Below are 57,671 nucleotides of genomic sequence, written 5' to 3'. Positions count from 1 at the left end.
GCAAGGTGGTGCTGCCGGAGTCGAATAGCACGATCTGCCCCGATTCGACCCGACGGGCGGCCATTTTCGCCAACTGGGTTTTCACTTCATTGGGTTCGGCGACCCGAGTGAAGTAGTCCTTGCCGGTGTCCTTGGGACGCGGCAACGCACCGCCATGGACCCGCTGCAACAGCCCGGCCTGGGAGAGCTCGGCAAGGTCGCGGCGAATGGTGTCTTCCGACACCGCGAAATGCTGGCCCAACTCCGAGGCCATGACCTTGCCATCCCTTTCGAGCAACAACAGGATCTTTTGCCGCCGCAAATACGGCAATTCCGAAGCTTGGTGAACGCTATGCATGTTTTCGCCTGAGTCTGCATGTTTGTGCCGACTTATACGAGACTTCCGGGCGAATAGCAACTCAGGGCGAAGGGGCTCTCAGGCAAAGCGCACCTCAAATACGGAAGCCGCTGACCAGTTGCTCCAACCGAGCCGTCTGCTCCTCCAGGTCGGAACAGGCCAGCAGCGTGGCATTGAGGTTCTCCACCGCATCCTTGTTCAAGGTGTCGATCTGGGTGATGTCCATATTGATCGCCTCGACCACGGCGGTCTGCTCTTCGGTGGCGGCGGCCACCGACTGGTTCATCCCGTCGATCTCGCCGATACGCCGGGTGACCTGCCCCAGATGCTCGCCGGCCTGATTGGCAATGGCCACGCTCTCCGCGCTGTATTGCTGACTCTCGGCCATGGTCCGCACCGCCTGCCGGGAACCGACTTGCAGTTCCTCGATCATCCCGTGGATCTGCTGGGCCGAGGCCTGGGTTCGTCCGGCGAGGTTACGCACCTCATCGGCGACCACCGAGAAACCGCGCCCCGACTCGCCGGCACGGGCTGCTTCAATGGCGGCATTGAGTGCCAACAGATTGGTCTGCTCGGAAATCGCCTGGATCACCTTGAGTATCTGGCCGATGCTCGAAGTGTGGCTATTGAGCTGCTCGATCCGCGCGCTGGAGGAAAGGATCTTGGCCGACAGTTCATTCATCGCCTGGATCGAGCGCTCGACCACCCGCCGTGCCTCATCCGCCGTGTCCCGCGCATCGGAGGCGCCTTGTGAGGCATCCGCGGCATTCACGGCGATCTCCTGGGCCGCGGCACCCAGTTGATTGATGGCCGCCGCGACACTGCTGGTGCGATGGGACTGGTTGTCCGAGTTGCTCATCGAGGCGTTGGAGGCGTTGACCACCCGGCTGGCCACCTGGCTCAAGCGGGCGGTGGTCGAGGCCACTTCGCGGATCGAACCGTGGATACGCTCGACAAAACGGTTGAAGGCCCCGGCCAGGTTGCCGAACTCGTCACGCGACTGGATCGGCAAACGCTGCGTCAGGTCGCCATCACCCTGGGCAATGTCCTCCAGTGCACGGGTCATATGGTGCAAGGGTTTCATCAACAATCGGATCAACAGGCTGAGCAGGACAAAAGTGATGGCCAGCAGCACGACGGTGGCGATCACCACAGAAAGACGAAACTTGGCCAATGCCGCGTAGGCTTTATCCTTGTCGACGGCCAGGCCCACCGACCATTTCACCGAAGGCAGGCCCTGCACAGGCATGAACGTCAGCAACTGCGTGCTGCCCGCCTGATGCACCTCGGTCAGATCGGCGCCGATCCGCGCCGGCTCCATACCGTAGATATCACGCAGGTTCTTGGTAACCAGGGTCTTGTCGGGGTGCACGAGGATATTGCCGTCGGCACTGACTAGAAAGGCATAACCGATGCCGCCGAAATCCTGGGCATTGATCATCCGGGCCATCTTGTCCAGGCTGATATTGACCCCAAGCACACCCAGAACCTGGTCGCCAGACTTGATCGGCGCCGCCTCGCTCATGACCAGATAGTCGCTGCCCACGCCGATATAGGGTTCGGTCAGGATCGGACCGTTTTTCACCGCATCCGAATACCAGGGCCGCTGGCGGGGATCGTAGCCGTCGGGCATGATCCGTTCCGGGAAAATGTCGAAGGCGCCGTCACGCGTTGCCCTGTAGCTGGCGACAAAGGTCGAAGTGAGCGCAGGCTGCTGAAGCAGAGTACGGACCTTTTCCTTCGCGGGGTCGAGCGCGATGACCTGGGCCATGGCGTCCACCAGCAGCAAACGATCGCTCAACCAGGTTTGAATATTCTGGGCCAGGACCTGCCCGGTAGTGTGCAAGTTGTTCTCGATATTCCCACTGATTTCATTGCGCTGTTGATAATCGCCATACAGTGCGAACACCGCAAAGACCACAACAACCACGGTAGAAACGGCGAGCAGGATCTTTTGACTGAACTTCAAGCGCATATTCATGGTTTTGGCTACTGCACAATGGAGGGCTTTTTGTTTGGTTTTATATCAAGGCAGGGCAAAACAATGGGCAGGGCGAAAATCACCCTTAATGGAGAAAGTTTCAGTGTTAGTTAAAAGACTGTCAAACAACAAATATCCGGGGGCTGGCATCAAAAAAACTGATCGCCCCTGGAGTTACAGTGTTCTCTTTACCGTTGTATGAAGTTGCCAAGATTTTATTTGTGAAAGGACGTGATAACAAACACATCCTCCGGGCACCACCTACAAGGCCCCTTGCACCGGCAATGCCACCAGGGCGATCAACCCGCCATCAGCCCGATTGCTCAGGATCAGCGCCCCCCCCTGTTCCAGCACAATCGCCCGCGCCGCCGACAACCCCAGTCCGACACCACCGGTGCTCTTGTTACGCGAACTCTCCAGCCGGAAGAACGGTTCGAACACCTGCTCAAGGTAATCCGCGGCGATGCCCGGCCCACGATCCTGCACGCGGATCAGCAGCCGTTCTCCGTCCGGTTCCAACTCGATCGATGGCTCACGACCGTATTTGATGGCGTTATCCAGCAAATTGCCGATGACCCGCTTCAACCCCAGCGGCCGCCCGAAATATACCCATCTGGACGGTCCCACGAAGTCGACCTCAATCCCCTGGTCGCGATAATCGTCCACCAGGGTTTGCAGCAACTCCGCCAGGTCGAAGGACGTTGCCTCTTCCAGGCGCGCATCGTCACGGAAGAACTCCAGTGCCGAGTTGATCATCGCCTGCATTTCATCGACGTCGCGAAACAAGCGCTGCTGTTGTTCCTCATCCTCGATGAACTCACCGCGCAGGCGCATACGGGTCAAAGGCGTGCGCAGATCATGGGAAATGGCCGCAAGCATCTGCGTGCGGTCCTTGATGAAATGCTGCAACTGGGCCTGCATGGCGTTGAAAGCGAGGATCGCCTGACGGATTTCATGGGGCCCGACCGGTTCCACCGGCGGTGCCCGGAAGTCAACGCCAAAACGCCGTGCGCCCTGGGCAAATTGTTGCAGGGGTCTGGCCAGGCGACGGGTGGCGATCAGCGTGACGACAGCGGTGGAAATCAGCACCAGTACGATCACGATCAGCCCACGCGGCCCCTCCTCCAGCCCCCAACTGCGTGAGGCGGCGGAAAACATCAGCCAGGAGTCATCGTCCAACTGGATCAGCAAGGCATAGCGCCCACCTGGGCCTGGCCAGTCGGAGGGCCGATAGGCCTCGATCCGGCGGTTCGGCGCATTGAGAGCCCGGCGTATGGCCTCCGATCCCCGACCCCGGACTTCTTCGACGATTTTTGGCTGGGCGATATCCTGACGGTCGAGGTACCAGTTCACCTGCATATTCGGATCGCTGACCACCGCCGCCAGACGCGCACGCTGCCCGGGCTCGGAGGCTTCGATCACCCGACTGATGGAGGCGATCTTTTCCAGCAGGCCGGTCTCGATCAGGGAGGGATAGGCCCAGACACCAGCCAGTTTGACAAACAGCGCGTTGAACCCCAGCGCCGTGAGCATGGCCATCAGGATGGTCAGGGCGATCCAGCGTGCCACCGTGTCCTTGGGGCGATAACGCCCGGCTCCGAAGCGGCTCACTGGCGTGTCACATCAGGGGTGAACAGATAGCCGCCATTGCGCACCGTGCGAATCATCGCCGGGCGCTTGGTATCGAACTCCAACTTGCGCCGCAGGCGGCTGACCTGGACATCGATGCTGCGGTCGAACGCGTCATGGCTGTGCCCGCGCGCCAGGTCCAGCAGTTGCTCGCGGGTGAGAATGCGCTGGGAATGCTCGACAAATACCAGCAGCAGATCGAATTCCCCCGCCGACAGCGGGATCATCACCTGATCCGGCGAACGCAGCTCACGCCGGGTCAGGTCCAGTTGCCAGTCGGCGAAGCGGATCAGCGGGCGCGGCACTTCACCGGTCAACGGTCGGCTTTCCCCCGCCCGGCGCAAGACCGCCCGGACCCGCGCCAGCAACTCGCGGGCATCGAAGGGTTTGCCCAGGTAGTCGTCGGCGCCCATTTCCAGGCCCACCACCCGGTCGCTCAACTCGCCCATGGCGGTCAGCATGATCACCGGGGTCGCGTACTGCCGACGCAGGCGCTGGCACAGCATCAAGCCATTCTCCCCTGGCAGCATCAGGTCGAGGATGATCAGGTCCGGGGCCTGGCGCTCCAGCGCGGCCCACAACGCGGCGCCATCAGCGGCGACTTCCACCGTGTAGCCGTGCAACACAAAAAATTTCTTCAGCAGGGCAAGGACCTCGAGGTCGTCGTCCACGATCAACAGACTGCTCACCGGCGGCCATCACTCGAAGTGGGAAAGAGCTCCATCTAAAACCATTCGCCGCGCTCCGTCATATATTTCAATGCGGTAACAAACTGTCAGCGCAGCAATAAAGCAGACATCTTTGCGCAAGGCGCGGCTGCCAGCATCAGCCTCCCGTATTTCGCAGAGACCGTTTGCCCATGCCCCCGCTCAAGTGTTCGCCCGCCCTGCTCCGTCACGCCGCGCTGTTGCTGACCGTTTCGTACCTGGCCGGCTGCAGCAGCTCGGCCCCGGTGGCGAGCGCCAGTTGCGCGCAAGTCGACCATCCAGTGTTCGACCCGGCCCAGCGGGTCAATCGGGGAATTTTCGCCTTCAACCAGGTCGTCGATGACTATGCCCTGGCCCCCGTGGCCCGTGGGTATCTCCACCTGCCGAATTTCTTCCAGCGGGGTGTGCATAACTTCACCACCAACTTTGGCGAGCCCAAGGTCTTCGTCAACGACTTGCTGCAAGGCAACCTGAAACGTTCGGCCACAACCCTGGGGCGTTTCACGGTCAACACCACCCTCGGCGTGGCGGGGCTGATCGATGTCTCGGACCCGATGGGCATCCCCCGCCACACCGCCGACTTCGGCCAGACTTTTGGCGTCTGGGGCATCGGCAACGGGCCCATCGTCGAGCTGCCGCTGCTGGGCACCGGCAACGCCCGCGACGCCGCCGGGCGTGTTCTGGGGCTTGCCTTCAACCCCTTCGGCACCCACAGCGACACCGTCAAGACCCTGGAGACGGTCAACCTGGTCGGCGGTGTGATCGACCAGCGTGCCGAACTGCTGCCGCTCACCGACAGCCTGAAAAAGCTGCCGGACTACTACAGCGCCCTGCGTAATGTCGTCGCCGAACATCGCGCGGCTTTCGTGCAGGAAGGCAAACAGGGCAGCACCCAGCCTGAGAAGGACCGCTGCCAGGGAGCCGCCCAGGATGGTTTCTGAACAGCGGGCATTGATCCTTGAGCAACGGGTGAGCAAGCGCGCCGATACTGACCTGCACTGCCATGAAGTCAGCCTGCGGCTGTCGGACGATCGCCGCCACCTGATCCTTAGCCACTACACCGAGCACTACAGCCCGCAAGGCTCGCAATGGGTCGAACGCCATCAGCAGGTGGCCATGGACGATCTGTTGCGCTGGCTTGCCCACCGGGCGGAGCAAGGCGCCTGACCTGGCGCCCTTCTCATCGACCTCGAGTGTGGACCCGGCACCCTCGAGGCTTGCCACGCTCCTACAGTTTCTTCTCTATTTACCCCTCGAACCCGCGTAATACTTGAGCCCCGCACCTTCGGGATTTAATATCCACGCCGCTTATGTCGAGCATCAGTACCGGTTGCACGCCTGGCCCGCTCAGGTCGACACCGAGAAGAAAAACTAGAGAAGGTGAAGCAATGACGGGTGAAAACCTGACACCGGGTTTGCTCAAGCGCGGCCTGAAAAACCGCCATATCCAGCTGATTTCCCTGGGCGGGGCCATCGGCACCGGGCTGTTCCTGGGTTCTGCCGGCGTACTCAAGTCCGCGGGCCCGGCAATGATCCTCGGTTATGCGATCTGTGGGTTCGTCGCGTTCCTGATCATGCGCCAGCTCGGCGAGATGATCGTCGAGGAACCGGTGGCCGGCTCGTTCAGCCACTTCGCCCATAAATACTGGGGCGGCTACGCCGGCTTTCTCTGCGGCTGGAACTACTGGGTGCTCTACGTACTGGTGGGCATGGCCGAACTCACGGCCGTCGGCAAGTACGTGCAGTTCTGGTGGCCCGATGTACCGTCCTGGGTCAGCGCGGCGGTGTTCTTCGTGCTGGTCAACCTGATCAACCTGACCAACGTCAAGGTGTTCGGCGAAACCGAATTCTGGTTCGCGATCATCAAGGTGGTGGCGATCATCGGCATGATCGCTCTCGGTTGCTACCTGCTGATCAGTGGCACCGGCGGCCCGCAAGCCTCGGTCAGCAACTTGTGGAGCCACGGCGGGTTCTTCCCCAACGGTTTCAGCGGCCTGCTGATGGCGCTGTGTTTCATCATGTTTTCCTTCGGTGGCCTGGAGCTGGTGGGCATCACCGCCGCCGAGGCCAGCGAGCCGCGCAAGGTGATCCCCAAGGCGATCAACCAGGTGGTGTTGCGGATCCTGATCTTCTACGTCGGCGCCCTTACCGTGCTGTTGTCGCTGTACCCGTGGGACCAGTTGCTGACCACCCTCGGTGCTTCCGGCGACGCCTACAGCGGCAGCCCGTTCGTGCAGATCTTCGCCCTGATCGGCAGCGACACGGCGGCGCAGATCCTCAACGTGGTGGTGCTGACCGCCGCCCTGTCGGTCTACAACAGCGGCGTGTACTGCAACAGCCGCATGCTGTTCGGCCTGGCCGAGCAAGGCGATGCACCGAAATCCCTGATGAAACTGAACAAGCAAGGCGTGCCAGTACGGGCGATTGGGGTCTCGGCGCTGGTGACCTTGCTCTGCGTGGTGGTCAACTACGTGGCCCCCCATGAAGCGCTGGAGTTGTTGATGGCGCTGGTGGTGGCCTCGTTGATCATCAACTGGATCGTGATCAGCCTGACCCACCTGAAATTCCGCAAGGCCATGGAACGGCAAGGCGTGGTCCCGGGCTTCAAGGCGTTCTGGACACCGTTCAGCAACTACCTGTGCCTGGCTTTTGTCGCGCTGATCCTGGTAGTGATGCTGATGATTCCGGGGATCAGTGTCTCGGTGTATGTGATGCCGTTTTGGGTGTTGTTTATCTATGGCTTGTACCGGCTGCGGCTGGCCAAGGGCCGGATGCGTACCGTCAGCTGAGACGCTGGCTTGATAGACGACTTGAACACTCAGGGGACCGCAAGGTCCCCTTTTTGTGGCACCGAGTTATAGAGAACTTTCTTTCTGCACTTCTGCGGCAGTGCCAAATAGAAAGCCCGACGTCAAAACCAGGAGCACGAAGGCGATCAGAAAAAACCAAACGCCCGAGCTTCCGATCAAGCCGGCAATGATCGGCATCGTGACAAACATGATGATCTTGCCCACCGTGGCAAACCCCGAAAGAAAGGTTGAGCGCAGGTGAGGGGGTGCCATTTTCACAATAAAAGCGCCACTGAGCGACGACAGCAAACTGCATGAAAAGAATGCCAACACCAGGTACAGCACCACCAGGCTCGGAATGACAAAACTCAACGCCATGACCAGCACGGTCGCTACAAGCCCAAGGTAGGAAATCACTTTCAACCAGGATGTGCCGTGGAGGGATTCAATGACTTTTCCTGACAAGGACTGCGCCATCAGAACGACAAAGAACACCGCCCCCAGTAGCACGCCCAACGGCAGATTGCCGTGTTCGATATCGGCCAACACCTGCCAATACTGAATCAGCGACTGCAGCACCAGACCGTAGCCTAGCGCCAGGAGAATCACTGCCTGCCCGACCTGCCCGTTCTGCCTGAACACCTCCCTCATACTGGCCATATCGGCTTTCAAGCGCCCCATCATTGCGCGATCTTTGGGCGCTTTAAAAAAGTTGTCCGAGGGCAGGAACCAGGTAATGAGCAAGACCACCGACATCAGCAGCGCCGCCATGAACCAGGCTAGCCTTGGCTCCAGCGTAAACACGCCGGCTCCCAGCAAAGAGGCGATCCCCATGAAGAAGAACTGATTTTTCTGATAGCGGGCAAATATCGTCACGGCCTGGTGATCGGCCCCCTCGCTTTTCGACACATCATACAAATAGGCACTGAAGGTGCCTGACATCATCCCGAGCGACAGCGCATTAAAAAATTCCGCCAGGAGAAAGCCATAGAAGCCCTCGCTTATCCCGGTCAACGCCAGCCAAATCGCGGAGAAAAGCACACTCAACGCAATGGAAAACTTTCGGCTGTAGTGATCGGAAAAATAAGAAAGTGGAATATCGATAAAGACGATGACCGCCGCCTGAAATGACTTCAACAGACCGATCTGCGGTAGGCTCAAACCGGCGCGAATCAAATAGGCGACGGAGAAGGCGCCGATCAGCATTCGCACACAGGCGTAGGCGATACCCACGATGTGTACCGTCAAGGTAGGTGAGTACCCTCTTCGCACGATCATAAAGATAAATCTCCTGGTGCTCGAAAGGCACGGCGATACTTTACGAACCCTCTCTTCGTACTCCCGACAAACCCTGCCCGTTCAAAGAAACGATGAGCGGCCTCGCGCTCGCCGGAACTGAGCAACATGATCTTCGAACAATCCGTTCGCAGGCAGAAGGCCTCGATAGTGCGGAACAAAGCGTCGCCGATACCACTCCCGCGAACAGCAACATCGACCAGCACATTCTCCAGCACGGCAAACGGCTGGAAACCGAACATCGCATCACTGCACAACAACAGCAGCGCCGTGGCGCAAACGCGCCCTTCCAGCTCGCCGACAAACAATTCGCTATGCGGATCCTGGGCGATCTGTGCAAGGCGTTCAGGCAAGACCTGTATCGCGCCGTTGGTGACCAACTGGTGATACAGGCCCTCGATAGCCTGGGCATCATCAGGGCACGCGGCCCTGATAATCAGTGCTGCTTTCAACATCGTGCCGATCAAGGCTTGCCCGGATGCGGCGCCGGATAATCCCGGGCAATATCCAGCGGCCAGGCATAGGGCCCGTCCCACAGTTGCTCATGCAAGGCCTCGATCCGCTCGGCCATGGCGCTGTTGTGCATCACCACTTCCAGGTTGCGCGAGTTGTCGAGGTAGCCGCCGAGCCAGTTGCTGGTCCCGACCCAGGCCACCTGCCCGTCGATCTCCATGGCCTTGCTGTGGATAACTCGCGCATAGGGGATAAAGCCCTGCGGGTCCTGCGGCAAGGTGACGATCTTGACCTGCACATTGGGCAGGACCGCCAGGCTCTTCAGGTAGGCAATCTCCGGTTTTCCGGTGTTCCAATCGGAGACCATCAACTTGATCGACACCCCGCGCGCCGCCGCCGCACGCACCGCATTATCGATCACGGCGTAGTACGGGCGGGTTTTGTCCGGGCCGTAGGACAGCGGTGCATAGTCGAGCAATTGCACTCGCACTTCATGCTTGGCCTCGGCCAGCAAACGCGGTAATTCCAGCTGCGAATCGCCAACGCCCGGCGGGTTGTAGCGTTGCGGGCTGGCCACCAGATAGTTACCGGTGCGCGCCGGTTCTTTCCCGGCCTTGGGCAATGGCACCGGCTTGTTCGCCGCCAACGCGGCCTGGGCCTTCCAGTCCTGGTCGAAAATCGCCTGGACCTGGCCGACCATCGTTGCCTCGCTGACAAGCAAGCCGGTTTCATGGATATGCTCAAGCGAGCGCCAGTCGAAATTCTGGCTGCCGATAAACGCCTGCCGACCGTCCACCACCAGGTACTTGGCGTGGATGATGCCACCACTCAGGCGTGCGTAGGGCAGGACGCGGAAGGTCAGGTTGGGGATCTTGCGCAGCCGTTCGAGGGTGGCCTCCTCGGAGAGCTTCACACCCTTCTCTTCCAGCAGGAAACGAATCTTGACGCCACGCTTGCCGGCGGCTTCGAGGCTTTCAATGACCTTGTCCATCACCGAACCGGGATGGTCCGCGGCATAGAACTGGCCGATATCGATGCGGCTTTTGGCGCCGTCGAAGAGCTCGATCCAGACCGGACCGGGTTGACGCAAATCGGGGGCGCCGAGATCGGTGGCGAGCGGGACGGTATGCACCAGCTCGAAACCGGGAATGGAAAAGTCCGCCTGGGCCAGCGGACTGAGCAGCAGGCCGACAAGGCCCGCCATGCCGACGCGAAGCAGTGTCGGTTGAAACTTAAGGAAGCTGCGCATAAGACTCTCTTCAATCAATGCACCGTCCCCTGCCGGCTCGTACCGACAGGGGGCGGAGAGGGAGCCGCGAAATCAGGCCGTCTGCAACTGCGCCGGGCTCGCCGCCCGATGTGTTACTTCAGCCTGCACACGAGCACCGGTCGACGCGCGGATCAGCAACATCTTGAGCTGGTCGTTGATGCGCTCCAGGCTGTCCTGGAAGAAGTTGTGGAACACCACGCAGAACAACGCGATGGCAATCCCCAGGCCGGTGGCGAACAAGGCCGTCCCGATACCACCGGAGATCTGGCCCGGGTCGGAGACACCGGCACTGGCCAAGGCCTTGAAGGTGTCGATGATGCCGAGGATGGTCCCCAGCAAACCCAACAGCGGCGCGGCGGTGGTGATGGTCTCGATGATCCACAGGCTGCGGGCCAACGGCGCGCGACTGGCCAGGTACTGGGTGTCGATCACATCGTCCAGGTCCTTGCGCGGACCATGGGTGGCCTTCTGTGCCAGCACCGCCGAGGCCATGTCCAGCGGCAGGCTGTCACGCCGGGTCAACGCCTGCGGCAGGTCCTTCGCGCTGTGCACATGAGAGCCCAGTGCCTCCATCAGCGCCCGGGCCGAGCGCCGGACATAAGCGAAGTAGATGGCGCGCTCGATGGCGATAAAGATCGCAATCGCCAGGGCCGCATACATCACATAGAAGGTGATTTCGTGAAGCAGGTTCATGTCCATGATCGGGTGACCTCTGTCGGTAATACGCGTGGGACAAACATCAGAAATTCGCTTCCAGCGACATGGTCACCGTGCGATCCAGGCCCACGATGTAGGCCGGGTCGCCATCGCGGAAACCGCTGTAGGTCGCCGAGTTGGTCTTGGTGGTGTACACGCCGTCCAGGTACTTCTTGTCGAACAGGTTGTCGACGTTCAGGCGCAGGGTCGCGCTCTTGACCACCTTCTTGTCCACCGGCAGGTAGATACCGGCGCCAAGGTTGAACACGGTGCGTCCGGAGATGGCTTCGTCGTTGGTCAGGTCGCCATACAGCTTGCTGGTGTACTTGCCACCGAAGGTGCCGTAGAACAGGCCGTCGTCATAACCGATATTGGCCGCCAGCATGTTCTTCGGCACGTTGGCGAACTGCTTGCCGGCAGTCGGCAGCAGGATGGCCTTGCCGGCGTTGTAGACGGTCAGGTTGTCCTTCTGCTCGGCGCGGGTGTAGGTGTACGAGGTATAGAAGTTGAAGTTGTGCGGCAGCAGCCCGCTCCACTCCAGCTCCAGACCCTTGTTGTCGACACTGCCGGCGTTGATGTCGGCGAAGTCGCCGTTGATGTCCTTGGACGACACCTGTCGGTTCTCGAACTGCATGTAGAACAGGGTGGCCGCGATGGTCATGTCCTGTTCGGTGTAGCGCCAGCCCAGCTCATGGTTCCAGCTGGTTTCCGGCTTGGAGTCGATGGAACCCGCCCCCTGGTCATACAACACGTAGTTCTGCGGCACACGCATGTTGCGTGACAGGCTATAGAACAACTGGTCATGCTCGTCGAGCTGGTATTTCAGGCCGGCGTTGGGCAGCAGCTTGTTGTAGGTCTGGTGACGTTTTTCCGCTTTCTCGGTGATGCTGCCGTGGTTGGTACCGTCACGCTCGACGTTCATATAGGCGAGGCCGGCCACCAGGGTCCAGTCCGGGGCGAAGTACCAGGTGTCCTGGGCCCAGACTTTCTGTGCCGGGGTCACGGTGAAGCGGTCACGACCCTGGACCTCTTTGCCATTGGCATCGACCACATAATCGGAATCCGGCCAGATACTTTCCGGCTTGCCACTCTGCTTGAGACGAATGAACGGCTGGGTCTGGCTCTGGCGCGCGCGCTCATACCAGTAGCCGAATTGCAGGGCGTGGTCGCCCAGATCCCAGTTCAGCTTGGTGGTGATACCCGGACGCCAGGTCTGGGTCCGTGAAGGCCGGTAGTAGACGCCGGTGTTCGGCTGGCCGTCGGCGTTGTACTGGGCGGCGCTCGGCAGGTTGCTCAGGTCGAAGACCCCGCCGACGTTGGAGCCGCTGTTCAGTGCATAGGCCGAGCTGCCGACGCCACTGCCGTTACCCCAGTAGTAATACGGGATCACCGACAGCGACAGGTTGTCGGCCAGTTTGAACTGGGTGTTGAGTACGCCGGTAAAGGTCTGGAACGGGTTGAGCGCCAGGCCCTCGTAGCTGCTGATCTTGCCGTTGCTGCCCAGGGCCGGAGTCGACGGATAGGGGTCGTAGGTACGCCCGTATTTCTGGAACTGGGCCTTGGTCAGCTGGCTGTAGCTGGCGTTTTCCTGCTCGTGATACTTGAGGATCAGGTTCGCGGTGTTGCCGCTGCCCATGTCGAAGAAGCTGTTCCACTCGACCTTGTCGGCACGCTCGGCGCCGTTGCCGCGCCATTTCTGGCCTTCGGTGTGGGAGAACGACAGCCAGTTGCTCAGGCCGTTGACCTCACCGGTATTGAGCCGGGCGAAGGTCTTGGTGGTGGCATGGCTGCCGACCACTTGCTTGACGAAGGCCCCGGTTTCCTTGGTCGGGCGAATGGTCACCACGCCGATGTTGCCGCCGCTGGAACCGATGTGCGGGCCGTCGGCCTCGGACGAACCCTGGGTGACGAAGATCTGGTCGATGTTCTCCGGATCGCCCAGCAGGTTGGCGTACAAGGCATAGTTGCCGGAGTCGTTGATCGGCATGCCGTCGATGGACATGCCCACCTGGTCGGAGTTGAGTCCGCGCATGGTGAAGCGGAAGCTGCCCAGGCCGGTGGCGTCTTCACTGGAGATGTTCAGGCCCGGGGTGTACTTGAGTTTGTCGATGGCGTTGCCGGTCGCGGTCTGTTTATCCAGCGCTTCCTTGGTCACCGTGGAGCGCCCCTTGACGCTCTCCTCCTGGACCATGTAACCGCCACCCACGGTCGCCTTTCCCTGGACACCGATGGTACCGACGTCACTGTCGTTACTGTCCGCCAACGCGACACCTTGGCTCATGCTCGCGGCAATCAATGCCAGGTGAATCTTTGAGAAGCTCATCACTGTATTCCTGATCGTCGGTGCTTTTATTGCACGCTGTAGTTGAAGGTGGCGGTGAAGCGCTGCTCGTTACGTCCGCCAAAGGCTTGTTCAGGGAAAGGCTTGACCTGCTTGATGCGATGCAGGCTGTTGGTTGCCGCACGGTTGAGCAGCATGCTCGGCGCCGGGGTCTGGATCCCGGAGTCGAGGACACGGCCCTGCCGGTCCACCAGCAACCAGACCACCACCTCGCCGCTGGGGCGTTCGAGGGAGGCCTGACGTCCGGTGGGGTACTGCTTGTAGGTATCCAACTCGTTGCGCAGGCCCTTGAGGTAGCCGCCCTCCAGCGCCTGGCCGTCGACTTTCGGCGGCGGCGGTGGCGCGGCCGGTGCCGGTGCACGGGCGACCACGGGCTCGGCAGCGGGCTTGGCCTCGACCGGCTTCTCCGCCGGTTTGGCCGTCACCGGCTGTGGCTTGGGCACAGGTTTCGGCTTGGGCTTGGGCTCAGGTTTTGGTTCGGGCTTTGGCATCGGCTTGGGCGGTGGCGGCGGTGGCGCGGGCTCGGCCTCCTCGTCCTCGATCACCGGCGGTGGAGGTTCTTGCTCAACCACCGGCTCAGGCTCGACCAACGCCAGCTCGACCGCCGACTCGTCGTACACCGGCTGGACCTTCAGCGGCTGGGACTGGATGCCCATGGCAATCAACACCAGCGCCACGATGGCCGGGACACTGCCCAGCCACTGACGGACTCGAAACAGGACGTACATGGTCAGGACTTACGCGTGGCGATGGAGACGGACGTGAAGCCACCCAGACGCAAGGTGTCCATGACTTCCACCAGGCGCGCGACTTCCACGCCCTTGTCGCTGTTGACGATGATCGTCGACTTGGTATCCGGCCTCTGCGCCGCCTTGAGTGCCGACACCAGCGCGTCCACGGCAATGTCCTTGCCGTCGAGTTGCAACTGGCCGGCGAGCCCCAGGGTGAGGATGAATTTGTTCTGTGGTTTGAGCTGCTGCGAACTGCTCGCGCTCGGCAATTGCGTCTTCATGCCCAGTGCCGGAATCACGTTCAGGCTCACCAGTACGAAGAACACCAACAGGAACATCATCACGTCGATCATGGGGATCAATTCGATGTGTGCCTTGCGCTTTTTGGGTTCGTCCCAGGTTCTCATTCCGATGCCCTCATTCGATTAGGGGCGCCAAGCTAGCAACGGAAAATGACCGAACGGTTAACATTAATTTACGATTTGAAGGCTCTAAACCGGGCCTTACAAGCTGTTACACAGTAAATTTATCCATGTAATGAACACGACACAATGTTGGTACAGTCTTGCAAAATTTGACTAGATGGACCTCCCACCATGAGTGTCGCCTTACCTCACCTGAACACCCGACGCCTGCTATTGAAGCCCTTACAAGCGGAGCAGGCGCAAACGTTGGCGTGGCTGGCGGACGATCCGGAAATCGCCAGCAACACGGGGGCGCTCCCCTCGCCTTACACCGTCGAACATGCACGGGAATTCATTGACGATCAGGAAGAGCAATACCGCTCCGCTCGTCAGATGGGACTGGGTATTCATTTGAGTGAAAATCGTGAACTGATCGGCGTTATCAACCTGAGACTCTCACCGGCCCATCACAGCGCGCAGCTGGGATATTGGATCGGGGCGCAGCATCGCAACCGTGGTTATGCAGGAGAAGCCGTCGGCGCGATGCTCGAGCACGGCTTTATCGAGCGCAAGCTGCAGCGCATTGCTGGTCATTGTTTCAGGCGCAACAAAGCCTCCGCACGGGTCCTGGACAAAGCCGGACTGCGCTACGAAGGCTGTCTGAAAGGCTCCTTTCTCAAGAATGGGGTCTACGAAGACATGCTGCTGTACGGGCTGTTGCGTGACCATTGGCAACCTCTCACCTGATCATCCGCGAGCCGTGTCCATGAACGATAAGCTTGTACCGAGCGAAAGCGAAAAGGGGGTCGACCAGGACCGCCGCCGAATTATCACCGGACTTGCCGGGGCGGCGGTTTTGTCGATCCTCAGCCCCTTTGCCCGTAGCGCGGGAGTCGATTATCCCTTCACCCTTGGGGTGGCTTCGGGGGATCCACTGCCGGACGGTTTTGTTATCTGGACCCGGCTGGCGCCGCTGTTCAACGCCGCCGACGGCAGCGGTGGCCTGAGCAAACCGGTGCCGGTGCGCTGGCGGGTGGCGAGCGACGCGGCGATGACCCGCCTCGTCAAACAGGGCGAGGTGGTGGCCGACCGGCGTTTCGCCCACTCGGTGCACGTCGAGGTCGCCGGGCTGGAAGCCGGACGGCCCTACTGGTATCAGTTCGAAGGGCTCGGCGCGCAAAGCCCGGTGGGGCAGTCACGGACCACCCCGGCGCTGACGGCCATGACCCCGGCACGCCTGGGTTTCGTCTCCTGCTCGCATTGGGAGCGCGGCTATTTCAGCGCCTACCGGCACCTGGCGGCGGAACAACCGGACCTGGTGTTTTTCCTCGGCGACTATATCTACGACAGTTCCTACGCCGCCGATTCGGGCAAGATCATCCGCCCCCATGGCACCGGCGACGCCGTCGACCTGGCGGGCTATCGCAACCGCTACGCGCTCTACAAGACCGACCCCGATCTCCAGGCCCTGCATGCCTGCGCCCCCTGCGCCGCGACCTGGGACGATCATGAAGTGCAGAATGACTACGCCAACAAGTGGTCACAAAATCCGGCTGTTTCCACCCGTGACTTTCTCCTTCAGCGGGCGGCGGCCTACCAGGCCTTCTACGAACATATGCCGCTAAGGGCCAGTAGCTTGCCGAGGGGACCGGACATGCGCCTCTATCGACGACTCGACTACGGCCGGCTGGTGCAATTCCATATCCTCGACGGCCGTCAGTACCGCTCCGAACAGCCGTGTATCCCGCCCAATCGCAGCCACCAAGGGCATGTCGCGCCATCAGATTGCGCGGACCTCAGCGACCCGAAACGCACCATGCTCGGCTGGGAACAGGAAGCTTGGCTGGAGCAGGGTTTTGCCCGTTCGAAAGCCCGCTGGAACGTGATTGCCCAGGACCTGCTGGTGGCACCGCTGATGCAACGCGATCCGGCCAGCCAGGCATTGGGACATTGGACCGATGGCTGGGATGGTTATGGGGCGACGCGGAATCGGGTGTTGGCGTCCATCGAACGCAGCAAGGTGAGCAACCCGGTGTTCTGGGGCGGGGATATTCATTCGTTCTGGACCACGGACCTGCACGCGCGCCCAGGTGATCCGCAGTCGAAGGTCGTGGCGACCGAGTTCGTCGGCACCTCGGTGACCTCCGATGGGCCGCCATTCGAGTTGTTCAACGGCGTGTTGCCGCTCAATCCTCACGTGCGGTTTTTCGACAGTCGCCAGCGTGGTTATGTTTCGGTCGAGGTGCAGGAGCAAAAGATGCTGACCTACTTCCGGGTGATCTCCGATCCCCGGGATGTGAACGCCCGCGTGTCGACGCTCAAGCAGTTTGTCGTGGAGAGCGGGCGGGCCGGGGCAATCGAAGTTTAACCGGGGGACCGCGTTATCGTTCATCGCGAGCAAGCTTGCTCCTACAGTTTTGTGTCGTACCGTGGTTTTGTGAACGACACAACTCTTGTAGGAGCAAGCTTGCTCGCGATGCAGGCGACAGGGTCTGACAGGCCACCTTCATATCCAGCTCAAGGCAACCGCACATTCCCGTCATAGGGCGTCTGCAGATCCCGTTCCGGGATCTCCCAGATCAGCAACTTCGGCGGCGTCTGCTTGAATGCCGGGCTGTCGAAGTAGGCTTTCGCCGCCCCGGAAAACTCGCCACCATCCTTGGCGAAATTGCCCACCGGCGCGCCCACCGCCGCCTCCAGGAAACCGACAAAATTCGAGTTGCGCGAGAACGATGTACCAATCAACGCCGTGTTCGGCAAATTGTCATCACCAAACAGATCGTCAAGGTTCTCGCCTGTCGCCGCATCAGCCTTCTCCTTGATCAGCGTCGCCGCCACGCTCTCGGCCTTCGGCTGCAACGCCAACGGCAACCAGTCGATCCCCGCCAGGCGCACCAGGTCACCCGGTCGCACGGCACTGGCTTGCGTACTCAGTTCATAGCTCTTGCGCGGCGTCGCGCTGAACTTCAAGGCACCGACCGCCTCGGCAATCCGCCCCGCCGCCGCCTTGGCCCCGGCCTCGCTCCAGTGGGTATCGGTACGCAGGAAAGCGCCCTCCCCCAGCGCCTGCAAACCTGACGTCAGATCCACCGCCGCCACGCCCGCGCCTTGCAGCCCGGTCAACCAGGCGGCAATCCGTGGCTGGAATGCAATCGGACGCCTGAGCGAGCACAACTGCGCCGCCGCGATCCGGCTCTTGTCCGGCACCACCGCCACCAGCAACTCGATGCCGCGTTTGCTCAACGCCTGGCGCAAATCAAGCACCGCCTGCGCCTTGGCCTGGGCATTGGTCGCCGCGTTGCGGTTCACGCGCAATTCGTCACTCAGGAACAACCAACCCGGACAGCCCTCGCGCACCCGTGGCCCGAGGTCGCCGTCGATCAACCAGCTGCCGCCGCGCTCAAGGTCAGCAGCCTGCTTGGGCAATGGCGCATCCGACAGCGTCTTGGCGAAACGGTGGGTGATCTCGCCATGCAGGAGCATGTCCGGCGTCACCACCTTGGGCACGAACTCGATCGAACCCTTGATCATCAACCAGACGCAGGACAAGGCCCCCAGTGCCAGGAACAAGGTGAATATCACGCCCGCCAGGGGACTGGCGCGCATCGCCAGCGCACTGGGCGGCGTGGGTGCAACGGACGGGGATTGCGTTGGCTGGTTCATCAGAATTGAAAGTACAGAAAGGGCACGGCTTCACGGCTGGCGATCAGAGCGAACGACAGGGTGAACCCGAGCACGGGCCAAAGGGCCGCAGCCAACACGAACAACTCGTTGCCTGCGAAACGTCTTTCCAAACGGGGCTGCAACAGCGGCGCGAGAATGCACGCCAACCCGAGCAACGCCGCCAGTCCATGCACCGGGCGCAAGGTCACGGCCAGGGCGTCGCCCAGGGCAAAACCGTGCTGGCCGAACTGGCCGCCATACATGCTCAGGGCCGTGGCGAAGTCCGGCGAACGGAACAGCGTCCAGGCCAGGCACACGAATAACAGCGTAGCCACATGACAGGCCCAGAGCGGCAACCCTGGCAGGCTGGAGCGCGACCAGGCCCGGTCGACACACAAGGCCACGCCATGGGCCGAGCCCCAGAGCAGGTAGTTCCAGCTGTCGCCGCCATGCCAGAGCCCGGCGATGGCCATGGTCAGGAACAGGTTGCGATAGGTTTTCCACACGCCTTTGCGATTGCCGCCCAGGGCGATATACAGGTAGTCCCGCAGCCAACTGGACAACGACAGGTGCCAGCGGCGCCAGAAGTCCTGGATGCTGTAGGCCAGGTACGGACGGTTGAAGTTTTCCGGAAAGTGAAAGCCCAGCATCAGTCCCAGGCCGATGGCCATGGCGCTGTAGCCGGCGAAGTCGAAAAACAGTTGCAACGAGTACGCCAGGCAGCCGATCCAGGCGTCGACAAAGGACGGGTTGTCCAGATGGAAAGCCACGTCCACCAGCGGTGACAAGGTGTCGGCCACCAGCACTTTCATGCACAGGCCGATCATGAACCGGCGTGCGCCAAGGGAGAAATTGAACCAGTTGAAATAGCGCTGGTTCAGCTCCCGGCGAACCCAGTCATAACGAATGATGGGCCCGGCAATCGAATGACCGAACATGGAGATGTAGGTGGCGTAGTTGATAAAGCTGCGCTCCACCGGCACCACATGCCGGTGCACATCCACCAGGTAGGAAATCGCCTGGAGGACGATAAACGACAACCCCGCCGGCAAGGCCACACGCTGCCAGGCCATGGGCATGGCACCGTAATAGGTGATCAACTGGTTCCAGGTCGCGGCGAGGATATTCGCGTACTTGTACCAGCAGAGCACCAGGGTGTTGATCACGATCAGCGCGATCAACAAACGTATCCGCCCCCGCGAATCCTCCCGCGAGCGGTCCACCAACAGGCCGCCGACCCAGGCCAGCAGGGTCAGCACCATGTGCAGGAACAGGAACAGCGGGCTCAGCCAGCCGTAGAACAACCAGCTGCCGATCAGCAGGATGACGTTACGCCAGCCCGGGCGGGCCAGCGCATAGACCAGCAGAAAGGCTGGCAGGAACAGCGTCAGGAATTCAAGCGAGGCGAAAACCATGGCAACGGGCGCTTCCGATTCAGTTGGACAAGCTATCCGTGGCGGTAATCAGGCGAGGCCCCGACGACGATGGCAGTAATAACAAACTGTAGCGCTTGTTCGCCTCCAATGCGCCGAGTTCGACCGCCGAACCCACCGGACTTCCGGCACAGACCAACTGCACCGCCAGCGAAGCCCGCGGGTTCAGTTCCTGACGCCGAGGGTTACCCGGCGGCGCCTTCTGGAACAGGTCGACATCGCGTCCGGCCAGGTTGATCCGGGCGTCAGTGCAAGCCGGGTCGGCATCGAAAAATGCCAGCGAGGCCTTGAGCTGGTTGGGGATATCGAAGGCTTCGCTGATCACTACTTGTCGAATGCCTTGCTGTGCATCCGCCAGGGCGAACACCGTGGCGAAATCGCCAGCGTTGACCTTCACGTCCAGGGCCACGCTTTTGCCGTCACGGCTCAAGCTGCCCCTGATCGGTTGACCACCGGATACCGGAATAAAGCCGCTGACCACCTGGCCCTTCTCCAGCTTCAGGCTACTGCTCGCCCCTTCGGGGGTCAGTTCCAGGGGCGTGTCGACCGCGTTGACGAAACGCAGATAGGCCGAGTCCTGGGACGGGCCGGTGGGGTACAGGGCAATCGGCCCACTGAAGGCACTGGCACTCAGGGCCAGGCCGGCCAGGGCGCCAACGGCATTGAAAATCCGTTTCACTTTGCAGCTCCTTTCACTGCCGTGGCGGGCAGTTCGTTCAATGATTTGCCGATGGCCGCTGCCCATAACTTGTAGCCGGCGATGGTGAAGTGCTGGCCGTCGGAGGTGGTCCACTCGCCGGGCTTGGAAAACTTCGTCGAGTCGATATAGGTGCACGGCGCGACCATATTGGCCAGGGTGCCCGCCACCAGTTGGGTACGGACCTGGTTCTTGCCGTACTGGTTTTCGTTGGTGTTGCTGCCGTTGGCCTTGCCCCATGCAGGTCCCACCCAAACACACTTGGCACCGCTGTCGGCGATCTGCTTGGTCAGCGCGGTGACACTCTGGTAGGCCCAGACCTTGGGAAACGGCGTGGTCTTATAGGAGGCCATGGTGTCGCCCATGATCAGGACCACCAGGTCCGGTTTGTCCTTGGCGATCACGTCCTTGATCGGCTGCGTGTCGAGGGTGCCGCGACTCATCACCTTGATCTTTTCACCCGGTTCGCGAATCGCCCCGCAATCGAGTTTCAGCTTGGGCGTGACCCAGTCCGCCGGGTTGGCGCCACAGGCACCGATGGCGTGAACCTGGGCGCCTTGCTGGGTCAGGTTGTCGTAGAGCGGGTTCATCAGCGAGTCGGGAAAGCTCATATGGCTTTCGCCAATCACGAGTAGGGTCAAACCAGCCAGTACGGAAGAAGCCATCAATCATTTCCTCGTTGCATCAATTCGAATAGGGGGAGCCGAAAGGACTGACCGGCAGGGCCATCGGCCCGGTCATGTTCTCGAAGGTGTAGCGCAGGTACACACCGCCGCTGAGCTGTCGGTAATCGCTGGCGTTGTCCACGCCCAGCGTGCCACCGAGGAAGAAGCGCGAACCGAACTTGTATTCGCCCGCCGCATTGAGGCTGTATCCGACGCCGGTCTTGCTCTCGCTGCCATAACCGGTCAGCCCGGCAGCGGTGGCCCGTGGTTGCAGATCGCTGTTGCCGGGGAAGACCTCGGCGCTGTCCTGGCCGATATGCTGGACGCCCACCGAACCCTTGACCCGGTAGGTGAAGTTCTCGGTGCGTTGCGACCAGCTGATCGGTACGCCCAGGGCGAAGAAGGTCTGCGGGCTGAAGTAGCCGCCATGGCCCACGGTGAAGAAGTCCTGGTTGTTGGCATAGGTCAGCGCCGAACCACTCAGGCCCAAGGTGAGGATGCTGTCGGGGGCATTGCGCAGGTACCAGTAGATACCGCTGCCCAGTTCGAAGCGGTTGTTCGACTCGACGTTGTTACCCAGCAGTACATGTCCCGAACCATAGCCGTAGGCGCCGAATTTCTGGTCGTCGTAGCTCAGTTCGCCGCGCACGCCGTTGGCCGTGACGCCGCCCCACTTGTCGCCGGTGCGCGGATCGCGAGAACCGGCAAAGGAGGTCACGCTGTCGGTGACCGCCCGCCGCGAAACACTCACGCCGTAGCGGTAATCGGAATTGCTGTCGAACGGCCGATTAAGGCTGACACCACCAATCGGCGTGCTGTAGATAAAGCCCACGGGACTGACACCGAGATCCGCCTTGAGGCCTTGCTCCTTGTCCCGATAGGCCACGGCCACGCCGACACCGCTGGCGGTCTGCGAACCGACCGGGTCGAGGCCGCTGGCACCGAAGCGCGCCTGGGCGGAATTGCCCGGGCTGCCTGAAGACAGCGACACCGGAGTGATCTGCAACGCCATGCTGGCGCTGTTATCGCCCACCGGCACGCTGACTTCGAAGGGGGCCTCGACATCCGTCAGCTTGCTCAGGCCCTTTTCGCCGTTGTTGCTGCGCACGGTCAGGCCCTGGACGGCATAGCCGGTACGGTCTTCAACGATCTCGTTCAAGGCCTGTTGCGCCGGGCTCAGCGTCGGGCGCGAAGTACTTTCGCGGGCGTAGGGATCACCGAACGGATCAACCGAATTTGCCGCGATACCGGTCCCGCGTCCGACCGCCGTCGGCACCGTGTCACCGTCACGGGCGCCCAAACCTGAACCCAGGCCCACGACAGAGGCATTGATCGGCGGCGGAACCAGGTTCGACGACGCCAGGGCCGTCGCCTCCCGGCGTTGACCGGGCAAACCGACAAAGGGGTTGGCCGACTGCGTCGCGGCTTGCGGAGCCGCTGCCACATAGATCTCCTGGCGCTGGCTGTCTTCGATTTCGATGGCCTTGCGCAGCAGCTTGCCGGCCTCACCGGTCTTGCCCATGCCGCGATAGATTCGCGCCGACGCGGTCAGGGTCTGGGGTACCCCGGGCTCCAGTTCAAGGGCCTTTTTCACCGACTGTTCGGCCAGGTCGAAGTCGCGTCCTTGCAGGGCGACATCGGCCAGGCCCAGCTGCAATTTGGCATTGCCCGGGTCGGCCTTGATCAGCGGTTCATAGAGTTCCCGGGCCTTTTGCGTATTGCCGCTGGCTGCATACATCCGTGCCAGAGACGACACCGCCTGGCTGTCATTGGGACGCTGCTTGAGGGCTGGCGAGAGCATGTCGAAAGCCGCCACCAGGTCGTTCTTTTCCCGCAACTCATCGGCCTGCTTGATCCGGTAGAGGAACAACAGGTCTTCATAACGCTTGCTGGCGGTCTCGCTCATCGGCTTGCCCTGCAAGTCCCGCAGGATCTCGCTGGCCTGGGCGTCCTGATCGGCCTTGAGCAGCACACCGGCATAGAGCAATTGCAGGTCGGGGGTCGATGGTGAGTGATCGAGCACTTGGCGCATCAGGTTGACCGCCTGCTGTGGATTGCCGGCTTCGGCATAGGCCGATGCCAGCACCGCGACACGCTCGGGTTTCTGCCCGGCCAGGGGCTCACAGCGCGACAGCAGTGCCCAGGACTCCTGGCGCTGACCACGGCGGGCCACGTCCACCGCCAATTCGGTCTGGATATGCAGGCGGATGTCCAACTCCATATCGTTCATGTCGCTGCTGCGCTTGGCCGCTGGAATCCGCGACAAGGTGCGCTGGGCCTTGGTCCACTCACCCAGCTCGGCCGAGAGCAAGGTGCTGGTGTAGAGCGCGTCGGGCTGATCGGGTTGCTGCTTGAGCAGTTCGTCGATCAGGTCCCGGGCGACCTGGGTCTGGCCGTCGCGCAGATAGACGCGGGCCAGGGCAAAGCGGGTCCAGGGATTCTTCGGGTCGTCGGCCAGGGCTTCCTTGTAGGCCTTTTGCGCCGCTGCCAGATCACCGCGACGTTCAGCCAACTTGGCCACCTGGATCGCGCGCAGAGAGCGGATTTTCACCGTAGGCGCCAGGCGTGCCTGGTCCGCCGCCGACAGCCCGTCGATCAGGCGCAACGCCTCATCGGACTTGCCCGCCCGCGACAGCACGTTGATCAATCCGGCGAGGGCTTCCGGGTAGTTCGCCGTGCGCGCCAGCACTTGCCGGTAGCCGGCTTCGGCGGCATCCAGCTGCCCCGCCTGGGACTGCCAGTTGGCCAGGGCCGTGGGGCCGGCCGGCTCGGCGGGGTTCTTGGCGATCGCCTGGTCGATCAGTGCCCGGGCCTGGCTCTGCCGGCCAGCGCGCTGGGCATCGCCGGCCTGGTCCAGCAGGATCCAGTAGCGTACGTCCTCGAGGGCCGCGTTCCACTGCGCGCCACCCGGCAGGCGGGTGGCTTGTATCAGGTAGCTTTCGGCCTCGCCCAGACGCTTCTGTTGCTGGCGCACGATACCCATGCCGCCAAGGGCATCGTAATCATTGGGACGTTCCTTGAGACGGGCCTGCAAGGCCTGCTCGGCACCCGCGATATCGCCGGCATCGATGGCCTTGAGACCACGGGCCACCTGCGGGTCGCGCTGCCAGCCGGAACCACCACGGCCCTGGGCGATGCCCTTGTCCATCAGCGCACGGATCTCGGCATCGTCCGGGTGTGCCTGCAGATACTGCTGGAACAACGACACCTGGTCGCGTGAGGGCGGCCCCAGCCACTGCAAGGCGAAACGCCAGGTTTCATCGGCATTGCCGCCGATATCCGGGTTGTGCGACAGCCGCGCCAGGGCACGGATGCCTTCCGGGCGGCTGTCGGAGTTACGCGCCAGGTGCAAGGCCAGGAACAAGTCGAGGATCGCATCGTCGGGACGTTCCCGGCGCAACCGCTCCAGCCCCACGCGGGCCTCGGGCCAGCCACCGGTGGAGAAGCCCAGGGTGTTGTAGTACTCACGGGCGATCAAGCCTTGCGGCTGATGGCCATCGAGCAACTGCCGGTACACCGCCACCGCCTTGTCGCGCTCATCGGCGTCGCTCAGTTCGCGGGCCTTTTCCAGCAGTTGCTGCTTGTCGCCCGGGCTCAGCGCAATATCCTGCTCCAACTGCAAGGCCAGGCGTGGCAACGGCTTGATCGCCTGCAACCGCGCCAGGTACTGGCGGGCACCGTCCAGGCGTTTCTGTTGCAGGTCGATCAGGCCCAGGCCATAGAGCGCGTCAGGCTGCTCGGGGGACAGGTTCAACAACTTGCTCCAGGCCTCCGCGGCCCGATCGGGATGCTCCTTGGCCTGCCAGTAGTAGCCCTGCTGGATCAGCAGCGACTGCGGGTTGCCGGTCTCGGCGGCCAGGCCGGGCATGGCCGCCAGCGCGGCGCACACCGCCAGGGCTAGGGTTTGCTGGCGCATGGAGCCTCCCAGGACACTTTCAAGGTACCGTCCTTGTTGAACTGATAACGTTTTTCACTCCAACCCAGTGAGAACAGGCTCAGCATCACATGGTAATACTGGTGCTGGCTGTAGGCCGGATCGGCCGGATTGCTGTAGTGCGCGATGGCTTCGTCGACGATGCGCTGCTGCTGGTCGGCCAGCAACGGCAGGCCCTTGGCCCGCAGATACGGCACCAGGGACGCGGAGAAACCGTAAGGGCCGATGCCCTCGGTAACGCCGGTGACCACCTGGACCTTTTCCGGCGGCACGCCGGTGGAGGCGACGGACTGGGCCATGCCGTCGAGATTGTCGAGGATCGGCTTGGCCAGCGGGTCGGCAGGCGAGGTCAGGCCGGCCCACAGGTAGGTGCGGATGGCGTCGTAGCTGCCCTGGGCCGAGGTAAATTTATCGACCACGAACATGCCCTTGTTGACGTCCGTGCCGCGATAACCGACCCAGTCGGGCACAAAGCCGAAACGGTTCATGTTCTTGTCGGCAATCATCTTCGCGGTGCTTTCGGCGATGTCCTTCCAGGCACCGGACGGGCTCTCCTGGCTGAAGCGTCGCAGCAACGGGATCGGTGTATAGCTGGCGTTGAAGCGCCAGAGCTGGTCCGGATGCTCATAGCCGACCGGGCCCGGCAAGAGCATCTTGCCCAGGCCCGGAATGTTGCGCACCAGGGTCTTGTCCAGGTTGTTCAGAATCCGCTGGGCGTCCGTACGGTACTCGGGCTTGTGCCACAGACGGTCGGCCTCCAGCAGCGAGTACGCGATCCAGAGATCGGCATCGCTGGCGGAGTTGGTGTCGATCACACCCCAGGTGCCAGTGGGCGTTGGGCCCCACAGCCAGCCGGGCAGGTTCTGCGCGATATTGGCCCCGGCCATATTGTCGCGGGTCCAATGCCAGAGCTCCTCGAAGGTCAGCGGATCGTTGCCGACCAGGGCGAAGAACATCCCATAGGCCTGGCCTTCGGAACTGCTCTGGTTGGGGTCCATGCTCGAGCCGAGCATGCGCCCGTCCTTCTGCACGAAACGCTCGGCGTAGTTTTTCCACAAAGGCCAGTTCTGCAACGAGCAGGATTCGGCCCGCGCGACCAGCGGCACCAGCAACGCCAGGGACAGCAAGGTTCGACGCCAGATCATGACAGACGCTTCTTCGCACGGGCACGCAGGGCGAGATACAGCAGGCTGGCTACCAGCAACAGGCCCAGCACGGTCACCAGCAGCATCCACTGCATGTTCTGCGACAGCAGCCATTGCACGCGCTTGAACAGGTTCAGCTCACCGACGTAATACTGCTCGTCGGCCACCAGCGAAGTGATCTCCTTGCCCTGCACCACCGCCAGGCTGCCCTGGAGACTGTCCTTGTAGGCGTCGCCACCGATCATCGCGGCCGTGGCCTCGGCCAAGCCTTCAGGCTTGCCGCTGGCAATCACCACCACGCTGCGACCAGGCTTGAGCGGCGACTCGAAACCGGCCAGGTAGGTACTGCTCTGGGGACCGCTGTAGCTCACGGTCAAGGTCGGTTTGCGCTGGTTGGCCGCAGGGTCCGGGCTGATCCACTGGCGCACGCGCAAGGTCAGGTCGGACAGCGAGAAGCGATGGTTGTCGCCCGAGACACCGGCCGGCAAACGGTCGATCCACTGCTTGAGCAAAGGCTGGTTGTCGCCCGAAGCCAGCACCAGCAGGTCCTTGTCACTGACCGACTGCACCTGCGCGGCATCCACCACCTGCACGGCCGTGGCCGGGTAGCCGGTGGAGTCGCCGAAGCGACCGAGCACGGTCAGGTAGGCGCCCCACTCCGCCGGCCCGCTGCCGTCGGGCAGCACCACGGCGCTCTGGGAAAGGTCGGCCAGGCGGGTGAACGGGAAGCCGCTGTCGTTGAACACGCCCAGGTTCGGCAAGGCGATGTAGTGGTTGTAGCCCGTCAGGTCGAGGGTCGAATCCGGGTCGATCAGCCCACGCATGTTGTCGATGATGATGTCGCGGCATTCGCCCTGCTTGATGTAGTCGAACATGAAGCGCAACTGCAATTGCGACTGCGCGCCGGCGGAACCCAGGGGGATGCGGACGACGGATTCGCGGGGCAGGCTTTCATCTTTCTGCAGCAGTGTCAGCAGGCTTTCAGCACCGCCCAGGCTCTTCATCGAAGGCAGGGGCATCGACTTCATGAAGGTGTTGTTCAGGCTCACCAGCAAGGAGGAATTGCTCGATTCCTGCTGCGGGGTGTAGCGGTATTTCAAGTCCAGCCGGACGCCCTCTTCACGCCAGTTGAACATGTCCGGCGGCAAGCGCAGCGGTATGCCGATGGGCCCCGGGTTGTAGCCGGACACGCTGAACAGCTTCGGATCGAGCAGCTCGCCGAGCTTGACCGGACGATCGGACGGCAGCCAGTTGGGCGCATCATAGGGTTTGCGCGGGCTCAGCGAATCAAGATGCTCGATCAGTACGCTGTTGCCCTCCAGCGCTTTGCTGCCCAGGGCCACGGCCGAGGCCGCGAGCTTGAGTTCGGCGCCGTCGCGACCGGCGACGATCAGGAGCTTGGCATGGGGGTCGCCGGGATGGGTCACGAGGGTGACCGTCGGGCCCTTCGGCGCGGGAATCGCCAGCCCACCCAGTTGCACGGCGTCCTTGCTCTCGACCAGGACAATGGCGTTGCCCTTGTCCGGCAGTTGCCCGACGTTGCTGGTGAAACTGGCACCGCGATAAGCCGCCAGGGCACCCAGCCACGACGACAGCGCACCGGCGCCTTCGAGGGCGGCGTGATCCGGCGCCTTGGCAAACACGAACGGCAGGTTCAAGGGCTGCGAGTCGCGACGATCGAAAAACGGCAGCGGCAGGATCGACAGGTCGTCCTTGAGCGGGATCGGCGACACGTTGAGCTCAAGCTCTGAACTGTTGTTGATCTTGGCCCACAGGCTGCTGTGCTGTGGGTCTTCGCACTGCATGGTGTAGTGCCCGATAAATTGCAGGCGCAGGCGGTTGAACTCGGTGATCAGGTGCGCCGGGATATTCACCACCTGCTCTTGCGGCTTGCCGGCACCGTCCTTGGGCAGCGCCAGGCTGGCGGCCACCTCATCGTTGACCAGCACGTTGATCTGCGACAGGTCGGCCAGCAACGCTGGCGAGTAGCTGTAGCGCAGCAGCAGTTGCGCACTGTTGACCACCTCGTCGGCGCGGACGTTGAAGCTGACGCTGTCGGCCGCTTCCACGCCCTGCAGGTTCATGGTGTCCAGGCGTCCCAACTGCTTGAGGGTCAGGCTGTGGCTGTAACTCCCGGCCGGCGGCTGCGGCGCGACATTCGTCGGCACCACCGGCGGCGTCGCGACGGTCTCGGCCCAGGCGTTATGGACCAGCCCCCCCAGGCACAGTGCGGACGAAGCCAGGAGCATCAGCGGACGACGAGTGCAACGCAGGGCGCCGCGGGTCAACGGTGTAGGGGTCATGACTTATCCATAAGAGGTACGAGCGGGTTCAAAGGGGCGTTTTTTCTGGCCGGTACGGCTGGGCGAACAGACGTCGGCTGATCGGCCGGGCGTCGGCGCGTCGGCAGCAACAGCGCCTTGACCAGCGTGCCGAGGCCGATCAGGCCAATGGCACTGACCTCGCGCAGGGCCGACAGCGGTGTATCGAGTTTGCCGTTGCCCCAACTGGTGGCCCAGGTGTCGGCACGGGAGAAGGTCATGCGCACCAGTTCGCTTTGCTGGCGCAGGGTCAACGGATCGAACAGCGCGCCGAGGTACTGGCCCTTGCTGAACACCACCGTGGTGTCGAACTCACAGGTCGTGGCGTTGCGAAACAGTGTCACCCGCACCCGCTCACCGGCCGTGACCGTAGTGCCCGCCGGCAACTTGATGCCGAGCCCGCGCTGAGAGAAGTCCTGGGTGATGCCATACACCGGGGTGCCGTCGGGCAGTTCGACCTTGACCGGCAACTCGGCGCTGACCCGCGGCTCGGCGCGGATCTGCCGCGACTCACTGGCCACCGCCACCGCGGCGCTGGTGATGATCAGGTTGTAGAGGGTCCAGAGGGCGTTGATCAGCACCGTGATCGCGGTGGCGGGATCGCCCCAGATCCATTGGTGGACGGCAAAACCCAGCCCGGTGAGGTTCAGCACCAGCAGGACGATATAGGGCCGGGCCAGCTTCCAGTCGAAGAACTGCTGGTCGATGATCCCGCCCTTGTCGGTGACGTTGAAACCGCCAAAGCCGGGTTTTATCAGCGCCATCAGTACTGGCGGCATGATGTACCAGGCCAGCACCGTCTCGTAGACCTCGTTCCAGAACGAATGGCGGAAGCGCCCCTGGATACAGGAGTTGGTCAGGTTCGAGTGGAACAGGTGCGGCAGCACATAGGCGGTGATCATCAGCGCCGAGGCGTGGAAGATCTGCGCACCGAAGATCAGGTACGCCAGGGGCGCGGTGAGGAACACCAGGCGCGGCAAACCGTAGAAGAAGTGCAGCATGGCATTGGCGTAGCAGACCCGCTGGCCGAGCTTGAGGCCCTTGCCCATCAACGGGTTGTCCAGGCGGAAGATCTGCGCCATGCCCCGGGCCCAGCGGATGCGCTGGCTGATATGTCGCGACAGGCTTTCGGTGGCCAGGCCCGCGGCCTGGGGAATCGCCAGGTAGGCGGTGTTGTAACCGGCGCGGTTGAGCTTGAGGGCGGTATGGGCGTCCTCGGTGACGGTTTCGATCGCCACGCCACCGATTTCTTCCAATGGCTGGCGCCGCAGGATGGCGCAGGAGCCGCAGAAAAAGGTGGCGTTCCACAGGTCGTTGCCATCCTGCACCAGGCCGTAGAACAACTCGCCTTCGTTGGGTACGGCGCGGAAGGTCTTGAGGTTCTTCTCGAACGGGTCCGGGGAGAAGAAAAAGTGCGGCGTCTGCAACATCGCAAGCTGTGGGTCCTTGAGGAACCAGCCCATGCCGATCTGCAGGAAGGAACGGGTCGGCACATGGTCGGCGTCGAACATGGCGATGTACTCGCCGTCGGTGACCTTGAGAGCGGCATTGAGGTTGCCGGCCTTGGCGTGGGCATTGTCATCACGGGTGATGTAGTTGACGCCGATGCTCTGGCAGAACCGTCGGAACTCGTCGCGACGACCATCGTCGAGCACATGCACCCGCAGTTTTTCCTTGGGCCAATCCATCGCCTGGGCGGCGAAGATGCTCAGTTTCACGATGCTCAGGGCTTCGTTGTAGGTGGGGATGAACACATCCACCGTCGGCCATTCGCTGGGGTCGCCGGTGAGCAGTACCGGGCGGCGACGCAGGGGCCAGGCGGTCTGCACATAACCGAAGACCAGCACCACCAGGGCATAGATTTCCGCCAGCACCAGGCCATAGCCAAAGGCGATGTCCAGCCAGCCTTCGAAACCGAGGGTCTCGGTCAGGCGCCAGTACATGTAGCGCAACGAGGCGACCAGAGAGAGCACGATCAGCAGCAGGATCGGCCAGCGCCCCGGCATGCGCTTGACCAGCAAGGCCAGGCCGAAGCACAGCGCGGCAAACAGGCATTGGCTGTACAGGTCCAGCGGTGCGCTGACGATGCTGATCAGTAACAGCCCGCCAATCAGCGAAATGCCCGCGATCAGCGCCTTGCGCAGCGCCCCCGGCCATTGGTTGAAACGCTCCAGCCAGGCGTTGAGACGCAGTTCAGAGCGCCCCGGGAGATGGGGCGTGAGGTTGGGATCGCGGGTCATGACAAAGAGGACTCTTGCGTACCGTACATGAGCAGTTCGCACAGCGAACCTGAGAGGTCGAGGACGTCCTGGCAGCCTCGGGTGCTTGGGGTATGCGCCAGCGGATTACGGTCGTACGCCAAGGCTTCGCTGATGAAATGATCCTGGCGGATCACCCCCAACAGCTGCTGTCCTGTTCTTTTTTTCAGCACTTCGCAGAGGTCGAGGCTGAACTGGCGGGACGTGTCCAACTGGTTGATCACAACTTTGTATTGCGCGGGATTTTCCCGTTGCAGGTAGGGAGCGAGCAGCCGGTCCAATTGATTGAGGCTGGTGTAGGCGGCCGCATCGGCCAGGGTCACCCCAAGCACCACATCAGCGATCTCCAGCGCCTGGGCCAGGTAGACCGTTGCCCCGGGCGGGGTGTCGATCAACAGCGTGTCCTGCTCATCCAGGTCAAGCTGCGCCAGGTGACGGGCCAGCCACAAACGATCGTTTTCCAGGCGCTGTTCCAGGCTCCGACGCTGCGGCTCGCCGACCACGCCGTAGGCCAGGCAACGGCTACCGGAAAAGCCCTTGCGGATCAGCGGCTGCCAATCTTCGTCGGCACTCTCGGACTGGGCAATGCCTGGCCAGTCTTCGTTGCCGCCCAAGTGCAGGCACAAGGCGTTTTGCGGGTCCAGATCGAGCGCGAGCGTGCGCCCGCCCGAACGTTTGATCCCACAGGCCAGGACGGCGGCCAGGGTGCTCTTGCCCACCCCACCCTTGGCCGACACCAGGACAATGACCTTGGCCTTGAGCTTTGGCGCACCCTGTCCAACAGGCTGCGCAGTAGACACGCCGCCGCGCTGTTGTTCGATTTCCACCAGCAGCCGGCTCAGCGGCGTGGAGCCGACGAGCGCCATGGAGGACGACGGGAAAACATCCAAGGGTTCAGTGGGCGGAGGGTCGAGGTTGACAGTCAGCGACTCCTGCATCGGGACTTCGGATACGACAGGCGCCGTGTCTTCGATGTAGTCGTAGCTGGGCTCGATCTCCCGGTAGCTCTCGACACTCCCCCCGAATCGATTGAACAGATTCGCAATGTCATCTGAACGGTGCATGTAGGTGTCCCTTCGTACAATTAGGTTCAACTCAAAAATGTAAGGGGACAAGCACTCGACTAGCTCTACATTCCATTGCCCGTTATTCCCGGATTGCTCCCTCCCCACGCAGTATCAATTTGATAGCGCCATTATTTTGTTGTCCAATAGATTTTCATCAAATAAAAATTGCCTATCGCCAATAAATTGGCGAGCAAAGCCAACCACCTCATTTCACTGGTAAATTTCCTTCTTCCAAGACCGCTGACCGGTTGAGCCGTGACATTGGCGCGTGGGTCCAATAGATTAGGCGCCCTGAAATGCCCCGGCCTTTCGAGCCTCACCCCAGTTAAATGACACTGAAATAGCGAAATTTCGATGCCTGATTCCCATACCGATGAAGCCGTAACCTCCTTGTCCGCCAAGGGCGAATACGAAAACGCCATCCATCTTTCCCAGCATGTGCCCCAGGCCAAGAACATCAGCGAGATGGTTCTCGACGCCTTCCACAGCTCGAAAGAGAGCGACCAGATTCGCGAACTGCGCTTGGCGATCCGCCAGGCCCACGACCGTTTCGACGACGACAAAGCCTACGAACTCATGGGCCAGCTCAAGCAACTCAAGGACGCCGAGGCGGCCGACATCGCGGCCCTGGAAGACCTGAGCACGAAATTCCCGATCAGCCGGATTCTCTCCAGCTACAAGGACGATGCGGCGTTCCAGGAACTGGTCTATGGCTTGGCGCTCAAGGTGCTGAACCAGACTCACCAGGCCCTGAGCAACCCCAGCGCCGGCAAGGGCAAGGCCGCACGCGTCAAGAAAGAGGCGCCGGTCTTTGTCATCAGCAAGGACGACACCAGCGTCAACTTCCCGCTGCGCACACCGCGCAGCAAGGCCAATGCCGACCGCGAAGCATTCGAATTCCTCGGCTTTGCCTTTGCCGGCCACGGCGACCTGGCCGAGTTGCTGAGCGAAACCTTTGTCGACAACGAAGGCAACGAACAGCCGGCCACCCGTCAGAACATCGTCACGGCGATTCAGCAGCAGACGGCGTTTGCCGGGTATAGCGTCGTACAGCAATGACGATCCGCCGCTGAGTGGGAGCGGCGGCGAATGAAAAGAGGCAGGTGCGTTTCGAGGTCAGTCGCGGTGAGGGCTGGCCTGGGGATGGGCCTGCCTTTTTTGATTCGAATGCGGGAAACCTGCTGGAAGGTTTCTTGGATAACGACCGTAAAAATGACCTCACGCAGCAGCGAGAGACATTCTGATCATGGAGGGTCGAAGCTAAACCAAGGCTCGCGCATGAGCATTCAAATCTATTCCTAAAGCATGCATGACCCTGAGCACCGTCTCGAAACGTGGTTTCGAACCAGGCGCAAAAGTCTTGTAGAGGCTTTCCCGCCCGAGACCCGAGTCCTTGGCTATTTGCGCCATTCCCCTCGCTTTGGCCACATATCCAATCGCGCGAAGAAATTCATCGCTATCTCTATCGGCCAATACCTGGGACAGGTACTCACTGATAGCCTCGTCGCTATCCAGCAACGCAGCCATGTCAAATGCGATGAGAGCTTGGCTCATATTCAAACCTCCTGTGACAGTTTCTTTGCTCGTCGGATGTCGGCAACCTGTGAAGACTTGTCACCCCCAGCCAGCAGGATGACCAGCACACCGTTGCGTACCGTGAAATACACACGATAGCCCGCACCGACATCTACTCGTAGCTCGGATACGCCCTCACCCACCGACTTCACATCACCCCAATTACCTGCGGCGACGCGATCAATGCGGCGAGCAATTGCCACCTTGGCGCGCAAATCACGTACGGATGAATGCCAGTGCGAAAAACTCTGCGTTTGCTGAACAACGTAATTCAAAATCATCAAGTATCCATCTGGATACTAGCAGAAACGCCCGCACTCGCCAACAAGCACCGGGAAAGCGTTATCCACCAGCGCTTTATCAGACCTGATCGCTGCACGTGCAACGACAGAGCGACATTAGCTTTCCCTTGAAACGCAGTAAGTCCGTCGCAGCCGCAATAGGATGTAAGAAGAGGAATCGCCACTAGGCGGCTTGCATGCTTCGATCTAAATGCCTACACAGTCCCTGGCGGGTATCTGACGAAATCCAGCCATTCTCGCCGTGAAATCCTTATCCTTCGGCTTCAGCGCCAATGTCTGCTTCTCAGCCGCGATCGCCCCGGCAAAGTCACCGCTCCTGGCCCGCACACAGGCCAGGGTGTCCAGCGTATTGGCATCGGGTTGCAGCGCCATCGCCCGTTGCGCGGCGGTGAGAGCTTCAGCCTGGAACGCTGCACCCTTGAAGATTTCAGTGCTCGCAATAAGCCAGGCCAGGTTGTTCTGGCCTTTGGGCGAGTGCGGATAAAGCCGGGTTCCGCTACGGTAATCCGCCAGGGCTTTTTCGAGCACCCCTTTCTTCTGCCAGAACTCGCCGCGCAGCAGCGTGGCATACCCCAGCACCTCGTCGCGGGACAAGGTACGGCCCTGCCAGGCCGGCAACTTCTCGGGCCTCCTACATTGCGCGCGGCCGTTGGTGTCCCAGTCCATCGAATGACCATGGCCGGATGTCCAGCGCAGGTAATTGTGGCTCTCGCCACCGGGCAGGCGGATTTCCACCATGTGCATGGGCAGGGACAAGGACTCCGCCACCGACAGATAGAGAAACGCACTGGTGTCGCAGTCGGCAATATGCCGACCGCCCTCCGGCAATGCTCGCGAAACCAGCGCGTCACCCAAGGTGTCGGTCGGGACGTAGAGTTCAAAGCCATTGGCGAGCAAGGTCGCACCCAAGGTCGTGAAGGTACGCGTCGCCTGTTTCTGCCAGTCGGCATCGGCCGGCAAGCGGGATGCCAGTGAGCCGCGGGCCTGGTCGATCAGTGAGTCCAGCAGACGGAAGCTGTCGTCAGGTACGAAACAGGCCGCGGACTCGATCATCAGGACGTCGTAACCCAACCCCCGGTAGCGCGGCGAGTAGGACCTGGCCACAGGCTCCGGGCATTGCCTCGGCGCAACCGCCGGGCCAGGGCTGGCAATGGGTTGAGCATAAAGATGCTCATCACCGCAGACCGGCAACTGCGCAGACGGGCTCAAATCCGCCGCCCCAGCCCGCAGGCAGGCCAGCCCCAGGAAAATCATCGCCCGCGCCTTCACTGCCCTGCCCATGCCTATGCGGATCTCCCCCATTGCGCCAAACACCTCGAAAACCCCGAGAGCCAGGGCTCTACATCTATATTTCCCACAACAAACGGTACAGTATTACTGTGCCATAGACCATTGCGTCCCCGCTTTTGGCCTGAGACACCGAAATCAATGCCAAAGGAGTGAGCAGCGATGGTCGAACCATCCAAAAGCGGACCCTGGAACAGCCAACTCGGCGATATCAACGAAGACGTCGTGCACGCGATCCTTGAACTGGTCAGCGATGGCGTCTGGGACTGGAATGCCAATACCGGCCTGGTCTACCGCAGCCCCGGCTGGTACGAAATGCTCGGCTACTCCCCCAATAGCCTGCCGAACAGCGTCTTCACCTGGGAAAACGTGATTCATCCCGACGACTACCCACAGGTGATGGCGCATTTCGACGACCATCTGAATGAACGCACCCTGGGTTATCACGCCGAGTACCGCTGCCGCACCCGCAGCGGCGACTATATCCTGGTCGAAGACCGCGGCTATGTGATCGCCCGCAACCCCGACGGTTCGGTCGCCCGGATGATCGGCGCCCACCGTAGTCTCGAAGACCAACGGCGCCTGCTCGAACAACTGGAGGCCCGCACCCACTCCTTCGAGGCCATCGTCGCCGAGCGGACTGCCGAGCTGTCACGGGTCAATCGCCAGTTGCAGGCCCAGCTCGAGGAAAACCGCCGCCTGGCCGAGAGCGATTCGCTGACCGGGGTCGCCAATCGCTATTGCCTGGAGAAGATCCTGTCCCGGGAGTGCCAGCGCGCCGGGCGCTTTCGCCAGGCGCTGTCGCTGATTGCGATGGATATCGATGACTTCAAGCTCATCAATGACCGCCACGGGCATCAAGGCGGAGACAGGGTGCTGGTCGAGGTCGCGCAAACACTCCAGGGCTGCCTGCGCGACACTGATCTGCTGGCGCGCTGGGGCGGTGACGAATTCATGCTGGTCCTGCCGGACAGCCCCCTCTCCACCGCCATGAACCTGGCACAGCGAATGCGCGAGCGCCTGCTGCAACGCAACCCCTTGGGCCTGAACTCACTGACAATTAGTTTTGGGGTGGTGGAACGTCACGCCGACGAGCCCATGGACGAACTGATGGGCCGGGCCGACCAGGCCCTGTATCGCGCCAAGGGTGCCGGCAAGAATGTGATTTCCAATTGAGACCGCACTGGCCTTGGCCGACGCCAGGCATCGCCGGTTTTTCCCGCGACGCACAAAAAACCCCGCCGAAGCGGGGTTTTCTTTTGACCATTCCAACGTCCTGTCGGCTGCCGTCCTGGCGATGGTCGATCTTCCCTGATCCTGTGCACATCCTTGCGCAGCAGTGATGGATCCAGAATAGGGCAGCCGCTCAAACGCTCATAGAGGCGATTGCGGGCGCGGCGTGTAAGCCTTTCGCTATTGCCGTGGTTTTTTCCCACTGCAATACGCCACACAGCCCTTTCACTATCATCTCGACTTCCTGCTTGTCGATCACCAGCGGCGGCAGCAGGCGAATGGTCTTGCCCCGTGTCACGTTGATCAACAAGCCCTGGTCCCGGGCCGCGATCAGCGCCAGGTCACGTACCGGCTGGTGCAGTTCGACACCGATCATCAGGCCTTGCCCACGTATCGCCAGGACCTGCGGACAACCGCTCAGTTCGGCCCGTAGCCGTGCCAGCAAATGCTCCCCTTGCTGCCGGGCATTCTCCACCAACCCCTGCTCCTCGATGATATCGAGCACGGTGCAGCCGGCCCGACAAGCCAGCGGGTTACCGCCAAAGGTGCTGCCGTGGCTGCCCGGGGTGAACAATTCGGCGGCCTTGCCCCGTGCCAGGCAGGCGCCGATGGGAATGCCATTGCCCAAGCCTTTGGCCAGGGTCATCACGTCCGGAACGATGCCTTCGTGCTGGAAGGCAAACCACTGGCCGGTGCGGCCGATGCCGGTCTGGATCTCGTCGAGCATCAGCAACCAGGAGCGCCGCTTGCACAGGTCGCGGACGGCCTTCAGGTAGCCTGGCGGCGGCAGTTGCACGCCGCTTTCGCCCTGGATCGGCTCCATCAGCACCGCGCAGATCCGCTGGCCGTGGCTGCGGGCAATGCTGTGCAACAGCGCCAGGTCGCCATATGGCACCTTGATGAAGTCCCCCGGCAGGTCATGGAAGCCCAGGCGCACCGCCGGACCGTCGCTGGCGGACAAGGTGCCCAGGGTACGGCCGTGGAAGGCATTCTCCATGACCACCACCAGGGGTTTCTCGATCCCTTTGTGCCAGGCATGCAGTCGCGCCAGCTTCAGCGCCGTTTCATTGGCCTCGGCGCCGGAGTTGTTGAAGAACACCCGGTCCATGCCCGACAGCCGCGTCAAACGCTCGGCCAGCCGTTGCTGCCAGTCAATGCTGTAGAGGTTGGAGGTGTGCAGCAGCAGGCCGGCTTGCTCGCAGATAGCGCTCACCAGCCGCGGGTGGGAATGCCCGATATTGGTCACCGCCACGCCGGCCACCGCATCCAGGTACTCACGGCCTTCGCGATCCCACAGGCGGGTGCCCAGCCCTTTGACGAACCCCAGGTCCAGTGGTTGATAGGTGGTCATCAGGCTAGCGGCGGTCATGGCATCGAGCTCCAGGCATGGGGTGGTGCTGGCAGTATCGTTAGCCACCTGAGCTGGATAAACTGCGTTGTGCTTCAATCATTTTAAAGCTGAGATTGATAATGGATCTTTTCCAGGCAATGCGGGTGTACGTGACCGTGGTGGAGAGCGGCAGCATGACCGCGGCCGCCCTGGAATGCGGTATTTCCACCACCATGGTCGGCAATCACCTGCGCTCACTGGAGCAACGGCTCGGGGTCAGCCTGCTTAACCGTACGACTCGTCGTCAGCGCCTGACCGAGTTCGGCTCGACCTACTATCAGCGCTGTCTTGAGGTGCTGGGGCTGGTGGCGGACTCCGAGCGCCTGGCCGAACAGGCCCAGGGCGAGCCCAGCGGTATCCTGCGGATCACCGCGCCGCTGACCTTCGGCTCCGAACGCCTGGCACCGGCCCTGAGTGAGTTCGTGCTGCGGTATCCCCGGATCAAGCTGGACGTAATGCTCAGCAACCAGCGCGAAGACCTGATCGACAGCGGCTTTGATGCGGCGATCCGCCTGGGTGCACCCGACCCCTCGGCGCTGATTGCCCGGCCCCTGGAAAACTATGCGCTGACCGTCTGTGCGTCGCCGTCGTACCTGAAACGGCGCGGGACACCGATCATCCCCCAGGACCTGGAACATCACGACTGCCTGGCCTTCGCCTACCCGGCGGGCGACGACTGGCGGACGGTGGAAAAACAGTGGAGCCTGAGCGGCCCGGAGGGGGAAATCCTGGTACCGGTGAGCGGCCCGATGACCATCAACAGTTCTTCGGCGTTGTACCAGGCGGCGCTCTCCGGAATGGGTGTCGTGATGCTGCCGGATGCGTTGCTGCGCGATGATCTGCGCGAAGGCCGACTGGTTCCGCTGCTGGGGACATACAAGCTGCCCAGCCGGCCGATGAACCTGCTTTACGCGCAAGACCGCTACCGACTGCCCAAGCTGCGCAGCTTCGTGGAGTTCGCACTGGAGAAGTGGGGCAAGCCCTAGCGGCCGAGTACACATCCTGTGGGAGCGGAGCTTGCCCGCGAAGCTTTTGGCGGTCTCAAGGGCCCCTTCGCGGGCAAGCTCCGCTCCCACAGAATCCCTGATCGGCTTTCAAACCTCACTGTGCCTGTCTGGATGCTCGTGGTTTATTTGGCGATAGCCTTGGCCGCATCTTCAATGATCGCCGCGACCTTGTCCGGATGGGACACCATCACCACATGGGACGCGCCCTTGATATCCACCGTCTCCCTGGAGCCCGCGCGATCAGCCATGAACTTCAGGGCCGCTTCGGGAATGTTCTTGTCCGCCGAACCGTAGATAAACCAGGACGGCAGGGTTTTCCAGGCCGGATCACCCGAGCCTTCCTTCAACGCGGCCTCGGCGACCGGGCGCTGGGTCGCGGCCATCAGCGCGGCATCCTTGGGGGCGACATCGGCGGCGAACTGCGCGGCGAATTTATCCTGCTGGATAAACAGGTCCACCGTGCCATCTTTCAACGGCACCGGCGGCGCCAGGGTCGGGCCCAGGGTGCTGCCCGGAAAACGGCCGGAGAGTTCGATCGCGGTCTCGCCTTTTTCCGGGGCGAAGGCGGCAACATAGACCAATGCCTTGACGTTGGAACGGCCATGGACCGCGTTGGAAATCACCGAGCCACCGTAGGAATGCCCAACCAGGATCACTGGACCTGGTGTATGTTCGACGATGTCAGCCACATAGTCCGAATCGCTTTTCACGCTGAGCAGCGGGTTGGCGACGGCGATCACCGGATACCCCTTGGCCTGCAGACGGGCAATCACCCCATTCCAGCTGGAAGACTCGGCAAAGGCGCCGTGCACCAGCACCACCGTGGCTTTCTGGCCCGGCTGCGCGGCAGCGGCGGCCGAACCCGCCCAGCCCATCGACAAGGCTCCAGCCGCGATGGCGACGGCGGCGAACAGTTTGGAGACGGCAGAAAAACGGAACATTTGCATTGGTATTCCCTCTCGCATGAAATGGCTGACCCACCGGAAGCGGCGGCGTCCAGGTCGCTGAACGTGGGGCCATGATGGGCAAAACAGCTTTACGAATGGCGCCTTCCTGTCGATGATATGCGCCAGATCGTCTAATTCCAGCGTTAACGAGAGGGAAAGAATGGATCGCCTGTCGACCTTGCTCACGCACTTCGGCATCGCCGCCGACACCTTCCACAGTGGCCTCCTGCGAGGCAATGCCGAGGTCGATGGCCTGGAACCCCGCGGGCACGTGCACCTGCTGAAAAGTGGCCGGGTCAACCTCGAGAGCGGCGGCAAGCTGCTGCGCATCGAAGAACCGAGCCTGATCCTGATCCCCCGCCCCCTTCCCCATCGCCTGGTTGCCAGCAAGGCCGACGCCGCCGAACTGGTCTGCGCGGCGCTGCGTTTCGATGGCGGTATCGACAATCCGCTGTCCGTGGCCTTGTCCGACACCATCGTGATGCCGCTCGCCGCGGTGCCCATGCTCGAGGGCAATCTCGAGTGGCTGTTCGCTGAGGCCTTCGCCGAACACTGTGGCCGCGAAGCAGTGATGAACCGCCTGTTCGAACTGATGGTGATCCAGTTCCTGCGGCACATGATGGCCTACCACAGCATGACCACCGGGATGATGTCGGGCCTGGCGGACCTGCGCCTGGCTCGGGCCATGACCATGATGCACAACCATCCCGAGCGACCCTGGACCGTGGCCGACCTGGCGCAGGAGTCGAATATGTCCCGGGCCAGTTTCGCCGCGCATTTTCACAAAGTGGTCGGCCAGACTCCGGCAGACTATGTGCTCAGCTGGCGTGTCAGCCTGGCCCAGAAGCGTTTACGCGAGGGTCGGCCGATTGCCCTGATTGCCGATGAGGTCGGTTATGAAAGCCCATCGGCCCTGGCGCGGGCCTTTCGCCGCAAGATCGGTGAAAGTCCGCGGGAGTGGTTGGCGCGACAGTCAGCCTGAATCAGAACAGGCACAAACTCGGCTATTGTTGAGCCGGGCACCCCAGGGCACTTTCGCCTGGCCAATCGATCAGACCCAAGAACACCGTCGCCTGCCTGCTGCCTCGTGCATCGGCAACAGCGCCCATGGACCGATACAAGGATCAGTACACCGTTATGTTCGAACACATCGACTTCAACTACCTGCTCGCCACCTACGGCTATTGGGCCATCTTCATCGGCTGCCTGCTGGAAGGGGAAACCATCCTGATCCTCGGCGGGGTGGCGGCGCACCAGCAGGTCCTGCACCTGCCGCTGGTGATCTTCTGGGCCAGCCTCGGCGGGATGCTCGGCGACCAGGCGCTGTTCTGGACCGGACGTTATTTCGGCGCCCGCCTGCTACCCCGCCTGCATCGCCAGCAGGCCGCCATAGAACGGGTGACGGGACTCATTCAACGCCACCCGCTGACCTCGATCTTTGCGGTGCGCTTCCTCTATGGCATGCGCCTGGTGGGTCCGCTGGTGATCGGTGCCAGCCGGCTATCACCGCTGCGCTTCAGCCTGATGAACCTGCTCGGAGCCGTGGTCTGGGCCATGCTCTTTGCCACGGCCGGTTATTGGGCAGGCGGCTTCCTCGAAAGCCTGCTGGGCAATCTCAAACCCTATCGCCTGCGCATCGTGATCGGCGTAGTGGTCATCGTTGCCGGGATCGCCCTGATCCGCCATCTGCGGGCCAAGGCGCGGGAGCGTCAGAAAGCCTGAGCCAGGCTCAGACCCGGAAGCGCCCGACCAGTCCCTGCAACGAAGTTGCCAGCCGCGACAACTCATGGCTGGCGGCGCTGGTCTGGTCGGCCCCGGTCGCCGAGCGGATCGACAGGTCGCGGATGTTCACCAGGTTACGGTCGACTTCCCGGGCCACCTGGGCCTGTTCTTCCGCCGCGCTGGCGATCACCAGGTTGCGCTCGTGGATTTCATGCACCGAGGCGGTGATGGTCACCAGCGCTTCGCCGGCTCGTTCGGCCAGGGCCAACGTACTGGCTGCACGGGCGGTGCTGGTGTGCATCGACTCCAGGGCCAGGGTCGAACCGCTGCGCATACCGGAAACCATCTGTTCGATCTCCTGGGTCGACTGCTGGGTGCGATGGGCCAGGGCACGCACCTCATCGGCCACCACCGCAAAGCCGCGCCCGCTCTCACCGGCACGGGCCGCCTCGATGGCGGCGTTCAGTGCCAGCAGATTGGTCTGCTCGGCAATGGCGCGAATCACTTCCAGCACCTTGCCGATGCCCTGGGACTGATCGGCCAGCGAACGTACCAGCTCCCCGGTGCGCTCGACGTCCCCGGACAGCGCACTGATGGCGCCGAGAGTTTCACTCACCCGCTCCTGGCCGAGCCGCGCCGATTCGCTGGATTTGCGGGTGGCGTCCGAGGTGGACACGGCATTGCGCGCCACCTCTTCCACCGCCGTGGTCATTTCGTTGACCGCCGTGGCCGCCTGTTCAATTTCATGGTTCTGCTGTTGCAGGCCCTCCGTGCTGCCCCGGGTGACCGTATTCAGTTCGTCCGCCGCGGTGGTCAGCGAGGTCGCCGAACCGCTGATGCCTTGCAAAGTGTCACGCAAGGTTTGCTGCATGGTGGCCAGGGCTTCGAGCAGGTGACTGACTTCATCGTCACCGTGGCTTTCGATACGCTGGGTCAGGTCGCCCCGCGCCACATTCTGCGCCGCGCTCAGGGCCTGCCCCAGGGGTTTGACGATACTGCGCGTGAGCAACGTCGCCAGGCCCACGGTGGCCAGGGCCGCCAGGACAACAAACAGGATCACGATCATCCGCGAGTTGCTGTAGTGCTCCTCGGACTTCTGGCTCTCGGCCGCCACCTGTTTGGTAAAGAGGTCGGCCAGGTCGGTCAGTTGCTTGCCGGAACCGTCCACCACGGTCTTCATGTCCACCAGCAGCAGCTTGATCAGTTCGTCGCGCCGGCCCTGCTCGGCCAGGGTGAAGGATTGGGCGATACCGGCACGGTACGCGGCGAAGGTTGTCTTGAACTGGTCATACAACACCCGGGCCTCGGGGCTGGTGACCAGTTTGTCGTAGGCGACGATCCGCTCGCTCAATTCCTTGTCGCGCACGTCCATCTGGCCGCGGTACACCGCGATGTTCTTCGGGTCCTGGTCGAGGGCCATGCGCAGGGAGATGGTGCGGATGCGCAACATGATCTCGCGGATCTCGTCACCGCCACGAATACTCGGCAGCCATTGGGTTTCAACCGCTACCTCGCCTTCGCGGATGTTCGACATCTGGCCCAGGGCGAACACCCCCAGCAAAGCCACCAGCACCGCGATCAAGGCAAAACCCAGCGCCGCGCGAGGCGCGATATTCAGTTGACGAAGAAACATGACGACCGCCTTTTTTGTTATGGCTTCGGGTCAGCGACCCCTGCCCTTAGCTTCAGAGTTGGCAGGCTATCGGCACGTCGTACGACAACTTGAAATAATTGCCGAACCCTTTCACTCGTGCACTGGCTTGTCTCAGGGAGCTTTCTGTCCGGGGCCGGGGACGATATTGACCTTGTAGATAATGCGCGTGTGGTAGCCCGCCTGCAGGATTTTCGTGGCGCGCTGATTGATGGCGTCGGCCTTGGCCTCATCGGCCGAGACACTGTGCAGTTGCGTGCGCTGGGTGCGGGCTTGCCAGCTGGATACGCCCTGGTCCGGCGCGCAGGGCTGCGCGGCGAAACTGACCTTACCGTCCTGGCTGACACACTTGTAGGCATCGGCGCTGAAGGCCGAGCAGGAGGCGCCAAGGAGGAGAACGAAGACCAGGCATCTGCCCATGGATGTGCATCCCTGTACGCGTTGGCTGTCCACAGATAAAAGAAAACCCGCCGAAGCGGGTTTTCTTCAAAGCATTCCGACATCCCGTCGGCGGCCTCCATGGCCTGGTTCGATCATCCCTGATCCTGCACACATCCTTGCGTAGCAGCGATGGGTGTAGATTAACCCCGGCCATGAACGGTCAACAGAGGAGATCAGTGCCACGGCATGTAAGCCTTTCGCCATACATGGATCCAATCTTCACCGCCACGAGCAGCATCGCTCATGGCGCCAGGACAGGCATGCTTGCGCGGTCATGGCTGGCATCAGTCGTTTCATCGAGCAGCACATCGGCCTCCACAACCCCCAGTTGCAGGAGGATTGCCTCCCACTTCGAATGATCCTCGGCGGCAAACCCGTGGAGGGCCTTGGGCAGAATCCGCGCAAAGAACAAGTGTTTCTCGGTATCCAGCCCCAGGTACATCACCTTGGCCACTTCAGCAAGCATCTGGCTCCGGGTGTGCTCGCCACGGCCGGGCGACGCCGCCCCGCGACGATTGCGCGGCTGAGGCCCCGGGTCATCGACGAGCAGCTCCAGATGAGTATTCACGCGGATGTGGGCCACGAGCGCAAAGGTGATCGTGGCCAGATCGCGTTGCCAGCCATGGTGGAGCTCGGCGCAGAGCCCCTGCAGGCGCAGATAGGTCGCGGACAGCGGTAGCTCCAGGTCTTTCCAATCCTCGCTGGCCAGGCAACGGCAGACAGTATCCAGCGCAGCGTCGACGTTTTCGACCGCGAGGGAAAGCGCCCAGGCGTTACCCGCCACGAGGTCATCCCCGGGCTGGACCTTCTCCACCAGAAAGATCAGCGAGGCCTGATACAGCGTCCGGCACAGCTCGCGCAGTTTCTGGATATCGCCTGCACGCTTGCCCGCGTAGCCGGCCACCATCACACAGGGTTGCGCGTTCATATCAGACTCCCGGCGGGCTCAGTCATGCAGCGGTACCTCGGATGTTCGATTGGGCAGTTTCAACACGTAGGGAGAACCTCTTCAATCAGCACGGCATGCAGGAGAACAATGGCGTCTTGATACTAGCGAGCGGATGTCTTCTTGATCAGGGCAAGTTCGACTAGAATCCTCCGGACTTTATTGCTCGAGCGACCAGTAAAATGCAGGTTCAGAGAGCCGTGATCGCCGCCATCGAGTTCCTTCCTGGCGAGCCACTGGTACAACAGATCGTCGACCGTTTCTCGGCTGCCATCAACCAGGGCTCCCTGCAGCACGGGGCCAAGTTGCCGCCGATTCGCGAACTCTCCGATCTCATGGGGGTCGGCAAGTCGACGGTGGTCGAATCACTGGACCGGCTGCGGGCCAAGGGCCTGATCACTTCGCGCCAGGGCTCGGGGCACTACGTCTCACGGCTCAGCGCGGCGGTGCAGGCCGGAGTCGGCCGTGAGCTGCTGCCGCAGGACACCCTGAGCGTGGTGCGCCGGGGCCTGCTGCTGGACAACGGCGCCCTGCGCCCCGGCTGCGGTTTCCTGCCCTCCTCCTGGTTGCCTCGCGAGGAATTGCTCAAGGCCGCTCGCGGCACCCTGCGGGCCACCACCCTGCGCATGGGTGAAGTCGGCGTGCCCGCCGGTTACCCGCCGCTACGCCAGGCCCTGCGGGTGAAGCTGTCGACCCTGGATATCGACGTCCCGGTGGAACAGATCATCACCACGGCCAACACCCTCCAGGCCATCGACATGCTTATGCGCCTGTTGATCAAGCCCGGTGACACGGTGCTGCTGGACGACCCGTGCTACTTCAACCTGCGGGCGAACCTGGTGCTGCACGGCGCGCGGATCGTCAGCATTCCCCGCGGCCGTGACGGGCTGGACTTCAACCAGTTCGAACAGTTGCTCGACAGTCATCGCCCGATGCTCTACCTGACCAACAGTACGCTGCACAATCCCACCGGCCATTCCTTTTCCCCGGCCCAGGTCTATCGGTTGCTGGAGCTCAGCCATCGCTACGGCTTCCATATCATCGAAGACGACCTGTATGGCGATATCCAGCAGAAACAGACCCCTCGCCTCGCGGCGGCCGGCGGCCTGGACAACATCAGCTATGTCTCGGGGTTCACCAAGATACTCAGTGCCAACTGCCGGCTCAGCTACCTGGCGCTGCGGCCGGAGCTGGCCGCGCGGATGATCGACCTGAAGATGTCGAGCGGCTGCGTGACCTCGGAGCTGGTGGAACAGATCATCTATCGAATGCTCAGCGACGGCAGCTACACCCGGCACGCCCGACGCCTGATCGATCGCTTGTATGCGGCCAACAACCGCGTAGCCCGCTGGCTGGGCGAAGCCGGCTGTTCGGTGGCGTCATGCCCGGGCGAAGGGCTGTTCATCTGGGCCCGCCTGCCGGCCGGAATCGAGGCCGAGACCCTGGCCCGCAAAGGCCTGGAAAACGACATCGTGCTGGCCCCCGGGACCTTGCTCAGCGCCGGCCCCGAAGCCTCGAGCTTTCTGCGCTTCAACGTCGCCCACAGCGACGACGAACGGGTCCGCGAGCGCTTCCTGCGTTTGCTCCAGGCCTGAGCAAAAAAAGCCCCGCGCTTCTTGCGAAGGCGGGGCTTTTTCAATAGCCGGTGGACTCAGCGGGCGTAAGTCAGCAGCAACTCACTGGGCACCTTGAAATCCAGCGACATCATCACGCTCAGGGCAGTGATGGTGAAGATCGAGAACACAAACAGCTTGCGTGCCCAGACCGTGTCATCCACCGCCTTGTAGCCGGTCCAGGCCATGTACAACCAGTACATGCCCATGGCCGCGGCCACGGCGAGGTAGCTCATGCCGGCATAACCGCTGAAGGTCAGCATCAACGTCGCGCCGAGGAAGGCCAGGATGTAGAGCAGGATGTGCTTCTTGGCCACCAGGATCCCGCGCTTCACCGGCAACACCGGAATCGATGCGGCCAGGTAATCGTTGAAGCGGAAGATCGCGATCGCGTAGGAATGCGGCATCTGCCACAAACTGAACATCACCAGCAGCGTCAGGGCCGCCATGTCGAAGCTGTTGCTCACCGCCACGTAGCCGATCACCGGAGGCATCGCCCCCGACAGACTGCCGATCAGCGTGCCGTGAACCGACTTGCGCTTGAAGTACAGGCTGTAGAAGCCGACGTAGATGACAAAGCCGATCACCGCGAACAGCGCCGCCAACGGGTTGGCGACGCGGTACAGCAGGGCCACGCCGGCGATCCCGAGGACGGTGGCGTAGATCAGGGCCAGTTTCAGGGAGATAAGCCCCTGGACCAGCACCCGGTTCTTGGTGCGCTCCATCTTCAGGTCGATGTCACGGTCGATGCAGTTGTTGAACACGCAACCGGACGCCACCACCAGCGAAGTACCGATCATGGCCGCCAGGAAGATGGCCAGATCGACATGCCCTTTCGAGGCCAGGAAGAAACCACCCGCCACAGAAAGCACGTTACCGAAAATGATCCCCGGTTTGGTGATTTGGATAAAGTGCTTGAGCGACATCGGGTTTACCTCACTTCGCCATCATGACGGTGTGGATGCTGAACATGATCCACAGCGACAGACCCACCAGCAGGACGATCACCAGTGCCGCGAAGATAAACGCCACCACATTGTTACGCTGTGCCGCGGAACGGTCCAGGTGCAGGAAATACACCAGGTGCACCAGCACTTGGATCACTGCGAAGACCAGAACGATCCACAGGGTCGCCGCTTTCGGCAGCGACGGGTACATCACCAGGCCGAACGGGATGATAGTCAGGATGATCGACAGGACAAAGCCGACCATGTAGGACTTCACGCTGCCGTGGTTGGCATCACTGGAATGCTGTGCATTAGCCATTTACAGAGTCCCCATCAGGTAAACAACGGTGAATACGCAGATCCACACGACGTCCAGGAAGTGCCAGAACAAGCTCAGGCAGCTCAGGCGGGTGATGTTGCTTGGCGTCAGGCCGTTTTTCCAGACCTGGTACATCATCACGCCCATCCAGATCAGACCGCTGCTGACGTGGAGACCGTGAGTCCCGACCAGGGTGAAGAACCCGGACAGGAAGCCGCTGCGGTTAGGGCCGAAACCTTCTTCGATCAGCTTGTGGAATTCATTGATTTCCATGCCGATGAAGCCCAGGCCGAACAGGAAGGTGATTGCCAACCAGAACAGAACCTGACTTTTCTTGCCCTTGAACACCGCCAGCATGGCGAAGCCGTAGGTGATCGAACTGAGCAACAGGCAGGCGGTTTCGCCCAGCACGTACGGCAGTTCGAAGATGTCGTGGCCCGACGGGCCACCGGCGACGTTGTTAACCAGCACCGCGTACGCTGCGAAGATCGACGCAAACAGGATGCAGTCGGTCATCAGGTAGAGCCAGAAACCGAAGACGGTCATCTCGCTCGTATCGTGGTGGTGGTCATCGTGCCCATGGTCATGACCATGGGCGTGTCCAGCATTGGTCACTAAGTTCGACATGGTTTAAGCCTGTTCCAGCGAAGATTCAACACGGGTGGCAGGAGTCACTTTCGCCGCCGCCAGCACCTTGTGCTGCTCAGCTTCGATACGCTCGATGACGTCCACTGGCACCATGTAACCCTGATCATCACGCGAGATATGGATGATGAAGTAGATCACCGTACCGGCCAGGCCAGCGATCGCCATCCACCAGATATGCCAGATCATCGCGAAACCGAACACGGTCAGCAGAGCACCCATGACCAGGCCGGTCGCGGTGTTGTTCGGCATATGGATCGGCTGGTAGCGCTTGGGCACCGAGTACGCGGTACCGTTTTCCTTGGCTTCGGTGAACGGGTCAACCCCATCGGCTTTCGGCAGTTCGGCGAAGTTGTAGAACGGCGGTGGCGAAGAAGTCGACCATTCCAGGGTGTGGCCGTTCCATGGGTCGCCGGTCACGTCCATGTTCTGCTTGCGATCACGCACACTTACGTAGATCTGGATCAATTGCGAAGCGATACCGAAGGCGATCAGAATGGCACCGAACAACGCCACGTACAGGTAAGGCACCCACTCAGGGTTGGTGCTGGAGTTCAGACGACGGGTCATGCCCATGAAGCCCAGTGCGTAGAGCGGCATGAACGCGACGAAGAAGCCGGAGATCCAGAACCAGAACGCCGCCTTGCCCCAACCTTCGTGCAGCTTGAAGCCGAACGCTTTCGGGAACCAGAAGCTGAAGCCGGCGATGTAACCGAATACCGCGCCGCCGATGATCACGTTGTGGAAGTGCGCGATCACGAACAGGCTGTTGTGCAGGACGAAGTCAGCACCCGGGATGGCCAGCAGTACGCCGGTCATGCCGCCGATGGCGAAGGTCACCATGAAGCCCAGGGTCCAGAGAACCTGGCTGGTCATGCGCAGACGGCCACGGTAGATGGTGAACAGCCAGTTGAATAGCTTCACCCCCGTCGGGATCGAAATCAGCATCGTCGCCAGGCCGAAGAAGGCGTTGACGTTGGCACCCGAACCCATGGTGAAGAAGTGGTGCAGCCAAACCATGAAGCCCAGTACCGAGATCGCGCCACTGGCATAGATCATCGAGTGGTGGCCGAACAGTCGCTTGCCGGAGAAGGTCGAGATGACTTCGGAGAAGACCCCGAACGCCGGCAGGATCAGGATGTACACCTCGGGGTGACCCCAAGCCCAGAACAGGTTGACGTACATCATCGGATTTCCACCCAGTTCATTGGTGAAAATGTGGAAATCCATGTAGCGGTCAAGCGTCAGCAAAGCCAGTGTAGCGGTGAGGATCGGGAACGAAGCGACGATCAGCACGTTGGCCCAGGTGCAGGTCCAGGTGAAGATCGGCATGTCCATCAGCTTCATGCCAGGGGTACGCATTTTCAGCACGGTGGCCAGGAAGTTCACCCCGGTCAGCGTTGTACCCAGCCCTGATAGCTGTAGCGCCCAGATGTAGTAATCCACCCCCACGCCCGGACTGTATTGCAGCCCCGACAGCGGCGGATAGGCAACCCAACCGGTCTTGGCGAATTCGCCGACACCCAGGGAAACGTTGATCAGCACCACGCCGGAAACCAGCAGCCAGAAGCTCAGGGAGTTCAGGAACGGGTAGGCCACGTCACGCGCACCGATCTGCAACGGCACGACGATGTTCATCAGGCCGGTGAAGAAAGGCATCGCCATGAAGATGATCATGATCACACCGTGGGCGGTGAAGATCTGGTCATAGTGGTGAGGCGGCAGGTAGCCAGGAGAACCCTCGGTGGCCATGGCCAGCTGGGTCCGCATCATGATGGCGTCGGAGAAACCGCGCAGCAGCATGACCATGGCCACGACGATGTACATGACACCGATTTTCTTGTGGTCAACCGAAGTCAGCCACTCGGTCCACAGGTAGGTCCACTTCTTGAAGTAGGTGATCGCCGCGAACAAAGCCAGACCGCCGAGCGCGATCATGGCAATGGTCACCATGACAATCGGCTCGTGGAACGGGACCGCTTCCCAACTTAATTTACCAAACATCGTTTACTCCTCTGCCCCGGCAGCTGAATGCGAACTCATGTCCATTCCTTCCGATGCGGCCACTTCTTTCTTCTCGTGCTCGATCGGCTTGCCTGCTTTCATCCCTTCGTACTTGTCGACGATGTTCTGGAACAGGTTCGGCGTCACGGTGGAATAAAGCGCGACCGGATTGTCCTGGCTTGGCTTGGCAAGGTCCGCGTATTCAGCTTGTTCAAGCTGTTTAGGTGCCTTCTTGACCTCAGCTACCCAGGCATCGAAATCCGCCTGGCTGGTTGCGGTCGCTTTGAATTTCATACCGGTGAAGCCGGCGCCGCTGTAGTTGGCGGAAATCCCTTCGTACTCATGATTCTCGTTGGAGATCAGGTGCAGCTTGGTCTGCATACCGGCCATGGCGTAGATCTGACCGCCCAGGCCCGGGATGAAGAACGAGTTCATCACGCTGTCGGAAGTGATCTTGAAGTTCACCGGGGTCTTGGCCGGGAAGACCAGCTTGTTGACGGTGGCGATGCCTTGTTCCGGGTAGATGAACAGCCATTTCCAGTCCAGGGCGACCACTTCGACGGTGATCGGCTTGACGTCGGATTCCAGCGGACGATACGGGTCCAGGGCGTGGGTCGACTTGTAGGTGACGATGCCCAGGAACAGGATGATGATGGCAGGCACGGCCCAGACCACGATTTCGATCTTGGTGGAGTGGCTCCATTTCGGCGCGTAGGTGGCGTCCTTGTTCGACGCGCGGTATTTCCAGGCGAAGGCAAAGGTCATCAGGATGACCGGCACCACGACCAACAGCATCAGCAGCGTAGCGGTGATGATCAGGTTACGTTCGTCCAGGGCGACCTGACCCTTCGGGTCGAGCAAGGTCATGTTGCACCCTCCCAGCAACAACGTGCCGAGCAGCGGCAATAAGCCTAAGAATCTGGGATACCTTGTTTTACTCATCTCACGACCTCTAAAGCAGCTTGCGCAATGCAGTTGGGTTTCGATAGCCAACACTTCACCCTGCCAAGGGTTGGCAATTTTTTCCGATTGAATAAGGGCCTGTCCGTCGTACCAATCATTGATCGGCACCTCTGGAACGGGCGTGAGTTCTTATTCGATTTCGTGGGTCATAGGCCTTGTTACAGACCAATTCCATTTGGTGCGGATACTTGGAAAGGTCGCCAGCACCAGGGGTCGCATAGCGCCCTTGAGCCCTTCGACCGCCCTATTGCGCTCAGGCAGAGCGGCGCCGGACATTCAGTGCGGCGATTGTAGTGAGGTAGCGTTTTATAAACCACGTCTCATCCTGAAATATTTTTTATCAATTCACGCAACAATCATTAACCGTTTTTGCAACGATCCTGAATCGTATCGCGTTCCATTCTCAACAAAAAGCCATGAACCGCTCTTTTGTCCAACAACTGATCCGCAGCGAAATCGCCCTGGCAAGGGCCGTGAAAGAGGCTCTGGCCCAAGCATGACGGGGTATTGGAAGGATCTTCGGGGGGTATCGGGAGGCTCCCCATATAGACGTGAAACACAGAGCGTGCCAGGGAACTTTTTCGAGGATGGCTGTCAATCAGAAGATGACATCGAGGTCAGAAACGGCCAGTGCGACAGCTGCGACGTGACAATATGTCGCAGTTTTTTCGCGCGTTTTATTGCCGGTTATCAGGGCTTTTTACCAGGGCCGACAGACATAAAAAACGCCCCGATCTTACATGAAAGATCGGGGCGTTTTCCAAGGATTATCGGCAAGCCTCAGCCGCATCGACTGACCACCGACATCAGCGGTTTTTCTGGCGATTGCGGTAGATACCCACCGGCACCAGCAACGCCGTCAGCACGAAAGCCACCAGCGCCCATTGCGCCAGGGACAGCCCCAGCAGCGGCGGGTATGGCGTTTCGCAGAAACCCTCGACCTGGAAGCCCAACGGGAAGATCGACGCCAGGGGCAGGCCGTCGACAATCGGTTGCAGCACGTCGATGCCGCAGCTCACCGCCGGATTGGCCTGGATATAGACGTGACGACCCGCCGCAATGATGCCGCCGACGGCACTCAACCACACCAGCACTTCCAGCACCGTGAGGCTGCGCCGGGTGCGCATGCCCGCGCCGATAAAGGCGAACAGCGCAATGAACAGCAAGGCGTAGCGTTGCAGGATACACAACGGGCACGGCATTTCGCCCAGCACCACCTGCATGTACAACGCACCGCCGATCAAGGCGAGGCAGATCACCCCCAGCAGGACCAGGAAGCGCTTTTCCCGTCCCAGCCGCATCATTTCGTCAGTCATCCCGTTTCCCTTTGACTCGTTGTTGGATCGGCCGAAGGGCCGCGCAGCGAGCTGCGGCATCAAACCGAGGTTGTATCCCATAGGCCCACAGGTCGCAATCCGCTCGTTTCAACCCGGTGAACATGTGTTGCCCGGAAGTCTACACGCTGACCATGACCTTTGAGCGTATTGAACACGCGAGGTCGGTGTCTGGGGGAGTATGGGTAAACCACCACAAGATCGCCGACAATGATCGGCGAATTAACGACAAGCCGATTAAACCGGGATTAACGCGCCCAGGGATTTTGTCCATGCGCCCGATCCGGCCGGCCGACCGCCGTGGCCACAGGCTTGGCCACGGCGGTACCACGAATTACTCCAGGGCCGCGGCCGGCCCGAAGAACTCATAACGGCTCTGCTGTTCCGGCACCCCCAGGGCTTTGAGGTGACGCTTGATTGCGCCCATAAAACCCTTGGGCCCGAGGAAATAGGCATCCAGGTCACGCTCCTGAGGCAACCATTCGCCCAACTGTTCCTGGCTCAGCAGGCCGACCTTGTCCGCGGCGGGGCTCACACCATCATCCTCGGCGTAACAATAAAAGCGCTTGAGCTGCGGATGACGCTCGGCCAGGGCATCGACCCAGTCACGGAAAGCATGCACCTGGCCGTTGCGCGCGCAGTGGATAAAATGCACCGGCCGTTCACCCGCCAACGCCGCTTCGAGCATCGGCAAGGTCGGCGTGATCCCGACCCCGCCACTGATCAACACCAGCGGCTTGTCGCTGGCCGCCAAAGTGAACTCGCCCGCCGGCGGGAACAGCTCCAGGCTGGCGCCGACGGCCAGTTGGTCATGCAGGTAGTTCGAGACTTTGCCACCGGCCTCGCGCTTGACACTGATCCGATACTGACCGGCCTTCGCCAGCGCCGAGAGCGAGTAGTTGCGGCGCATCTCTTCGCCGTCGATAACCAGCTTCATGCCGATGTACTGTCCCGGGGCGAACGCCAGGACCGGCTGGCCATCCTCCGGCTCGAAATAGAACGAAGTGATTTCCTGGCTTTCCTCGACCTTGGCCACCACCTTGAACAGCCGGGCGCCACGCCAGCCGCCGGGCGCCAGGGCTTTCTCGTCGTAAATGGCCGTTTCGGCCCCGATCAGGATATCGGCCAACTGGTTATAGGCCGCCCCCCAGGCACTCATGACTTCAGGCGTGGCGATCTCCTCGCCGAGCACTTCGTGAATGGCCCGCAACAGGCAAGTGCCGACAATCGGGTAATGCTCCGGGAGGATCTGCAGCGCAACATGCTTGTTGATGATCTTGGCCACCAGGTCGCCCAACTGATCGAGCTGGTCGATATGCCGGGCATACATCAATACGCCGTTGGCCAACGCCCGGGGCTGGTCGCCACTGGACTGGTGGGCCTGGTTGAACAGCGGGCGCACCTGCGGGTACTCGGACAGCATCATCCGATAGAAGTGAGTGATCAGCGCCTCGCCGCCGCTTTCCAGCAGCGGGACAGTCGATTTGACGATGGCACGGTCTTGAACGCTCAGCATGGGTCAACTCCTGGGGGTGAGGTTTTATCTGAATCAACCTTTACTCATCACACTTCATGCCAAGATTAAAAATGATATAAATCAATAAGTTAAAATTGTATTAGTCATAGTGACTACAGGCAACTTATAGTCATTCCGACACCATAGGAGTCAATATGACTGCAAAACTCCTGCTGACGGCCCTACTGCCGCTGGTATCGGATCTCTCACGGGAACTGCCCGAAAGTGAACGCTATCGACGCCTGCTCGAAGCCATGCGCGCCCTGCTGCCCTGTGACGCCGCCGCGCTGCTGCGCCTGGACGGCGAGTGGCTGGTGCCGCTGGCTGTCGATGGCCTGAGCCCGGACACCCTCGGACGGCGCTTCAAGATCAGCGAACACCCACGTTTCCAGATCCTGCTCGGCAGCCACGGGCCGACCCGTTTCGACAGCGAGACCGATCTGCCGGACCCTTACGACGGCCTGGTGGAGGGTTTGACCGAGCACCTGGAGGTCCATGACTGCCTGGGCTGCCCGCTGTTTATCGACGAACAACCCTGGGGCCTGCTGACCCTCGACGCCCTGGACCCGGAGCGCTTCGAACGGATCGAGCTCGATGCCCTGCAGGCCTTCGCCAGCCTGGCGGCGGCCACGGTGAATGCCGCCGAACGGATCGCGCGTCTGGCCTTGCGCGCCGAGGACGAACACCAGCGCGCCGAGCTCTATCGCCAGGCCAGCGGCCCACAGAATCGCGAAATGATCGGCCAGGGCAAAGCCCACAAACGCCTGGTGGAAGAGATCAACCTGGTGGGCGGCAGCGACCTGACGGTACTGATCACCGGTGAAACCGGGGTCGGCAAGGAACTGGTGGCCCAGGCGATCCATGCCGCGTCCCCCCGTGCGGAAAAACCCATCATCAGCCTCAACTGCGCCGCCCTGCCGGATACCCTGGTGGAGAGCGAGCTGTTCGGCCATGTACGCGGCGCCTTCACCGGCGCCGTGAACGATCGTCGCGGCAAATTCGAACTGGCCAATGGCGGCACGCTGTTTCTCGATGAGGTCGGCGAGTTGTCGCTGAGCGTCCAGGCCAAATTGTTACGGGTACTGCAAAGCGGCCAGCTACAGCGCCTGGGTTCGGACCGCGAGCATCAGGTGGATGTGCGGTTGATCGCCGCCACCAATCGCGACCTGGCTGAAGAAGTGCGCAGCGGGCGCTATCGAGCCGACTTCTACCACCGCCTGAGCGTCTATCCGCTGCAAGTGCCGGCCCTGCGCGAGCGCGGTCGCGATGTATTGCTATTAAGTGGTTTTTTCCTGGAACAGAACCGCTCGCGCCTGGGGCTGGGCAGCTTGCGCCTGGGTGCGGATGCGCAGGCGGCGCTGCTGGCGTACAACTGGCCGGGCAACGTCCGCGAGCTGGAACACCTGATCGGACGCAGCGCCCTGAAAGCCTTGGGCAATTGCCGGGAACGGCCAAGGATCCTCAGCCTGAGCGCCGCCGATCTGGATTTGCCGACGGCTGCCCCCCAGGCCCCACAGGAGCACACCCTTGCCCCGCCGGAGCTCGAAAGCGGCGCTGATCTGCGCCAGGCCACGGAAAACTACCAGCGACAACTGATCGGCGCCTGCCTGGAGCGACACCAGCACAATTGGGCCAGCGCCGCCCGCGAACTGGGGCTGGACCGGGCCAACCTCGGGCGGATGGCCAAACGCCTCGGCTTGAAGTAAACACTTAACAGCGAGTTGTGTATTACACCTAAAGCCGGCTCCCATCGGGTCGATAACCCATCATCGATAGCCGTTCAGGGTTAATCTGTCCTGGACCACCTTTTTCCACAGAAGGTTTTTATGTCTTCCAACAAAGCCCGCGCAGACTCGCTATCTCTTCTGCTCTTCACTTTGCGCAGCGGCAAGCTGATGGCAATCAACCTGCTGAAAGTCAGTGAAATCATTCCCTGCCCGCCACTGACCAAGCTGCCGGAGTCCCATCCCCACGTCAAAGGCATCGCCACCCTGCGCGGCGCCTCGCTGTCGGTGATCGACCTGAGCCGCGCCATCGGCGAACGCCCCCTGGTGGACCCGGACGGCGGTTGCCTGATCGTCACCGATGTCAGCCGCTCCAAACAGGGCCTGCACGTCCAGGCCGTGAGCAAGATCGTTCATTGCCTGACCACCGATATCCGTCCGCCGCCCTACGGTTCCGGCGGGCCCAAGGCCTTTATCACCGGGGTGACCCAGGTCGACGGCACGCTGGTCCAGGTGCTGGATATCGAAAAGGTCATCCACGGTATCTCGCCGACGCAAATCGAAGTCACGCCCAGCGAACTGACCATGGAAGAAGCGGAAATCCTCGGCCATGCACGGATCCTGGTGGTCGACGACAGCCAGGTGGCCTTGCAGCAATCGGTGCTCACCTTGCGCACCCTCGGCCTGACCTGCCACACGGCCCGCAGTGCCAAGGACGCCATCGGTTGCCTGCTGGACCTGCAAGGCACCGCCGAACAGATCAACGTAGTGGTTTCGGACATCGAAATGTCAGAGATGGACGGCTACGCCTTCACCCGTACAGTGCGCGAAACCCCGGACTTCCAGGATCTCTACATCCTCCTGCACACCTCGCTGGACAGTGCCATGAACAGCGAGAAAGCACGACTGGCCGGCGCCAATGCGGTGCTGACCAAGTTTTCCTCGCCGGAACTGACCCGCTGCCTGATCCAGGCGGCCCGGACCGTCGCGGAACAAGGTATCTGAGATGCCCGACCGCCACTGCCAGTTGCTGCGCAAGGACCTCGACGACCTGCTGGATATTCCCCAATGGCCGGCCGGCATCCGTATCGGCGTATTGCGCGCACAGCTGATGGAGCCGGTGCATGCCTTGCTCAAGCACGGTTACCAGGATGGCGGCGGCCAGGTCGAAGACTTCGCCCAATGGAGCCAACATTTCACCAGCGATGCCGAGTTCGATCCCGCGCTGTGCCTGGTCGCCCTCGACGAACAGGGCGTGGCCGGTGTCGCGCTGTGCTGGACCAGCGCCTATATCAAGGACCTGGTGGTGCACCCGCGTCGCCGCGCCGAAGGCCTGGGCCTGGCCTTGCTGCGCCAGGCGTTCAAGGTGTTCGCCGCCCGCGGCGAAGCCTTCGTCGACCTCAAGGTCATGGAAAACAACCTCGGCGCCCGGCGCCTGTACGAGCGGGTCGGCATGCGCTTTATCGAACGCTATGAAGTCAGCCCGGCTCAGGCATAATCCCTCCTTTGCCCGCCGCCCTTGAAGGAGACCTGTCATGAAAACCTTCACTCTGCTCTTCATCAGCCTCGTCACCCTGGCCAGCCAGGTCCAGGCCGCCAGCCCCGACGCCTGGGCGAACTTCCACAAAACCGTGGTTGCCAGTTGCACCAAGGCCAGCAAGCTGAAAAACGTCAAACCCGTGGGCAACCCCGCGCAATTCGACGACAAGGTCGGTTACACCGCTCTGTTGCTGCACGGCCGCTATCCGCAGGCGCACATGAAGAACCAGCCGGGTACCGAGTTGTGCCTGTACAACAAGAAGAGCAAGACCGCCGTCGTCACCGAATGGGACTCGGTCATGCCCGCCCGCAGCAACTGAGTGGCTGGCGCATAACTTGCTTTGACCGAAGCCCATACGGTGAAACAAAACGGAATTACGTCACCGTCCCAGTCCTTGTCCTTCGGTCGGTTCACTTATGAGCACCCACTTTTCCTGCGTCGGTTGCGGCAAATGCTGCACCGATCACCATGTCCCCCTGACACTGGCCGAAGCCCGGCAATGGGCAGCGGACGGCGGCCAGGTGATCGTTCTGGTCGAGGCCTTCCTGGCCGATGGCCTCGGCCAGCCGGAACAGCAACGCGATCACGTGCTGCGCCGCTCCTGGGGCGTACCCAGCGGTCACGCCGAAGCCCGCGTCGCCATCACCTTTGCCGCCTACAACGTGGGGCCCTGTCGGAATCTTGACGAAGACCTGCTCTGCCGGATCTATCAACGGCGGCCACTGGTGTGCCGGATCTACCCGATGGA

51 protein-coding genes (2 of these 51 cut by a window edge) are annotated in these 57,671 nt (G+C 61.6%); 16 read left to right on the top strand and 35 right to left on the bottom strand.

Annotated elements, in window-relative coordinates; genetic code table 11:
* The 4 genes from M5C56_RS14160 to M5C56_RS14145 form a co-directional block, all read right to left on the bottom strand.
* Positions 1-337 carry the start of a DeoR/GlpR family DNA-binding transcription regulator gene (locus tag M5C56_RS14160; protein WP_103494594.1) on the bottom strand. 452 nt of this gene lie to the left of the window's left edge, so only the first 337 of its 789 coding nucleotides appear in the window; it begins with the start codon at positions 335-337; its stop codon lies off the left edge, out of view.
* Positions 338-431: 94 nt separating this feature from the next.
* Positions 432-2,318, bottom strand: a complete 1,887-nt coding sequence (locus tag M5C56_RS14155) for a methyl-accepting chemotaxis protein (RefSeq protein WP_103494593.1) — start codon at positions 2,316-2,318, stop codon at positions 432-434.
* A 261-nt stretch (positions 2,319-2,579) separates the two neighbouring features.
* On the bottom strand, positions 2,580-3,857 hold the full coding sequence (locus tag M5C56_RS14150; RefSeq protein ID WP_103494609.1) for an ATP-binding protein: 1,278 nt from the start codon (positions 3,855-3,857) through the stop codon (positions 2,580-2,582).
* 68 nt (positions 3,858-3,925) lie between these two features.
* Entirely contained in the window at positions 3,926-4,636 is a 711-nt protein-coding gene (locus M5C56_RS14145) for a response regulator (protein ID WP_103494592.1), read from the bottom strand.
* Positions 4,637-4,806: 170 nt separating this feature from the next.
* Here M5C56_RS14145 and M5C56_RS14140 point away from each other — a divergent pair, with 170 nt between their 5' ends.
* The 3 genes from M5C56_RS14140 (at position 4,807) to M5C56_RS14130 (ending at position 7,443) form a co-directional block, all read left to right on the top strand.
* On the top strand, positions 4,807-5,595 hold the full coding sequence (locus tag M5C56_RS14140; protein WP_103494591.1) for a VacJ family lipoprotein: 789 nt from the start codon (positions 4,807-4,809) through the stop codon (positions 5,593-5,595).
* A complete protein-coding gene (locus M5C56_RS14135; protein WP_103494590.1) occupies positions 5,585-5,821 on the top strand; it encodes a hypothetical protein in 237 nt (78 codons plus the stop codon). Before M5C56_RS14140 ends, M5C56_RS14135 begins: the two co-directional genes overlap by 11 nt.
* Positions 5,822-6,042: 221 nt before the next feature.
* Entirely contained in the window at positions 6,043-7,443 is a 1,401-nt protein-coding gene (locus M5C56_RS14130) for an amino acid permease (RefSeq protein ID WP_103494589.1), read from the top strand.
* Between the two features lie 66 nt (positions 7,444-7,509).
* Here the strand turns inward: M5C56_RS14130 and M5C56_RS14125 are convergent, their stop codons facing one another.
* The 7 genes from M5C56_RS14125 to M5C56_RS14095 form a co-directional block, all read right to left on the bottom strand.
* Entirely contained in the window at positions 7,510-8,676 is a 1,167-nt protein-coding gene (locus M5C56_RS14125) for an MFS transporter (protein ID WP_247263162.1), read from the bottom strand.
* A gap of 41 nt (positions 8,677-8,717) precedes the next feature.
* Positions 8,718-9,194 carry a GNAT family N-acetyltransferase gene (locus M5C56_RS14120; RefSeq protein ID WP_103494587.1) on the bottom strand — a complete coding sequence of 159 codons (477 nt, stop codon included), beginning with the start codon at positions 9,192-9,194 and terminating at the stop codon, positions 8,718-8,720.
* Between the two features lie 8 nt (positions 9,195-9,202).
* Positions 9,203-10,441, bottom strand: coding sequence for a phospholipase D-like domain-containing protein (locus M5C56_RS14115; RefSeq protein WP_103494586.1), 1,239 nt, complete (start codon positions 10,439-10,441; stop codon positions 9,203-9,205).
* 72 nt (positions 10,442-10,513) lie between these two features.
* A complete protein-coding gene (locus M5C56_RS14110) occupies positions 10,514-11,161 on the bottom strand; it encodes a MotA/TolQ/ExbB proton channel family protein (RefSeq protein WP_103494585.1) in 648 nt (215 codons plus the stop codon).
* A 40-nt stretch (positions 11,162-11,201) separates the two neighbouring features.
* Positions 11,202-13,481: a TonB-dependent receptor gene (locus tag M5C56_RS14105; protein ID WP_103494584.1), complete on the bottom strand. Its 2,280-nt coding sequence runs from the start codon at positions 13,479-13,481 to the stop codon at positions 11,202-11,204.
* Between the two features lie 26 nt (positions 13,482-13,507).
* The gene (locus M5C56_RS14100) at positions 13,508-14,227 is read right to left on the bottom strand and encodes a TonB family protein (protein ID WP_103494583.1); all 720 of its coding nucleotides are present in this window, start codon (positions 14,225-14,227) and stop codon (positions 13,508-13,510) included.
* Positions 14,228-14,229: 2 nt separating this feature from the next.
* Positions 14,230-14,637: a biopolymer transporter ExbD gene (locus M5C56_RS14095; protein WP_103494582.1), complete on the bottom strand. Its 408-nt coding sequence runs from the start codon at positions 14,635-14,637 to the stop codon at positions 14,230-14,232.
* A gap of 189 nt (positions 14,638-14,826) precedes the next feature.
* On the opposite strand from M5C56_RS14095, the gene M5C56_RS14090 reads away from it, so the two are divergent.
* Positions 14,827-15,381, top strand: coding sequence for a GNAT family protein (locus M5C56_RS14090; protein WP_103494581.1), 555 nt, complete (start codon positions 14,827-14,829; stop codon positions 15,379-15,381).
* Between the two features lie 19 nt (positions 15,382-15,400).
* On the top strand, positions 15,401-17,002 hold the full coding sequence (locus tag M5C56_RS14085; protein WP_103494580.1) for an alkaline phosphatase D family protein: 1,602 nt from the start codon (positions 15,401-15,403) through the stop codon (positions 17,000-17,002).
* 149 nt (positions 17,003-17,151) lie between these two features.
* Here the strand turns inward: M5C56_RS14085 and M5C56_RS14080 are convergent, their stop codons facing one another.
* The 9 genes from M5C56_RS14080 to bcsQ are packed head-to-tail and all read right to left on the bottom strand — an operon-like array spanning position 17,152 to position 31,814.
* Complete coding sequence (locus tag M5C56_RS14080; protein WP_103494579.1) at positions 17,152-18,297, bottom strand: cell division protein FtsQ; 1,146 nt, start codon at positions 18,295-18,297, stop codon at positions 17,152-17,154.
* Entirely contained in the window at positions 18,297-19,712 is a 1,416-nt protein-coding gene (locus M5C56_RS14075; RefSeq protein ID WP_103494578.1) for an MBOAT family O-acyltransferase, read from the bottom strand. The genes M5C56_RS14080 and M5C56_RS14075 overlap by 1 nt, the downstream gene beginning before the upstream one ends.
* 19 nt (positions 19,713-19,731) lie before the next feature.
* Entirely contained in the window at positions 19,732-20,409 is a 678-nt protein-coding gene (locus M5C56_RS14070; RefSeq protein ID WP_103494577.1) for a cell division protein FtsQ, read from the bottom strand.
* Positions 20,406-21,092 (bottom strand): SGNH/GDSL hydrolase family protein, encoded by a 687-nt coding sequence (locus tag M5C56_RS14065; protein WP_100941354.1) that lies wholly within the window; start codon positions 21,090-21,092, stop codon positions 20,406-20,408. The genes M5C56_RS14070 and M5C56_RS14065 overlap by 4 nt, the downstream gene beginning before the upstream one ends.
* Before the next feature lie 19 nt (positions 21,093-21,111).
* Positions 21,112-25,008 carry a cellulose synthase subunit BcsC-related outer membrane protein gene (locus M5C56_RS14060; protein WP_103494576.1) on the bottom strand — a complete coding sequence of 1,299 codons (3,897 nt, stop codon included), beginning with the start codon at positions 25,006-25,008 and terminating at the stop codon, positions 21,112-21,114.
* The gene (gene bcsZ / locus M5C56_RS14055; RefSeq protein ID WP_103494575.1) at positions 24,990-26,171 is read right to left on the bottom strand and encodes a cellulose synthase complex periplasmic endoglucanase BcsZ; all 1,182 of its coding nucleotides are present in this window, start codon (positions 26,169-26,171) and stop codon (positions 24,990-24,992) included. Before bcsZ ends, M5C56_RS14060 begins: the two co-directional genes overlap by 19 nt.
* Positions 26,168-28,474, bottom strand: a complete 2,307-nt coding sequence (gene bcsB / locus M5C56_RS14050) for a cellulose biosynthesis cyclic di-GMP-binding regulatory protein BcsB (RefSeq protein ID WP_103494574.1) — start codon at positions 28,472-28,474, stop codon at positions 26,168-26,170. Before bcsB ends, bcsZ begins: the two co-directional genes overlap by 4 nt.
* A complete protein-coding gene (bcsA, locus tag M5C56_RS14045; protein ID WP_103494573.1) occupies positions 28,471-30,732 on the bottom strand; it encodes a UDP-forming cellulose synthase catalytic subunit in 2,262 nt (753 codons plus the stop codon). Before bcsA ends, bcsB begins: the two co-directional genes overlap by 4 nt.
* Entirely contained in the window at positions 30,729-31,814 is a 1,086-nt protein-coding gene (gene bcsQ / locus M5C56_RS14040) for a cellulose biosynthesis protein BcsQ (protein ID WP_103494572.1), read from the bottom strand. Before bcsQ ends, bcsA begins: the two co-directional genes overlap by 4 nt.
* A gap of 357 nt (positions 31,815-32,171) precedes the next feature.
* On the opposite strand from bcsQ, the gene M5C56_RS14035 reads away from it, so the two are divergent.
* The gene (locus tag M5C56_RS14035) at positions 32,172-32,876 is read left to right on the top strand and encodes a hypothetical protein (RefSeq protein WP_103494571.1); all 705 of its coding nucleotides are present in this window, start codon (positions 32,172-32,174) and stop codon (positions 32,874-32,876) included.
* A 201-nt stretch (positions 32,877-33,077) separates the two neighbouring features.
* On the opposite strand, the gene M5C56_RS14030 is transcribed toward M5C56_RS14035, so the two are convergent.
* The 3 genes from M5C56_RS14030 to M5C56_RS14020 all read right to left on the bottom strand — a co-directional run bounded on the left by M5C56_RS14030 (position 33,078) and on the right by M5C56_RS14020 (position 34,975).
* Complete coding sequence (locus M5C56_RS14030; protein ID WP_103494570.1) at positions 33,078-33,371, bottom strand: addiction module antidote protein; 294 nt, start codon at positions 33,369-33,371, stop codon at positions 33,078-33,080.
* Positions 33,372-33,373: 2 nt separating this feature from the next.
* Complete coding sequence (locus M5C56_RS14025) at positions 33,374-33,667, bottom strand: type II toxin-antitoxin system RelE/ParE family toxin (RefSeq protein WP_103494608.1); 294 nt, start codon at positions 33,665-33,667, stop codon at positions 33,374-33,376.
* A 213-nt stretch (positions 33,668-33,880) separates the two neighbouring features.
* Positions 33,881-34,975, bottom strand: coding sequence for a hypothetical protein (locus M5C56_RS14020; RefSeq protein WP_247263163.1), 1,095 nt, complete (start codon positions 34,973-34,975; stop codon positions 33,881-33,883).
* Positions 34,976-35,143: 168 nt separating this feature from the next.
* On the opposite strand from M5C56_RS14020, the gene M5C56_RS14015 reads away from it, so the two are divergent.
* Positions 35,144-36,157, top strand: coding sequence for a sensor domain-containing diguanylate cyclase (locus M5C56_RS14015; protein WP_103494568.1), 1,014 nt, complete (start codon positions 35,144-35,146; stop codon positions 36,155-36,157).
* A gap of 190 nt (positions 36,158-36,347) precedes the next feature.
* Here the strand turns inward: M5C56_RS14015 and M5C56_RS14010 are convergent, their stop codons facing one another.
* Positions 36,348-37,583 (bottom strand): acetylornithine transaminase, encoded by a 1,236-nt coding sequence (locus M5C56_RS14010; protein WP_103494567.1) that lies wholly within the window; start codon positions 37,581-37,583, stop codon positions 36,348-36,350.
* Positions 37,584-37,684: 101 nt separating this feature from the next.
* On the opposite strand from M5C56_RS14010, the gene M5C56_RS14005 reads away from it, so the two are divergent.
* Entirely contained in the window at positions 37,685-38,590 is a 906-nt protein-coding gene (locus tag M5C56_RS14005) for a LysR family transcriptional regulator (RefSeq protein WP_103494566.1), read from the top strand.
* A 143-nt stretch (positions 38,591-38,733) separates the two neighbouring features.
* Here M5C56_RS14005 and M5C56_RS14000 read toward each other — a convergent pair whose 3' ends face one another.
* Positions 38,734-39,558 (bottom strand): alpha/beta hydrolase, encoded by an 825-nt coding sequence (locus M5C56_RS14000; protein WP_103494565.1) that lies wholly within the window; start codon positions 39,556-39,558, stop codon positions 38,734-38,736.
* Between the two features lie 160 nt (positions 39,559-39,718).
* Between M5C56_RS14000 and M5C56_RS13995 the strand changes: the two genes are divergently transcribed.
* Both M5C56_RS13995 and M5C56_RS13990 read left to right on the top strand, forming a co-directional pair.
* On the top strand, positions 39,719-40,540 hold the full coding sequence (locus M5C56_RS13995) for an AraC family transcriptional regulator (RefSeq protein WP_103494564.1): 822 nt from the start codon (positions 39,719-39,721) through the stop codon (positions 40,538-40,540).
* Between the two features lie 155 nt (positions 40,541-40,695).
* Positions 40,696-41,280 (top strand): DedA family protein, encoded by a 585-nt coding sequence (locus tag M5C56_RS13990; RefSeq protein WP_103494563.1) that lies wholly within the window; start codon positions 40,696-40,698, stop codon positions 41,278-41,280.
* A gap of 7 nt (positions 41,281-41,287) precedes the next feature.
* Here M5C56_RS13990 and M5C56_RS13985 read toward each other — a convergent pair whose 3' ends face one another.
* From M5C56_RS13985 to M5C56_RS13975, 3 genes are all read right to left on the bottom strand, one after another.
* Entirely contained in the window at positions 41,288-42,913 is a 1,626-nt protein-coding gene (locus M5C56_RS13985) for a methyl-accepting chemotaxis protein (protein WP_103494562.1), read from the bottom strand.
* A gap of 132 nt (positions 42,914-43,045) precedes the next feature.
* Positions 43,046-43,351 (bottom strand): DUF4124 domain-containing protein, encoded by a 306-nt coding sequence (locus tag M5C56_RS13980; RefSeq protein WP_103494561.1) that lies wholly within the window; start codon positions 43,349-43,351, stop codon positions 43,046-43,048.
* Between the two features lie 262 nt (positions 43,352-43,613).
* Positions 43,614-44,300 (bottom strand): hypothetical protein, encoded by a 687-nt coding sequence (locus M5C56_RS13975; RefSeq protein WP_103494560.1) that lies wholly within the window; start codon positions 44,298-44,300, stop codon positions 43,614-43,616.
* A gap of 200 nt (positions 44,301-44,500) precedes the next feature.
* Here M5C56_RS13975 and M5C56_RS13970 point away from each other — a divergent pair, with 200 nt between their 5' ends.
* Complete coding sequence (locus tag M5C56_RS13970) at positions 44,501-45,913, top strand: PLP-dependent aminotransferase family protein (RefSeq protein ID WP_103494559.1); 1,413 nt, start codon at positions 44,501-44,503, stop codon at positions 45,911-45,913.
* Positions 45,914-45,969: 56 nt separating this feature from the next.
* On the opposite strand, the gene cyoE is transcribed toward M5C56_RS13970, so the two are convergent.
* The 7 genes from cyoE to hmpA all read right to left on the bottom strand — a co-directional run bounded on the left by cyoE (position 45,970) and on the right by hmpA (position 53,659).
* Positions 45,970-46,857, bottom strand: a complete 888-nt coding sequence (cyoE, locus tag M5C56_RS13965) for a heme o synthase (protein WP_103494558.1) — start codon at positions 46,855-46,857, stop codon at positions 45,970-45,972.
* A gap of 10 nt (positions 46,858-46,867) precedes the next feature.
* The gene (gene cyoD, locus M5C56_RS13960) at positions 46,868-47,197 is read right to left on the bottom strand and encodes a cytochrome o ubiquinol oxidase subunit IV (protein ID WP_100941333.1); all 330 of its coding nucleotides are present in this window, start codon (positions 47,195-47,197) and stop codon (positions 46,868-46,870) included.
* Positions 47,198-47,824, bottom strand: a complete 627-nt coding sequence (gene cyoC, locus M5C56_RS13955; RefSeq protein WP_100941332.1) for a cytochrome o ubiquinol oxidase subunit III — start codon at positions 47,822-47,824, stop codon at positions 47,198-47,200.
* Between the two features lie 3 nt (positions 47,825-47,827).
* A complete protein-coding gene (gene cyoB, locus M5C56_RS13950) occupies positions 47,828-49,846 on the bottom strand; it encodes a cytochrome o ubiquinol oxidase subunit I (RefSeq protein WP_103494557.1) in 2,019 nt (672 codons plus the stop codon).
* 3 nt (positions 49,847-49,849) lie between these two features.
* Entirely contained in the window at positions 49,850-50,788 is a 939-nt protein-coding gene (gene cyoA / locus M5C56_RS13945) for a ubiquinol oxidase subunit II (RefSeq protein WP_103494556.1), read from the bottom strand.
* 827 nt (positions 50,789-51,615) lie between these two features.
* Complete coding sequence (locus M5C56_RS13940) at positions 51,616-52,125, bottom strand: disulfide bond formation protein B (protein WP_103494555.1); 510 nt, start codon at positions 52,123-52,125, stop codon at positions 51,616-51,618.
* A 352-nt stretch (positions 52,126-52,477) separates the two neighbouring features.
* Entirely contained in the window at positions 52,478-53,659 is a 1,182-nt protein-coding gene (hmpA, locus tag M5C56_RS13935; protein ID WP_103494554.1) for an NO-inducible flavohemoprotein, read from the bottom strand.
* 155 nt (positions 53,660-53,814) lie between these two features.
* Here hmpA and norR point away from each other — a divergent pair, with 155 nt between their 5' ends.
* From norR to M5C56_RS13910, 5 genes are all read left to right on the top strand, one after another.
* The gene (norR, locus tag M5C56_RS13930; protein WP_103494553.1) at positions 53,815-55,365 is read left to right on the top strand and encodes a nitric oxide reductase transcriptional regulator NorR; all 1,551 of its coding nucleotides are present in this window, start codon (positions 53,815-53,817) and stop codon (positions 55,363-55,365) included.
* 120 nt (positions 55,366-55,485) lie between these two features.
* Entirely contained in the window at positions 55,486-56,388 is a 903-nt protein-coding gene (locus tag M5C56_RS13925) for a chemotaxis protein (RefSeq protein WP_103494552.1), read from the top strand.
* Position 56,389: 1 nt separating this feature from the next.
* Positions 56,390-56,881 (top strand): GNAT family N-acetyltransferase, encoded by a 492-nt coding sequence (locus M5C56_RS13920; RefSeq protein WP_103494551.1) that lies wholly within the window; start codon positions 56,390-56,392, stop codon positions 56,879-56,881.
* Between the two features lie 37 nt (positions 56,882-56,918).
* Entirely contained in the window at positions 56,919-57,242 is a 324-nt protein-coding gene (locus M5C56_RS13915; protein ID WP_103494550.1) for a hypothetical protein, read from the top strand.
* Between the two features lie 97 nt (positions 57,243-57,339).
* Positions 57,340-57,671 carry the 5' portion of a YkgJ family cysteine cluster protein gene (locus M5C56_RS13910; RefSeq protein WP_103494549.1) on the top strand. 421 nt of this gene lie beyond the right edge of the window, so only the first 332 of its 753 coding nucleotides appear in the window; the start codon lies at positions 57,340-57,342; its stop codon lies off the right edge, out of view.

The sequence above is a fragment of the Pseudomonas sp. MWU13-2862 genome, from assembly GCF_023242495.1.
Classification (GTDB): Bacteria; Pseudomonadota; Gammaproteobacteria; order Pseudomonadales; family Pseudomonadaceae; genus Aquipseudomonas; species Aquipseudomonas gingeri_D.
The sequence above is the reverse complement of the archived record's forward strand: the minus strand, read 5'-3'. Positions and strand labels throughout refer to the sequence as shown.

What these genes read in the sequence shown, in the direction of transcription:
- M5C56_RS14015 (WP_103494568.1), top strand. Translation starts at nt 35,144, where the DNA reads ATGGTCGAACCATCCAAAAGCGGACCCTGGAACAGCCAACTCGGCGAT.
- M5C56_RS14155 (WP_103494593.1), bottom strand. Translation starts at nt 2,318, where the DNA reads ATGAATATGCGCTTGAAGTTCAGTCAAAAGATCCTGCTCGCCGTTTCT.
- cyoA (WP_103494556.1), bottom strand. Translation starts at nt 50,788, where the DNA reads ATGAGTAAAACAAGGTATCCCAGATTCTTAGGCTTATTGCCGCTGCTC.
- M5C56_RS14030 (WP_103494570.1), bottom strand. Translation starts at nt 33,371, where the DNA reads ATGAGCCAAGCTCTCATCGCATTTGACATGGCTGCGTTGCTGGATAGC.
- M5C56_RS14110 (WP_103494585.1), bottom strand. Translation starts at nt 11,161, where the DNA reads ATGGACATGAACCTGCTTCACGAAATCACCTTCTATGTGATGTATGCG.
- bcsB (WP_103494574.1), bottom strand. Translation starts at nt 28,474, where the DNA reads ATGACCCCTACACCGTTGACCCGCGGCGCCCTGCGTTGCACTCGTCGT.
- M5C56_RS13915 (WP_103494550.1), top strand. Translation starts at nt 56,919, where the DNA reads ATGAAAACCTTCACTCTGCTCTTCATCAGCCTCGTCACCCTGGCCAGC.
- cyoD (WP_100941333.1), bottom strand. Translation starts at nt 47,197, where the DNA reads ATGGCTAATGCACAGCATTCCAGTGATGCCAACCACGGCAGCGTGAAG.
- M5C56_RS14090 (WP_103494581.1), top strand. Translation starts at nt 14,827, where the DNA reads ATGAGTGTCGCCTTACCTCACCTGAACACCCGACGCCTGCTATTGAAG.
- M5C56_RS14060 (WP_103494576.1), bottom strand. Translation starts at nt 25,008, where the DNA reads ATGCGCCAGCAAACCCTAGCCCTGGCGGTGTGCGCCGCGCTGGCGGCC.
- bcsA (WP_103494573.1), bottom strand. Translation starts at nt 30,732, where the DNA reads ATGACCCGCGATCCCAACCTCACGCCCCATCTCCCGGGGCGCTCTGAA.
- M5C56_RS13925 (WP_103494552.1), top strand. Translation starts at nt 55,486, where the DNA reads ATGTCTTCCAACAAAGCCCGCGCAGACTCGCTATCTCTTCTGCTCTTC.
- M5C56_RS14130 (WP_103494589.1), top strand. Translation starts at nt 6,043, where the DNA reads ATGACGGGTGAAAACCTGACACCGGGTTTGCTCAAGCGCGGCCTGAAA.
- cyoE (WP_103494558.1), bottom strand. Translation starts at nt 46,857, where the DNA reads ATGTCGCTCAAGCACTTTATCCAAATCACCAAACCGGGGATCATTTTC.
- hmpA (WP_103494554.1), bottom strand. Translation starts at nt 53,659, where the DNA reads ATGCTGAGCGTTCAAGACCGTGCCATCGTCAAATCGACTGTCCCGCTG.
- M5C56_RS14140 (WP_103494591.1), top strand. Translation starts at nt 4,807, where the DNA reads ATGCCCCCGCTCAAGTGTTCGCCCGCCCTGCTCCGTCACGCCGCGCTG.
- M5C56_RS14010 (WP_103494567.1), bottom strand. Translation starts at nt 37,583, where the DNA reads ATGACCGCCGCTAGCCTGATGACCACCTATCAACCACTGGACCTGGGG.
- bcsZ (WP_103494575.1), bottom strand. Translation starts at nt 26,171, where the DNA reads ATGATCTGGCGTCGAACCTTGCTGTCCCTGGCGTTGCTGGTGCCGCTG.
- M5C56_RS14135 (WP_103494590.1), top strand. Translation starts at nt 5,585, where the DNA reads ATGGTTTCTGAACAGCGGGCATTGATCCTTGAGCAACGGGTGAGCAAG.
- M5C56_RS14105 (WP_103494584.1), bottom strand. Translation starts at nt 13,481, where the DNA reads ATGAGCTTCTCAAAGATTCACCTGGCATTGATTGCCGCGAGCATGAGC.
- M5C56_RS13940 (WP_103494555.1), bottom strand. Translation starts at nt 52,125, where the DNA reads ATGACTGACGAAATGATGCGGCTGGGACGGGAAAAGCGCTTCCTGGTC.
- M5C56_RS13985 (WP_103494562.1), bottom strand. Translation starts at nt 42,913, where the DNA reads ATGTTTCTTCGTCAACTGAATATCGCGCCTCGCGCGGCGCTGGGTTTT.
- M5C56_RS14085 (WP_103494580.1), top strand. Translation starts at nt 15,401, where the DNA reads ATGAACGATAAGCTTGTACCGAGCGAAAGCGAAAAGGGGGTCGACCAG.
- M5C56_RS14120 (WP_103494587.1), bottom strand. Translation starts at nt 9,194, where the DNA reads ATGTTGAAAGCAGCACTGATTATCAGGGCCGCGTGCCCTGATGATGCC.
- M5C56_RS14100 (WP_103494583.1), bottom strand. Translation starts at nt 14,227, where the DNA reads ATGTACGTCCTGTTTCGAGTCCGTCAGTGGCTGGGCAGTGTCCCGGCC.
- M5C56_RS14080 (WP_103494579.1), bottom strand. Translation starts at nt 18,297, where the DNA reads ATGAACCAGCCAACGCAATCCCCGTCCGTTGCACCCACGCCGCCCAGT.
- cyoC (WP_100941332.1), bottom strand. Translation starts at nt 47,824, where the DNA reads ATGTCGAACTTAGTGACCAATGCTGGACACGCCCATGGTCATGACCAT.
- M5C56_RS13970 (WP_103494559.1), top strand. Translation starts at nt 44,501, where the DNA reads ATGCAGGTTCAGAGAGCCGTGATCGCCGCCATCGAGTTCCTTCCTGGC.
- M5C56_RS14000 (WP_103494565.1), bottom strand. Translation starts at nt 39,558, where the DNA reads ATGCAAATGTTCCGTTTTTCTGCCGTCTCCAAACTGTTCGCCGCCGTC.
- M5C56_RS14005 (WP_103494566.1), top strand. Translation starts at nt 37,685, where the DNA reads ATGGATCTTTTCCAGGCAATGCGGGTGTACGTGACCGTGGTGGAGAGC.
- M5C56_RS14065 (WP_100941354.1), bottom strand. Translation starts at nt 21,092, where the DNA reads ATGGCTTCTTCCGTACTGGCTGGTTTGACCCTACTCGTGATTGGCGAA.
- bcsQ (WP_103494572.1), bottom strand. Translation starts at nt 31,814, where the DNA reads ATGCACCGTTCAGATGACATTGCGAATCTGTTCAATCGATTCGGGGGG.
- norR (WP_103494553.1), top strand. Translation starts at nt 53,815, where the DNA reads ATGACTGCAAAACTCCTGCTGACGGCCCTACTGCCGCTGGTATCGGAT.
- M5C56_RS14075 (WP_103494578.1), bottom strand. Translation starts at nt 19,712, where the DNA reads ATGGTTTTCGCCTCGCTTGAATTCCTGACGCTGTTCCTGCCAGCCTTT.
- M5C56_RS13920 (WP_103494551.1), top strand. Translation starts at nt 56,390, where the DNA reads ATGCCCGACCGCCACTGCCAGTTGCTGCGCAAGGACCTCGACGACCTG.
- M5C56_RS14150 (WP_103494609.1), bottom strand. Translation starts at nt 3,857, where the DNA reads ATGGCCATGCTCACGGCGCTGGGGTTCAACGCGCTGTTTGTCAAACTG.
- M5C56_RS14020 (WP_247263163.1), bottom strand. Translation starts at nt 34,975, where the DNA reads ATGGGCAGGGCAGTGAAGGCGCGGGCGATGATTTTCCTGGGGCTGGCC.
- M5C56_RS14115 (WP_103494586.1), bottom strand. Translation starts at nt 10,441, where the DNA reads ATGCGCAGCTTCCTTAAGTTTCAACCGACACTGCTTCGCGTCGGCATG.
- cyoB (WP_103494557.1), bottom strand. Translation starts at nt 49,846, where the DNA reads ATGTTTGGTAAATTAAGTTGGGAAGCGGTCCCGTTCCACGAGCCGATT.
- M5C56_RS13995 (WP_103494564.1), top strand. Translation starts at nt 39,719, where the DNA reads ATGGATCGCCTGTCGACCTTGCTCACGCACTTCGGCATCGCCGCCGAC.
- M5C56_RS13980 (WP_103494561.1), bottom strand. Translation starts at nt 43,351, where the DNA reads ATGGGCAGATGCCTGGTCTTCGTTCTCCTCCTTGGCGCCTCCTGCTCG.
- M5C56_RS14035 (WP_103494571.1), top strand. Translation starts at nt 32,172, where the DNA reads ATGCCTGATTCCCATACCGATGAAGCCGTAACCTCCTTGTCCGCCAAG.
- M5C56_RS13990 (WP_103494563.1), top strand. Translation starts at nt 40,696, where the DNA reads ATGTTCGAACACATCGACTTCAACTACCTGCTCGCCACCTACGGCTAT.
- M5C56_RS13975 (WP_103494560.1), bottom strand. Translation starts at nt 44,300, where the DNA reads ATGAACGCGCAACCCTGTGTGATGGTGGCCGGCTACGCGGGCAAGCGT.
- M5C56_RS14095 (WP_103494582.1), bottom strand. Translation starts at nt 14,637, where the DNA reads ATGAGAACCTGGGACGAACCCAAAAAGCGCAAGGCACACATCGAATTG.